The 54,699-nt window shown below is 62.9% G+C and carries 58 protein-coding genes and 3 tRNA genes (2 of these 61 only partly in view); 30 read left to right on the forward strand and 31 right to left on the reverse strand.

What is annotated here, in order from left to right:
* On the reverse strand, window positions 1-579 hold the 5' portion of the coding sequence (gene hisF / locus FD715_RS05535) for an imidazole glycerol phosphate synthase subunit HisF (RefSeq protein WP_147106390.1). The gene continues 183 nt to the left of window position 1, outside the view; only the first 579 of its 762 coding nucleotides appear in the window; its start codon is at window positions 577-579; its stop codon lies beyond the left edge, outside the window.
* Between the two features lie 191 nt (window positions 580-770).
* Here hisF and FD715_RS05540 point away from each other — a divergent pair, with 191 nt between their 5' ends.
* Window positions 771-1,223 carry a DUF302 domain-containing protein gene (locus FD715_RS05540; protein ID WP_223274744.1) on the forward strand — a complete coding sequence of 151 codons (453 nt, stop codon included), beginning with the start codon at window positions 771-773 and terminating at the stop codon, window positions 1,221-1,223.
* A gap of 3 nt (window positions 1,224-1,226) precedes the next feature.
* Here FD715_RS05540 and FD715_RS05545 read toward each other — a convergent pair whose 3' ends face one another.
* Entirely contained in the window at window positions 1,227-1,517 is a 291-nt protein-coding gene (locus FD715_RS05545; RefSeq protein WP_147106393.1) for a hypothetical protein, read from the reverse strand.
* Window positions 1,514-2,230, reverse strand: a complete 717-nt coding sequence (gene hisA, locus FD715_RS05550; protein ID WP_147106395.1) for a 1-(5-phosphoribosyl)-5-[(5-phosphoribosylamino)methylideneamino]imidazole-4-carboxamide isomerase — start codon at window positions 2,228-2,230, stop codon at window positions 1,514-1,516. Before hisA ends, FD715_RS05545 begins: the two co-directional genes overlap by 4 nt.
* A 132-nt stretch (window positions 2,231-2,362) precedes the next feature.
* Here hisA and FD715_RS05555 point away from each other — a divergent pair, with 132 nt between their 5' ends.
* Window positions 2,363-2,746: a DUF2147 domain-containing protein gene (locus FD715_RS05555; RefSeq protein WP_147106398.1), complete on the forward strand. Its 384-nt coding sequence runs from the start codon at window positions 2,363-2,365 to the stop codon at window positions 2,744-2,746.
* An 82-nt stretch (window positions 2,747-2,828) separates the two neighbouring features.
* Here FD715_RS05555 and FD715_RS05560 read toward each other — a convergent pair whose 3' ends face one another.
* The 4 genes from FD715_RS05560 to rlmB all read right to left on the reverse strand — a co-directional run bounded on the left by FD715_RS05560 (window position 2,829) and on the right by rlmB (window position 5,220).
* On the reverse strand, window positions 2,829-3,308 hold the full coding sequence (locus FD715_RS05560; RefSeq protein ID WP_189799410.1) for a GNAT family N-acetyltransferase: 480 nt from the start codon (window positions 3,306-3,308) through the stop codon (window positions 2,829-2,831).
* A 128-nt stretch (window positions 3,309-3,436) separates the two neighbouring features.
* Window positions 3,437-3,910: a CoA-binding protein gene (locus FD715_RS05565; RefSeq protein WP_147106402.1), complete on the reverse strand. Its 474-nt coding sequence runs from the start codon at window positions 3,908-3,910 to the stop codon at window positions 3,437-3,439.
* Between the two features lie 233 nt (window positions 3,911-4,143).
* Window positions 4,144-4,434 carry a hypothetical protein gene (locus tag FD715_RS05570; RefSeq protein ID WP_147106405.1) on the reverse strand — a complete coding sequence of 97 codons (291 nt, stop codon included), beginning with the start codon at window positions 4,432-4,434 and terminating at the stop codon, window positions 4,144-4,146.
* A gap of 9 nt (window positions 4,435-4,443) precedes the next feature.
* Window positions 4,444-5,220, reverse strand: coding sequence for a 23S rRNA (guanosine(2251)-2'-O)-methyltransferase RlmB (gene rlmB, locus FD715_RS05575; protein WP_147106408.1), 777 nt, complete (start codon window positions 5,218-5,220; stop codon window positions 4,444-4,446).
* A 106-nt stretch (window positions 5,221-5,326) separates the two neighbouring features.
* Between rlmB and FD715_RS05580 the strand changes: the two genes are divergently transcribed.
* The 8 genes from FD715_RS05580 (at window position 5,327) to FD715_RS05615 (ending at window position 11,152) form a co-directional block, all read left to right on the forward strand.
* Window positions 5,327-5,410, forward strand: a tRNA-Tyr gene (locus tag FD715_RS05580).
* A gap of 243 nt (window positions 5,411-5,653) precedes the next feature.
* Window positions 5,654-6,025 (forward strand): hypothetical protein, encoded by a 372-nt coding sequence (locus FD715_RS05585; protein WP_147106411.1) that lies wholly within the window; start codon window positions 5,654-5,656, stop codon window positions 6,023-6,025.
* Window positions 6,022-7,107: a Rieske 2Fe-2S domain-containing protein gene (locus FD715_RS05590; RefSeq protein WP_147106413.1), complete on the forward strand. Its 1,086-nt coding sequence runs from the start codon at window positions 6,022-6,024 to the stop codon at window positions 7,105-7,107. Before FD715_RS05585 ends, FD715_RS05590 begins: the two co-directional genes overlap by 4 nt.
* Window positions 7,104-7,859, forward strand: a complete 756-nt coding sequence (locus FD715_RS05595) for a hypothetical protein (protein ID WP_189799411.1) — start codon at window positions 7,104-7,106, stop codon at window positions 7,857-7,859. Before FD715_RS05590 ends, FD715_RS05595 begins: the two co-directional genes overlap by 4 nt.
* Complete coding sequence (locus FD715_RS05600; RefSeq protein WP_147106417.1) at window positions 7,856-8,119, forward strand: hypothetical protein; 264 nt, start codon at window positions 7,856-7,858, stop codon at window positions 8,117-8,119. The genes FD715_RS05595 and FD715_RS05600 overlap by 4 nt, the downstream gene beginning before the upstream one ends.
* Before the next feature lie 68 nt (window positions 8,120-8,187).
* Window positions 8,188-9,192 (forward strand): hypothetical protein, encoded by a 1,005-nt coding sequence (locus FD715_RS05605; protein ID WP_147106420.1) that lies wholly within the window; start codon window positions 8,188-8,190, stop codon window positions 9,190-9,192.
* Between the two features lie 204 nt (window positions 9,193-9,396).
* Window positions 9,397-9,756, forward strand: a complete 360-nt coding sequence (locus tag FD715_RS05610) for a hypothetical protein (RefSeq protein ID WP_147106423.1) — start codon at window positions 9,397-9,399, stop codon at window positions 9,754-9,756.
* Between the two features lie 103 nt (window positions 9,757-9,859).
* Window positions 9,860-11,152 (forward strand): O-acetylhomoserine aminocarboxypropyltransferase/cysteine synthase family protein, encoded by a 1,293-nt coding sequence (locus FD715_RS05615; protein ID WP_147106426.1) that lies wholly within the window; start codon window positions 9,860-9,862, stop codon window positions 11,150-11,152.
* A 127-nt stretch (window positions 11,153-11,279) separates the two neighbouring features.
* Here FD715_RS05615 and FD715_RS05620 read toward each other — a convergent pair whose 3' ends face one another.
* Window positions 11,280-11,963: an SIMPL domain-containing protein gene (locus FD715_RS05620; protein WP_147106429.1), complete on the reverse strand. Its 684-nt coding sequence runs from the start codon at window positions 11,961-11,963 to the stop codon at window positions 11,280-11,282.
* Window positions 11,964-12,124: 161 nt separating this feature from the next.
* Between FD715_RS05620 and FD715_RS05625 the strand changes: the two genes are divergently transcribed.
* Complete coding sequence (locus FD715_RS05625) at window positions 12,125-14,818, forward strand: hypothetical protein (protein WP_147106431.1); 2,694 nt, start codon at window positions 12,125-12,127, stop codon at window positions 14,816-14,818.
* A gap of 99 nt (window positions 14,819-14,917) precedes the next feature.
* Here FD715_RS05625 and hppD read toward each other — a convergent pair whose 3' ends face one another.
* Window positions 14,918-16,012 carry a 4-hydroxyphenylpyruvate dioxygenase gene (gene hppD / locus FD715_RS05630; protein WP_147106434.1) on the reverse strand — a complete coding sequence of 365 codons (1,095 nt, stop codon included), beginning with the start codon at window positions 16,010-16,012 and terminating at the stop codon, window positions 14,918-14,920.
* A gap of 134 nt (window positions 16,013-16,146) precedes the next feature.
* Between hppD and FD715_RS05635 the strand changes: the two genes are divergently transcribed.
* Both FD715_RS05635 and FD715_RS05640 read left to right on the forward strand, forming a co-directional pair.
* The gene (locus tag FD715_RS05635) at window positions 16,147-16,602 is read left to right on the forward strand and encodes an Lrp/AsnC family transcriptional regulator (protein WP_147106437.1); all 456 of its coding nucleotides are present in this window, start codon (window positions 16,147-16,149) and stop codon (window positions 16,600-16,602) included.
* Window positions 16,603-16,729: 127 nt separating this feature from the next.
* The gene (locus FD715_RS05640) at window positions 16,730-18,613 is read left to right on the forward strand and encodes a cation:proton antiporter (protein WP_147106440.1); all 1,884 of its coding nucleotides are present in this window, start codon (window positions 16,730-16,732) and stop codon (window positions 18,611-18,613) included.
* A 66-nt stretch (window positions 18,614-18,679) separates the two neighbouring features.
* Here the strand turns inward: FD715_RS05640 and cobT are convergent, their stop codons facing one another.
* A complete protein-coding gene (gene cobT, locus FD715_RS05645) occupies window positions 18,680-19,687 on the reverse strand; it encodes a nicotinate-nucleotide--dimethylbenzimidazole phosphoribosyltransferase (RefSeq protein ID WP_147106443.1) in 1,008 nt (335 codons plus the stop codon).
* Window positions 19,688-19,759: 72 nt separating this feature from the next.
* On the opposite strand from cobT, the gene cobS reads away from it, so the two are divergent.
* A complete protein-coding gene (cobS, locus tag FD715_RS05650) occupies window positions 19,760-20,521 on the forward strand; it encodes an adenosylcobinamide-GDP ribazoletransferase (protein WP_147106446.1) in 762 nt (253 codons plus the stop codon).
* Between the two features lie 66 nt (window positions 20,522-20,587).
* Here the strand turns inward: cobS and FD715_RS05655 are convergent, their stop codons facing one another.
* The 5 genes from FD715_RS05655 to FD715_RS05675 all read right to left on the reverse strand — a co-directional run bounded on the left by FD715_RS05655 (window position 20,588) and on the right by FD715_RS05675 (window position 25,656).
* Window positions 20,588-21,100, reverse strand: a complete 513-nt coding sequence (locus FD715_RS05655) for a CarD family transcriptional regulator (RefSeq protein ID WP_039686086.1) — start codon at window positions 21,098-21,100, stop codon at window positions 20,588-20,590.
* A gap of 288 nt (window positions 21,101-21,388) precedes the next feature.
* Window positions 21,389-21,724, reverse strand: coding sequence for a ferredoxin FdxA (gene fdxA, locus FD715_RS05660; protein ID WP_147106449.1), 336 nt, complete (start codon window positions 21,722-21,724; stop codon window positions 21,389-21,391).
* 51 nt (window positions 21,725-21,775) lie between these two features.
* The gene (locus tag FD715_RS05665) at window positions 21,776-22,162 is read right to left on the reverse strand and encodes an RNA-binding S4 domain-containing protein (RefSeq protein WP_147106452.1); all 387 of its coding nucleotides are present in this window, start codon (window positions 22,160-22,162) and stop codon (window positions 21,776-21,778) included.
* Window positions 22,163-25,066, reverse strand: a complete 2,904-nt coding sequence (locus tag FD715_RS05670; RefSeq protein ID WP_147106455.1) for a helicase-related protein — start codon at window positions 25,064-25,066, stop codon at window positions 22,163-22,165.
* Window positions 25,067-25,098: 32 nt separating this feature from the next.
* The gene (locus FD715_RS05675) at window positions 25,099-25,656 is read right to left on the reverse strand and encodes a tetratricopeptide repeat protein (protein ID WP_147106458.1); all 558 of its coding nucleotides are present in this window, start codon (window positions 25,654-25,656) and stop codon (window positions 25,099-25,101) included.
* Between the two features lie 74 nt (window positions 25,657-25,730).
* Between FD715_RS05675 and FD715_RS05680 the strand changes: the two genes are divergently transcribed.
* The 6 genes from FD715_RS05680 (at window position 25,731) to FD715_RS05705 (ending at window position 32,405) form a co-directional block, all read left to right on the forward strand.
* Window positions 25,731-26,021, forward strand: a complete 291-nt coding sequence (locus FD715_RS05680) for an SCP2 sterol-binding domain-containing protein (RefSeq protein ID WP_147106461.1) — start codon at window positions 25,731-25,733, stop codon at window positions 26,019-26,021.
* Complete coding sequence (locus FD715_RS05685) at window positions 26,021-26,962, forward strand: alpha/beta fold hydrolase (protein WP_147106464.1); 942 nt, start codon at window positions 26,021-26,023, stop codon at window positions 26,960-26,962. Before FD715_RS05680 ends, FD715_RS05685 begins: the two co-directional genes overlap by 1 nt.
* Window positions 26,963-27,001: 39 nt before the next feature.
* Window positions 27,002-28,003 (forward strand): ligase-associated DNA damage response exonuclease, encoded by a 1,002-nt coding sequence (locus FD715_RS05690; protein ID WP_147106466.1) that lies wholly within the window; start codon window positions 27,002-27,004, stop codon window positions 28,001-28,003.
* A complete protein-coding gene (locus FD715_RS05695; protein ID WP_147106469.1) occupies window positions 28,000-29,592 on the forward strand; it encodes an ATP-dependent DNA ligase in 1,593 nt (530 codons plus the stop codon). The genes FD715_RS05690 and FD715_RS05695 overlap by 4 nt, the downstream gene beginning before the upstream one ends.
* On the forward strand, window positions 29,585-30,442 hold the full coding sequence (locus FD715_RS05700; protein ID WP_147106472.1) for an amidohydrolase: 858 nt from the start codon (window positions 29,585-29,587) through the stop codon (window positions 30,440-30,442). The genes FD715_RS05695 and FD715_RS05700 overlap by 8 nt, the downstream gene beginning before the upstream one ends.
* A 142-nt stretch (window positions 30,443-30,584) precedes the next feature.
* Window positions 30,585-32,405 (forward strand): M3 family oligoendopeptidase, encoded by a 1,821-nt coding sequence (locus FD715_RS05705; RefSeq protein WP_147106474.1) that lies wholly within the window; start codon window positions 30,585-30,587, stop codon window positions 32,403-32,405.
* A 108-nt stretch (window positions 32,406-32,513) separates the two neighbouring features.
* Here the strand turns inward: FD715_RS05705 and FD715_RS05710 are convergent, their stop codons facing one another.
* Both FD715_RS05710 and FD715_RS05715 read right to left on the reverse strand, forming a co-directional pair.
* Window positions 32,514-32,783 (reverse strand): DksA/TraR family C4-type zinc finger protein, encoded by a 270-nt coding sequence (locus FD715_RS05710; protein ID WP_147106758.1) that lies wholly within the window; start codon window positions 32,781-32,783, stop codon window positions 32,514-32,516.
* A gap of 45 nt (window positions 32,784-32,828) precedes the next feature.
* The gene (locus FD715_RS05715; RefSeq protein ID WP_147106477.1) at window positions 32,829-33,830 is read right to left on the reverse strand and encodes a Gfo/Idh/MocA family protein; all 1,002 of its coding nucleotides are present in this window, start codon (window positions 33,828-33,830) and stop codon (window positions 32,829-32,831) included.
* Between the two features lie 134 nt (window positions 33,831-33,964).
* Here FD715_RS05715 and FD715_RS05720 point away from each other — a divergent pair, with 134 nt between their 5' ends.
* Window positions 33,965-35,140: a dipeptidase gene (locus tag FD715_RS05720; RefSeq protein WP_147106480.1), complete on the forward strand. Its 1,176-nt coding sequence runs from the start codon at window positions 33,965-33,967 to the stop codon at window positions 35,138-35,140.
* Here FD715_RS05720 and FD715_RS05725 read toward each other — a convergent pair whose 3' ends face one another.
* From FD715_RS05725 to FD715_RS05740, 4 genes are all read right to left on the reverse strand, one after another.
* Complete coding sequence (locus FD715_RS05725) at window positions 35,141-37,216, reverse strand: SUMF1/EgtB/PvdO family nonheme iron enzyme (protein ID WP_147106482.1); 2,076 nt, start codon at window positions 37,214-37,216, stop codon at window positions 35,141-35,143. It lies immediately after the preceding gene.
* Window positions 37,216-37,530 carry a hypothetical protein gene (locus FD715_RS05730; RefSeq protein WP_147106485.1) on the reverse strand — a complete coding sequence of 105 codons (315 nt, stop codon included), beginning with the start codon at window positions 37,528-37,530 and terminating at the stop codon, window positions 37,216-37,218. Before FD715_RS05730 ends, FD715_RS05725 begins: the two co-directional genes overlap by 1 nt.
* A 147-nt stretch (window positions 37,531-37,677) precedes the next feature.
* Window positions 37,678-38,574, reverse strand: a complete 897-nt coding sequence (gene rpoH, locus FD715_RS05735; protein WP_147106488.1) for an RNA polymerase sigma factor RpoH — start codon at window positions 38,572-38,574, stop codon at window positions 37,678-37,680.
* Window positions 38,575-38,782: 208 nt separating this feature from the next.
* On the reverse strand, window positions 38,783-39,808 hold the full coding sequence (locus FD715_RS05740; protein WP_147106490.1) for an RluA family pseudouridine synthase: 1,026 nt from the start codon (window positions 39,806-39,808) through the stop codon (window positions 38,783-38,785).
* On the opposite strand from FD715_RS05740, the gene FD715_RS05745 reads away from it, so the two are divergent.
* Complete coding sequence (locus FD715_RS05745; protein WP_147106761.1) at window positions 39,807-40,097, forward strand: DUF6476 family protein; 291 nt, start codon at window positions 39,807-39,809, stop codon at window positions 40,095-40,097. The genes FD715_RS05740 and FD715_RS05745 overlap by 2 nt on opposite strands.
* Window positions 40,098-40,150: 53 nt before the next feature.
* On the opposite strand, the gene FD715_RS05750 is transcribed toward FD715_RS05745, so the two are convergent.
* The 3 genes from FD715_RS05750 to FD715_RS05760 form a co-directional block, all read right to left on the reverse strand.
* Window positions 40,151-40,459, reverse strand: coding sequence for a hypothetical protein (locus FD715_RS05750; protein WP_147106493.1), 309 nt, complete (start codon window positions 40,457-40,459; stop codon window positions 40,151-40,153).
* Between the two features lie 129 nt (window positions 40,460-40,588).
* Window positions 40,589-40,665 (reverse strand) — tRNA-His (locus FD715_RS05755).
* Window positions 40,666-40,708: 43 nt separating this feature from the next.
* Window positions 40,709-41,191 (reverse strand): GNAT family N-acetyltransferase, encoded by a 483-nt coding sequence (locus tag FD715_RS05760; RefSeq protein ID WP_147106496.1) that lies wholly within the window; start codon window positions 41,189-41,191, stop codon window positions 40,709-40,711.
* An 81-nt stretch (window positions 41,192-41,272) separates the two neighbouring features.
* Between FD715_RS05760 and FD715_RS05765 the strand changes: the two genes are divergently transcribed.
* Window positions 41,273-41,461, forward strand: a complete 189-nt coding sequence (locus FD715_RS05765) for a DUF6324 family protein (protein WP_147106499.1) — start codon at window positions 41,273-41,275, stop codon at window positions 41,459-41,461.
* Between the two features lie 121 nt (window positions 41,462-41,582).
* Here FD715_RS05765 and FD715_RS05770 read toward each other — a convergent pair whose 3' ends face one another.
* A complete protein-coding gene (locus FD715_RS05770) occupies window positions 41,583-42,041 on the reverse strand; it encodes an MmcB family DNA repair protein (protein ID WP_147106502.1) in 459 nt (152 codons plus the stop codon).
* A gap of 108 nt (window positions 42,042-42,149) precedes the next feature.
* Here FD715_RS05770 and FD715_RS05775 point away from each other — a divergent pair, with 108 nt between their 5' ends.
* Complete coding sequence (locus tag FD715_RS05775; RefSeq protein ID WP_223274745.1) at window positions 42,150-43,439, forward strand: hypothetical protein; 1,290 nt, start codon at window positions 42,150-42,152, stop codon at window positions 43,437-43,439.
* Window positions 43,436-44,209, forward strand: coding sequence for a hypothetical protein (locus FD715_RS05780; protein ID WP_147106505.1), 774 nt, complete (start codon window positions 43,436-43,438; stop codon window positions 44,207-44,209). Before FD715_RS05775 ends, FD715_RS05780 begins: the two co-directional genes overlap by 4 nt.
* Window positions 44,210-44,915: 706 nt before the next feature.
* Here the strand turns inward: FD715_RS05780 and FD715_RS05785 are convergent.
* Window positions 44,916-45,500, reverse strand: coding sequence for a TetR/AcrR family transcriptional regulator (locus FD715_RS05785; RefSeq protein ID WP_147106507.1), 585 nt, complete (start codon window positions 45,498-45,500; stop codon window positions 44,916-44,918).
* A 105-nt stretch (window positions 45,501-45,605) separates the two neighbouring features.
* On the opposite strand from FD715_RS05785, the gene FD715_RS05790 reads away from it, so the two are divergent.
* The 5 genes from FD715_RS05790 (at window position 45,606) to FD715_RS05810 (ending at window position 50,264) form a co-directional block, all read left to right on the forward strand.
* Window positions 45,606-45,890 carry a hypothetical protein gene (locus FD715_RS05790; RefSeq protein WP_147106510.1) on the forward strand — a complete coding sequence of 95 codons (285 nt, stop codon included), beginning with the start codon at window positions 45,606-45,608 and terminating at the stop codon, window positions 45,888-45,890.
* A gap of 69 nt (window positions 45,891-45,959) precedes the next feature.
* Window positions 45,960-47,246 (forward strand): homoserine dehydrogenase, encoded by a 1,287-nt coding sequence (locus tag FD715_RS05795; protein WP_147106513.1) that lies wholly within the window; start codon window positions 45,960-45,962, stop codon window positions 47,244-47,246.
* 30 nt (window positions 47,247-47,276) lie between these two features.
* Window positions 47,277-48,245 (forward strand): class II fructose-bisphosphatase, encoded by a 969-nt coding sequence (gene glpX / locus FD715_RS05800; RefSeq protein WP_147106516.1) that lies wholly within the window; start codon window positions 47,277-47,279, stop codon window positions 48,243-48,245.
* Between the two features lie 98 nt (window positions 48,246-48,343).
* Entirely contained in the window at window positions 48,344-50,086 is a 1,743-nt protein-coding gene (gene recJ / locus FD715_RS05805; protein ID WP_147106519.1) for a single-stranded-DNA-specific exonuclease RecJ, read from the forward strand.
* Between the two features lie 103 nt (window positions 50,087-50,189).
* A tRNA-Glu gene (locus FD715_RS05810) sits at window positions 50,190-50,264 on the forward strand.
* Between the two features lie 208 nt (window positions 50,265-50,472).
* Here FD715_RS05810 and FD715_RS05815 read toward each other — a convergent pair.
* The 5 genes from FD715_RS05815 to FD715_RS05835 form a co-directional block, all read right to left on the reverse strand.
* On the reverse strand, window positions 50,473-51,510 hold the full coding sequence (locus FD715_RS05815; protein WP_147106766.1) for a GGDEF domain-containing protein: 1,038 nt from the start codon (window positions 51,508-51,510) through the stop codon (window positions 50,473-50,475).
* On the reverse strand, window positions 51,510-52,094 hold the full coding sequence (locus tag FD715_RS05820) for a heme NO-binding domain-containing protein (protein ID WP_147106522.1): 585 nt from the start codon (window positions 52,092-52,094) through the stop codon (window positions 51,510-51,512). The genes FD715_RS05815 and FD715_RS05820 overlap by 1 nt, the downstream gene beginning before the upstream one ends.
* 98 nt (window positions 52,095-52,192) lie before the next feature.
* A complete protein-coding gene (locus tag FD715_RS05825) occupies window positions 52,193-53,755 on the reverse strand; it encodes a trimethylamine methyltransferase family protein (protein ID WP_147106525.1) in 1,563 nt (520 codons plus the stop codon).
* A 115-nt stretch (window positions 53,756-53,870) separates the two neighbouring features.
* The gene (locus FD715_RS05830) at window positions 53,871-54,593 is read right to left on the reverse strand and encodes an HAD family hydrolase (RefSeq protein WP_223274746.1); all 723 of its coding nucleotides are present in this window, start codon (window positions 54,591-54,593) and stop codon (window positions 53,871-53,873) included.
* Window positions 54,584-54,699: the 3' end of a DUF3572 domain-containing protein gene (locus tag FD715_RS05835; protein ID WP_147106528.1), read on the reverse strand. It continues 169 nt past the right edge of the window; only the last 116 of its 285 coding nucleotides appear in the window; its start codon lies beyond the right edge, outside the window; the stop codon is at window positions 54,584-54,586. Before FD715_RS05835 ends, FD715_RS05830 begins: the two co-directional genes overlap by 10 nt.

Consider the following 54,699-nt stretch of genomic DNA (forward strand, 5'->3'; position numbering starts at 1 on the left):
ATCGGAGATGGCGCGGGTGAGCGGCAGGTTGAACCCCGCACGCGTGCCGTCGCGGTCCATGGAAGTGAGCAGGATCTCCCCTGCCCCCTTCTCTGCTGCTGTGCGGGCAAACTGCACGGCATCGATGCCAGTGGGTTTACGCCCACCGTGCGTGAAGATCTCCCAGCGGCCCGGCTCCACCGTCTTGGCGTCGATGGCGCAGACGATGCACTGGCTGCCGAACTGGTCGGCTGCGCGCGCCAGAACGTCGGGATCGGCCACGGCGGCGGAGTTGAACGACACCTTGTCGGCACCTGCGAGCAGCAATGCGCGCACGTCCGCCACCGTACGGACACCACCGCCCACCGTCAGGGGGATGAAGCATTGTTCTGCCGTGCGTCGGACCAGGTCGAACATCGTGCCCCGGTTTTCATGGGTGGCGTGGATATCGAGAAAACAAAGCTCGTCCGCGCCAGCTGCGTCATAGGCGCGTGCGGCCTCGACCGGGTCGCCGGCGTCGATGAGGTCGACGAAGTTCACGCCCTTGACCACGCGGCCATCGGCGACATCAAGGCAAGGGATGATGCGAGTTTTCAACATGGCGCTCTGGTAGCGTGGATTGGTTGTCGGGGAAAGGGGCTCTGCCCCTCGGCGCTGTGCGCCTCACCCCGGGATTTTTTGAAACAGGGAAGGAGCGGACGCCCGCGCATCACGGCGCGCTCACGGAAAGGTGCGTGGCGTCTGCTGGTGGCTATGTCAGGTATGCGGCATTGCAATGAAGGAGACGCGACATGCGGATTTTGATGGCCCTTGTGGTCGGTGTTTTTATGGCGGGGACTGCGATGGCGGGTGACAATGGAATCATTCGCAAGGAATCTGCGCAGAGCGTGGATGAAACCATGGATGCGTTGCAGACGGCCCTTGAAGGCGCAGGTCTGACGATCTTTGGTCGTGTGGATCACGGCGCGGGCGCCGAGGGTATCGGCGAGGACATTGGAGCTTCGCAGCTTTTGATCTTTGGCAATCCGAAACTGGGCACGCAGGCCATGCTGGATGACCGCGGGGCCGGTCTGTTTCTGCCCATGAAGGTCGCCGTGTTCGAGGATGAGACCGGTAAGACCATGATCGCCTATGAGGACCCGGCCACGATGCTGGGCAAGCTGGGTGGTGTGGCTGAGGATGCCGCGTACATCCAGACCATGACCGGTGCTTTGGCCAAGTTCACCGATGGGGCGGCGCAATGAGCGCTAGCGCCGTCTGGCTCGGGTCCAGAGATCGACGCAGATCTGGATGACCAGCACCAACAGGATCGCGGCCCCCACGGGGACCGTGATCAACATGAACCAGCCCATCACAAACATGCCCGAGAGCGTCTCGCCCCGGTCCTTGCCCCAGATCACGCAGGGGTTCGAGAACCCTTCGTGCAGCGTGCATCCGTGTGCGTCGGCCAGCCAGCTTGAGACCGCCACGCTGAGGATTGGCAGGGCGCAGATCACCAGCAGGATGATGAGAACGGAATATGGCGCCCGCCGTCTCATCCCAGCGCGTCAAGTGCCGCTTTGAGATCGATGGCGCCGTCATACAGCGCGCGCCCGGATATGGCGCCGGAAATGACGCCGGTGTCTTTGAGCGCGATGAGATCGGCGAGCGACGCGACACCTCCCGATGCGATGACAGGGATGGTAACGGCGTCCGCCAGCGCTTGAGTGGCGGGAATGTTGGGGCCGCCCATCGCTCCATCACGGTTGATGTCTGTGTAGATGATGGCGGCGACGCCTGCGTCCTCGAACGACTTGGCGAGGTCGGTGGCGTCCACGTCCGTTTCGGTGGCCCAGCCCTTGGTTGCGACCTTCCCCCCGCGTGCGTCGATGCCGACGGCGACGTGACCGGAGAAGGCCTTGGCCGCCTCGCGCACCAGATCTGGGTTTTCGACGGCCACAGTGCCGAGGATCACGCGCTGGAGGCCCTTGGACAGCCACATCTCGATCGTGGCCATGTCGCGGATGCCTCCGCCGAGTTGAGCGGGGACCTTGCACTCCTGCAGGATGGCCTCGACCGGAGCGGCGTTGACCGGCTCTCCCGCAAAGGCGCCATTCAAGTCGACGAGGTGAAGCCATGCGCAGCCCGCTTCGACAAAGCTGCGGGCTTGCGCTGCCGGGTCGTCGTTGAAGACCGTGGCGCGGTCCATGTCTCCGTGTACCAGCCGCACGGCGTTCCCGTCTTTGAGGTCGATGGCGGGGTAGAGGATCATGGTTGCTGACCTTTCATGCGTTTAACGGCGTCCTCGCACCTCCCGCCCGGATTTGCAACGCGACCCAAGGTCATTCTTGCCAGCGCGCCCTGCGATGGCTCACAGTCCGGCGCACTACGGAGGAAACACTCAATGAAATATCTGATTGCAGCCGCATGCGTGGCCGTCGCGGGCGCAGGGATGGCGCTGGCCGATCCTGTTGTCGGCACCTGGAAAACACAAGTGGATGACGGTGCATATGCCCATGTCGCCATGAGCAAATGCGGCGCGAAAATCTGTGGCAAGATCGCCAAAGCCTTTGACGCCAACGGCCCGATCGCGTCGGAAAATGTCGGGAAACAGCTGGTGTGGGACATGGAACCACAGGGCAACGGAAGCTACGCGTCCGGCAAGATCTGGCAGCCCTCGACCGGCAAGGTTTTCAAGTCGAAAATGGCATTGAGCGGCAACACGTTGAACGTGTCGGGCTGTGTCGGACCCTTCTGCAAGAAACAGACGTGGTCGCGCGTCAACTGATCAATTGATCGACTGATGTGAATGTCCCGTGCCTTTGAGGTGCGGGGCTTTTCTTTTCAGGGTTTCGATCCGGCGCACGCGGTTACGCTGCTGCGCCATCCGGAAAGAGCGCCATGCAATATGTGCTGTCGCTGACGCCGTTCACGCGGATGTCGTCCCTTAGCGTTCCTTCGACCTGAAACCCCATGCTGCGGTAGAGGTGACAGGCGGCGGTGTTTGATGCGCGCACTCGAAGTTCGATCTTGGCGAAGCGTTGCGTGCTCACATCCGCCAAGGCCCGGCTGAGCAGCGCGCGCCCCAGCCCGTGCCCCCGGTAGGTCTGCAAAACGCCGATGCCCAACACGCCGATATGGCGCCGGACCGCTGCGCTGTGGGGCAGGATATCGCACCAGCCGACAACGGCGTCCCCATCAACTGCAACAAGATGCGTGAAGTCGTTGTCGATGTTTTTTCGCACGAAGTCGCGGGTGCTGCCCAGCGGCGGTGCTTCGACGGATTGCAGATACTTCTTCTCTCGCGCGACGGCATCCACGGTGCTGTGGAATGCGCGCACATGAGACATCTGGATAGGAACGATTGGGACGGGCATGGGCTCTATGCTGTAAACCGGGTGGCCAGACTGCGCGTGGCGGGCCTAGGGAGCAACTGCTGCGCGCCTCATCGGCGCTTTCCGGCGCAATGGCGGCAGCGCTACAGTTTTGACGAGATGATGCCGGTGTTGAAGCCGCCCATGCGCAGCTCGCCAAAGAGGCGCTGGTATTCGATCTTGGGGCAGCGGTTCTGGATCACTGTCAATCCGGCGGCGCGCGCCTTGGCGGCGGCATCTGCGTGGGTGACGCCGATTTGCATCCATATCGTCTTGAGGGTCGGCAACTGGTCCATCGCCGCGTCCACGATGTCTGGCACCGCGTCAGAGCGCCGGAATATATCGACCATATCCACCGGCGCGTCGATGGCATCAAAGCTGGCCACCACGGTCTGACCGAACAGCATCTGGCCCGCATAGACCGGGTTCACAGGGATCACGGTGTATCCCTTCAGGGACAGATAGCGCGCCACGTAATAGCTGGGCCGCACCGGGTTGGTTGAAACGCCCACGACGGAGACCGCCTTGGCGCCCGTCAGCACCGATTTCAGATGCGCGTCGGTATAGGTTTCTTTCATGCGGTCCCCCCTGCCCAGCCTAGGGCCCGCGCATGGTCCCAAAAAAACGCCCCGATCGCAAAGCGAAAGGGGCGCGAAGGTGCGGAACGAGGGACAGTGATTAACCAGCAGGGGTTCCAAACCTGCTGTTCAACACTTCAGATAAGATGTTCTGAAGGATGTGAAAGACCCTCTCTCAAATCTGTGAACGAAACCTTAAATACGGTTTTCGCGCAGTTCCTTGCGAGTTTCCGTCAGTCAAAGATATCCTCAATGATATCAAAGGCGTCTTCGAACATGTCCTTCCAGCGCGATTTGCGTTTCTTGTATTTTTTCTTGGTGGGTTTCGGCCGTGGGGGCTGGCGGACTGTCGATGGACGGACCAGTTCGCGGTCGCCCGACTTCTTCTTGGGCAGCATTTTCAGGTCGTGCAGCGGCGCACCACAGCTGGAACAGGCCAGTTCGTGGCGGTTGCGCCCCGAAAGAACGAGGGCGGCGCGGGTGCCGCAATAGCAGCAAGTGGCGATTTTCGTCGGGTGGGCGATGGTCGCCTCCTATGCGTGATCCTTGGACGCATATAATGCGATTGCCGCGGCATTTGAGACGTTGAGTGACCCAAACCCGCCTGCCGCGTCGATTTTGACCAGTGCGTCGCAAGTCTCTCGCGTTTTCTGGCGCAGGCCGGGCCCTTCGGCACCAAGGACAAGGGCGACGGGACGGTCCTTTTGCCCCTGCAAAGCAGTTTCGATGGTCTGCTCTGCATCGCCATCAAGGCCCAGAACGGTGTAGCCCATGCCCTGCAGCGAAACGATGGCGTCCGACAGGTTGCGCACCCGCACATAGGGTTGCCGTTCCAGCGCGCCGGAGGCGGTTTTTGCCAAAGCGCCGGTCTCCGGCGCCGAATGGTGGCGCGTGCCGATGACGGCAGACGCGCCCAGCACCTCCGCCGAACGCAGGATGGCGCCTACATTGTGCGGGTCGGTCACGCGGTCGAGCAGGATCAGACGTGGCGCCGCATCTCCTATGGCCACATCCTCAAGGGTGCCCCAATCGAGCGGCTTGACCTCAAGTGCGGCCCCCTGGTGGACGGAGCCCGGATCAATCGGAGGCCTGAATTTGCGCGGGTCAATGACATCAGCAGTGATGCCTGCCGTCGCGATGGCATCCGCCAGCTTGTTCTGGGCATTCAGGGTCACCATCAGCCGCAGTTTTTCGCGCCGCGGGTTCAGCAGCGCATCGCGCACGGCATGCAGACCAAAGAGCCAAACAGTGGCTGCGGCATCGGCCTTTTTCGCCTGCTCTTTCTCGACCACCCATTTGGGTTTTTTCATCTCGTCACCTTTGGCATTGGCCGGGGATTTTCTACCTTGACCCCCGATATGCGTCCCGGTAATCACGCGCTCACGCCAACCGGGCTTCACGCTCTAATGGCGCAGTGGGCGACAGGCCGCAAGGTGTGGCAGGGGACTGTAACTCCCTCGCGGAGACGCACGCCTGGTTCGATTCCAGGGTCGCCCACCATCTTGTCCAAGCATAGTTGCCGCTCAAGTGGTCGGGCCCAAGTAGCTTGAAGACAGAGCCTTCTCGCTGTGCCGCATCTCCTCAGTCGACGGATCAAGACCCCGGCAATGCGCGCATGAAAGCCGCGGGGCCGATCACAATTTCCAACTGTCAGACAAAATGGACAGATTGGACTTGGGACAAAGCGCATGCTGTTGCTAGGGTTGCGCCAGACCGCGTGACCTAAAGTAAGGAAAACACCGCATGAATGTGGCCGAAGCCCTGGTGATGGTGATGCAGGCATGGGGGATCATCGGTGCCGTCGTCGCGGCGGTTTTCCTGACAATCGGGATCGACCGGATCGACGCGGATGCGCGCGGTGCCTACATCTTTCGTCCCCTCCTCATCCCCGGTGTGCTGTTGATCTGGCCGCTGGTCCTGTGGCGCTGGTGGCAGACAGAAACGGAACGCGCGGCCTGGGCCGAACGCTACCGCCCCGTTCGCGCCTCGTATGGTATCGCCGTCGTGCTGATGAGCCTTGGAATTGTCGCCATTGTTACCCTCGGCCTCAGCGTGCGCCAAAGCTGGCCCGCTGACATCGCCCCTTTGCAATTGAGCGAGGGGGCGCGCCAATGAGCGTCAAATACATCCCCGTTCAGTGGAACCGAAACAAGTGGATCTACGACGCCGTGATGCTGACCGGTGTGGCTCTGTTTTTGTGGGTGTTCCTGTATCTCACGCCGGAGGTGCTGAGCCACGAACAGCCCGTCACGGCGCAGATCCACAACGCCCGCGCCTTCGGGGCCTGTGCGTTCGTCATGCTGACCGTGATCCTGTGTATCGGCCCGGCGGCGCGGCTAGATCGCCGGTTCCTCCCACTTCTCTACAACCGCCGTCATTTCGGGGTCATGACCGCCTTTGTGGCGCTGACCCATGCCGGGTACATCCTGAACTGGTACTTTGCCTTTTCCAGCACGGACAAGCTGGTGGGCCTGCTTTATGCCAATGCAAGCCTGGGTCAGATCGCGGGCTTTCCCTTTGAGCTCTTTGGCATTTTCGCCCTGATCTGCCTGTTGATCCTGGCGGCCACGTCCCATGACTTCTGGCTGAAGTTCCTGACGCCGCCCATCTGGAAACGGCTGCACTACCTGATCTACGCCGCCTATTTCTCGGTCGCGGCCCATGTGTCGCTGGGCATTCTGCAGGACCAGAAGAACCACGTCTTTACGGTGCTGTTCATTCTGGGTGCAAGCGCGGTGATCGTCCTGCACATCGCCGCATGGCTGTCGGAACGGCGCGAGATTGCGGCCAAGGACGGCGCCTGGGCCGAGGTGGCGTGCGTCGGCGACTTCCGAGAAGGGTATGCCAAGATCGCAAAGCTCGCCAACGGCGACCGTGTGGCCGTCTATCTGATGGAGGGCAAGCTGAGCGCGATTTCCAATGCCTGCGCCCACCAGAACGGACCCTTGGGCGAGGGCAAGATCATTGACTGCCTCGTCACCTGCCCCTGGCATGGCTTCCAGTACGACGTCCGCTCGGGCCGCTCGCCCGCACCCTTCACCGAAAAGGTGCCTACCTACCGCTTGCGCGTCATTGGCGACATGGTCGAGGTGCATCCCGACGCCAACCCACCCGGCACCTATGTTGAGCCTGTGCCGCTGCCGGAACCGCCGCCGGACCCCGCACGGGACCCGGCTGAGCAAGGAGCGACGGCATGATCGAAAAGCCCTTCTTCGTCGGCTACCTGCCCGCCCCCGGACCTTTGCGCACATTCCTGCTGACCGTCTCGATCCTGCTGATCGCTGGGCTTGGTATCGCGGGCTTCCTGATGGGCGCCGCACAGGATGATCCCGGCCCCGGCGCCTTCCGCTTCGACTATGGCCGCCAGACGGTGACAGGCGTGGTCGAACTGACCCCCTACCCCATCCTCCACGTGACCCAAGGCGACGATCGCATCCAACCCGGCGATAGTTTTCTCATGACAGCGGGCGGCAAGTCGGGCGTGGACAGCCGGGCCGAACCTTTAAATGGACAGCTGGCTCAAGTGTCAGGCGTCGTGCTGGAGCGCGGTGACCTCTACATGCTGCAACTGCGCAGCGGACGGAACGGCTTACAAGCAGCGGAGGGCGACGCGCCCGTGATCGCGCCTGAACCGCAAGGACGCTGGAAACTCGCGGGCGAGATCTGCGACGGCAAATGTCTCGCTGGCGCCATGCGGCCCGGTCGCGGCCTCGCTCACAAGGCTTGCGCAAACCTGTGCCTGCTGGGCGACGTGCCCCCCATCTTTGTCTCGACCCAACCCGTGCTGGGCGAGGAATTCCTGCTGGTCACAGGCGCGAACGGCACCCGCCTGCCCCGCGCGGCCTACGACTACATCGCACAGTTCATCACCGCCGAGGGCGAGATCACCAAACGCGGCGATCTGCTGGTGTGGGAGATCGACGTGGACACGATCGAGGTGACGGAATGAAACGCATCTTCTGGCTGTCCGTCGCCACACTGACCGCCGCCATCCTGTTCTATGTTTCGCGTTTCTGGGACTTTCGCCTGTGGTCCCGCGACGGGCTGTTCGGGGTCGAGGCGCTGCGGCCCCAAGGAGACCTCGTTGCGCGATGGCTGCGGGGCACCGATCTCGCCCCGTTTGAGTTGCTGATCTGGGCCGTCGGCGCCTTTCTGGTGCTCACGCTGTTGCAAAAGCTCTACGATCTGCTGAACCCGCCCCCCGAGTGACGGCATCCGGGGCTTTTCCCGTCGCACGTGCCGCGTATACAGTCGCCACAAGCAGATCCGGCAGGCACATGACACGTCCCAAAACCAACGCTCCGCCCACGTTCAATATCGCCCTTGTGGGGCAAGCCGGGCGGCTGGGATATGAGGCGGTGCTGTTCGTGGCCTCGCTGCGGGCCAAGAGCCCGGATTTTGCAGGCCGCGTGCTGGTCGCCGAACCGCAGCCCGGCCCGCTCTGGTCCCGTGATCCACGCATGCCCGGGGACGTGCGCGCCGCCCTTGACGCCATGGGGGCCGAGGTGGTGCCCTTCACCAACAGGCATTTCGGCGAAACCTACCCCTACGGCAACAAGATCGAGATGCTGACGGCGCTGCCCGAGGCCGAACCGTTTGTCTTTTTCGACAGTGACACGCTGGTGCTGGGCGATCTGTCGGCTGTGCCGTTCGACTTTGACCGCCCCTCCGCCTCTTTGCGGCGCGAGGGGACATGGCCAGAGATTGAACTCTACGGGCCGGGCTATACCGAGATCTGGAAGTCGCTCTACGACCGCTTCGGCCTGGAGTTCGAGACCAGCCTCGACCTCTCCGAACCGGATGAATACTGGAAACGCTACCTCTATTTCAACGCGGGCTTCTTCTTTGGCGCCTGCCCGCATGCATTCGGCAAACGGTTCCTCGAATATGCGCTGTCCATCCGAGACGACCCGCCTGGCCCGCTTGTGTGCCAATCGCTGAACCCATGGCTGGATCAGGTTGCACTGCCGCTGGTCATCCACAGCTTTGGCGGCGGGCGCGACAGTGCGGTGCATGACCACCTCGATGGGGCTGTGACCTGTCACTACCGCATGTTCCCGCTGCTGTATGCCCGTGAAAGTCAGGTGGTCATCGACACGCTCGAAGAGGTCACAGCCCCCAACAAGATCAAGAAGGTGCTCAAGGGCCACGAGCCGATCAAGCGCATGGTGTTCCAGGGCCGCGGCGCCAAGGTGCGTGCGCTCTTTGACCAGAACGACATGCCCCGACGCGAGCAGGCAATCCGCAATCGCATCAAGTCCAACGGCTTCTGGATGCGCTGATGCTGTGACGCAGCGTAACGCCCCGAATTGACCATTTCGAGACGCCAGGGGTCGTTTTTAGGCTTCCCCAGCGGAAGGTGGGTTATTATTTGACCAGTCAATAAAAAACCCCAACCTCATAAACGGATGACTGCGATGCCCCAGTCTACGGAACGTTTTTTGACGATGCTTGCCCACGCGTTTTGCACCGATCGGCTCGATGCAGTGACGCAGAATTTCACCTATCCCCTGCCGCTTTACACCAAGGGGGAGCTGCTGGTGTTCGGCGCGCCCCATTCCTTAAGCGAAGCGCTGAGCATGTACCGCGAGGCCGCGCGCAGCGCAGGTATCGTGCGGATGACACCCCGCATCATCGCAGCTGGCTTGCCGCACAAGGGATATTCGAACCTTTGGGTCGAATGGGACCACTTCGACAGCGCCGACGCCCTGATCTGCACCAGCCAGGTGCGCTACGCGATCTTTCAGGACGCCATGGCGCTGCACCCAAAGATCGAAATGATCGACTACACCTGCCTTGGTCTGCCCGACGTCTGCGACGCCCTGCCACTTTTGAAATCGGCCTGAGACGCGCGACGCACCGCGCGCCCTTGCCCCCTTCGGTGGCATTGCCTACTCATGCAGGCGATGACAGTGATCTTGCGCCGCGCGCAGGAAGTGGGAGACAGACATGACCGACGGCCCCCAATACGGCTTTGACACCCTTCAGATCCACGCAGGCGCCCGGCCCGACCCGGCCACAGGCGCGCGGCAGACGCCGATCTACCAATCGACCGCCTTCGTGTTCCGCGACGCCGAACACGCCGCCGCCCTCTTCAACCTGCAGGAGGTCGGTTACATCTACTCCCGTCTGACCAACCCCACCGTAGCGGTGCTGCAGGAACGCGTCGCCACGCTTGAAGGTGGCGCAGGTGCGGTCTGCTGTTCGTCGGGTCACGCGGCGCAAATCATGGCGCTGTTCCCGCTGATGGCACCGGGCCTCAACGTGGTGGTTTCCACCCGCCTTTACGGCGGCACGGTCACGCAGTTCAGCCAGACCATCAAGCGCTTCGGGTGGGAGGCGACCTTCGTCGACTTCGACGATCTGGATGCGGTCAAGGCCGCCATCAACGACAAAACGCGCGCCGTCTTCTGCGAGGCCATCGCGAACCCCGGCGGCTACATCACCGATCTCGACGCGATCTCGGCCATCGCGGATGCGGCAGAAATCCCGCTGATCGTCGACAACACCAGCGCTACGCCGTACCTCTGCCGCCCCATCGAACACGGTGCGACCCTCGTCGTGCACTCAACCACCAAGTACCTGACCGGCAACGGGACAGTTACGGGCGGCGTGGTCGTGGACTCGGGCACCTTCGACTGGTCTGCCAACGACAAGTTCCCATCGCTCAGCGCGCCCGAACCGGCCTATCACGGCCTCAAGTTCCACGAGACCTTCGGCCCGCTCGCGTTCACCTTCCACGGCATCGCTATCGGCCTGCGTGACCTCGGCATGACCATGAACCCGCAAGCGGCGCACTACACGCTGATGGGCACCGAAACCCTGTCCTTGCGCATGGACAGACACGTTGAAAATGCGATCAAGATCGCCGAGTGGCTCGAGAACGACGACCGCGTCGATTACGTGACCTATGCGGGCCTCAAATCCTCGCCCTACTACGACCGCGTGGCCAAGATCTGCCCCCGCGGTGCCGGTGGCCTCTTCACCTTCGCGGTCAAGGGCGGCTACGATGCCTGCGTCAAGCTGGTGAACGCGCTGGAGATCTTCAGCCATGTGGCAAACCTCGGCGATGCACGCTCGCTCATCATCCACTCCGCGTCGACCACACACCGCCAGCTGACGGCAGAGCAACAGCGCGCCGCCGGGGCCGCCCCGGAAGTGGTACGTGTCTCGATCGGGATCGAGGATGCCGAGGACCTGATCGCCGACCTCGACCAGGCGCTGAGCAAAGCGGTCAGCTAAAGAGCAAGGGCGCAGGTCCACCCACCTGCGCCCGATTTTCCCTGTTTCGAAAAATCTCAGGGGAGTCGCGCGAGCGACGGGGGCTGGCCCCCTAAAAATGTCGTCGCGCTTTTGCGCGGCTATCGGATCACGGCTCCAGCGCGAACCGCATCGACACACGCGCGGTCACCAGCAATTCACCCGCCGCGATGGGCACATCCGCGGACCGGGCGGCAGCGGCGAACATCTCGGGCCGCGGCGTCCCACCCCCTTCGCTCAGGCTCAGCACTGGACCTAAGGTCAGACCAGCCGCACCGCTCAACTCAGTCGCCTTCTGCATCGCATCGCCCACAGCAGCAGATCGCGCTTCGGCTTCTGCCGCGCTGGGATCCTGCAATTCAAAGCTCAAGCCGTTGAACGTGTTGGCCCCGACGGCAAGCACCTCGTCGAGAATGCCGCCCAACGCATCGAGATCGCGCACACGGACGCGTACGGTATTGCGCGCCTCAAAGCCGGTGATCCTGCGCTCATTGGCGTCATACGCGCTCCATACGGGTCCCACGCTCAACTGCGACGTCTGCACATCGCGCACCGCGACCCCGCGCTCGGCCAGCGCGTTGATGAGGGCCGTGGCATCGGCACTCACCTGCGCCATGGCCGCCCCGGCTGTTTCGTCCACATGAACCACGCCCAACGAGATAACGGCCATGTCGGGCGTCACCGCGACCTGCCCCTCACCGGTCACCGACAGGACCGGCGCCTCGCTTTGCTGGGCCATCGCCAGCGGCGCCAGCAGCATCCAAAGCACAGCGGCTGCAATTGATAGTTTCATAACGTCTTCCCCTTATTCGCTCAGGTTGAAACTGGACATTCACCACCGCGTGAACAAGCCGATCACACGGCTTTTTCTTTGCATGGGCAAAGACCTGCTTTATCTTTGGCACATGCGCGCGGGGAGTTTCATTCAGCGCGACCAATTGGTATGGGCCAGACATGAAGCCTGAATTTGCGCTATCCTTGTCCTCTGACGGGATCCGCCTGCTGCACCGTGCGGCAGGAGGCTGGCGCGAAGTGGGCGCGGTGGATATCGGCAGCCCTACACTGGGCGACGACCTACACATGCTGCGCAAGCTCGCGGCCAAAGCAAAGATCAAGCGTGTCCGCTCAAAACTGATCATCCCGGATGGCCAGATCAAATACCTGACCATCGACACAGGCGACATCGACGAGGACGCACGACGGGAGGCTGCGCAACAGGCGCTGGAGGGGGCGACACCCTATCCCGTCGATAAGCTCGCCTTCGACATCTCTGCCGAAGGCGCCAAAACACATATCGCGGCCGTCGCGCGCGAAACGCTGGCCGAAGCCGAAGCCTTTGCTGTCGAACACAAATTCAACCCAGTCAGCTTCGTTGCGGCCCCCGAAGATGCGGGCTTTCTGGGCGAACCGTTCTTTGGCCAGACTGAGCACGCCGCAAAGATCCTGAAAGGCGATGCAACCGTTGTACCGGACGGCATCCGCGTGGTGGTGGTCTCGCATCCTGACCAAACGGCGGAGGCGAACAACGCGCCGGAAAACGCAAAAGCAGATATAGCTGACAGCCCTGCTCCGGCGGAGGATGAGGGACCGACGCCATCAGACGCCGCACCCGAAGCGGATGATGCGCCGCAAGAGCCCGCAAGCGAAAGTGCAGCGACATTCGCCGAGCCTCGGAAGGACGCAGATGCGCCCAAGGCACAGACGGATGAGAGCGGCGACGCGGCCAAGTCCGGAGACGCAGATACTCTGGATACGCCCGATGGATCAGACGCGCCCAAAGCCGGACGGGACACCACACCTGTTGCCGCAAGTACGGATACCCCCCACGCCGACAGCGCCGATGACGGTGCGGGCGCAGATGCCGACACGGCCAAGACTCCCGCGCTCATGGGCTTTGCAAGCCGCAGGCGGGGCAATGGCGCGGACGCCGCGCCACCTGCGGCCCTTGGCGGTGTGACCCGTGATCCGCCGGACAGCCGCCCGGCCAGGCGACTGACGATTTCGGACAGCCCGAACGAGGCGGCAGCACCTCCGCCGCCACCCGCGCTCAGCCCGCAACAGGCGGCAGCGCAAAGCCTGCGCGCCGCCCCCCCGATTGCAGACGTTCCTGCGCAGCGCCTCGACGCCGAAGAGCCGCCCGCCCGCAAGACGGGCTTTCTGTCGCGCCGCAAGCCCAAGCGCGTCCCACCGGCCCCGCCATCCGCCAGCGACCGCGCGGCCCGCACCGCAACAGCAGCCGCCAATGCCGAAGCGCAACGCATGACCGTCTTTGGCGCCCGCAGCGACGTTCAGGTGGGCGGGAAACCCCGGTTTCTGGGCCTGATCCTGACGGCCATCCTGCTGGTGTTCCTCGCCGGTGTCGCGGCCTGGGCCTCCGTATTTCTTGATGAAGGGCTGGCCAAATTCTTCCCCAAACGCGAGCGCACGCTTGCCTCGACCCTGCCCGCCGATGCCGAACGGTCGCTGGCCGAGGATGTGGGCGCCACGGTCGAACTTGAGCCGACCGAACAAAGCGATGACTCGCTGATCGTCGCCTCCCTGAACGAAGGGTTGAGCGATGGGTTGACGCCCGAGGAAGCCGCCGTGCTCGATGCGCTGCGCAACCCGCAACCGGATCCCACAGAGCAGCCGGAACTGGATCAGGCCGCGCTTGAGGCGCGCTATGCCGTTACGGGGATATGGCCCAAGGCGCCCGACATCCCGCCGGAACCGACCGGGCTGATCCAGCTTGAGGACCTTTATGTCACGGGCATCGACCCGGTCAGCCCGGCGCTTGATGCCATCGCGTTGCCCGATGCAGGCTCTTTCGTGACCGACGTGGCTCTGCCCGATGTCGCCTCGCCCCCTGCCGCTGGCACACGGTTCGCATTCGACGCCGATGGCCGCGTTGTCCCCACGGTCGAGGGCGCGTTGACGCCCGAAGGCTTTACCGTCTTCCTCGGCCGTCCGCCGGTTCTGCCACCTGCCGACCCGCGCAGCACCGCAGAGACGCCGGAGGCGGAACCCGAGACCCTTACACCGGACACCCGACAGTTGGCAGGCCAACGCCCGCGTGCGCGTCCCTCCGACCTTGTTGAACAGAATGAGCGTGCGACTTTTGGCGGTCTGTCACGGTCCGAACTGGCAGAGTTGCGACCACGCCTGCGCCCTGCAGCCCCGCAAGAGATCGCGACAGCCGTGCCCGAGACCGACACAGCAGCAGTGGATGAAGCTGTCGCAGAGGCGAACGCGGCGGCCAGTGAGCCGATCAGCCCGCTCGCCACGGCGCAATCTTACCGCCCGCAAACGCGGCCCCGCAATTTCGCACGAACCGTCGCACGCGCCACCAGCACGGCATCGGCCGCATCCGCAGCACCGCAGCGGGTGGCTGCCGTCGCCCCGCGCACGGTCACGCCCGCCATTCCCTCAACCGCATCCGTTGCGCGCGAGGCGACGGTGCGCAACGCGATCAACCTCAGCCGTGTGAACCTGATCGGGGTCTACGGAACGCCGTCGAACCGCCGCGCGCTCGTGCGTCTGCGCAACGGGCGCTATCAAAAGGTGGCAGTCGGTGATCGCTTTGACGGCGGGCGTGTGTCGGCCATTGGCGACAGCGAGTTGCGGTATCAAAAGGGCAACCGCAACCTCATCCTCAAGATGCCGAACTAGCCGGAAACCGGCTCGGTTTCCGGTGATTTTCCGACACGGAAAACTGTGCCGCACTGGTATTTGTGCCAAATTCCAAATGGTTTTCGCGCCGAAAACCGGTCACTCGGCGGCAAGTTCCCCATTGTTGATCTGCTCCTGTTCGATGCTCTCGAACAGCGCCTTGAAGTTCCCCTCGCCAAAGCCGTCATCGCCTTTGCGCTGAATGAACTCAAAGAAAATCGGCCCGATCACCGTCTTGGAAAAAATCTGAAGCAGGATCTTGGTCTCGCCCCCGTCCACGACCCCTTCACCGTCTATCAGAATGCCATGCCGCTTCATCCGGTCGATGGGCTCTTCGTGCCCCGCGACCCGTTCTTTCGAAAGGTCATAATACGTGTCAGGCGGCCCCGGCATAAACGCCAGCCCGTTCCCGGCAATCGCATCGGTGCTGTCATAGATGTCATCCGACCCCACCGCGATGTGCTGGATCCCCTCACCATTGTACTTCTTCAGGTAAGCCACGATCTGCCCCGTCTCACCCCGATCCTCATTGATCGGAATGCGGATACGTCCGCAGGGCGAGGTCAGCGCACGCGAAAACAGCCCGGTAAACTTGCCCTCGATATCAAAGAACCGGATTTCCTTGAAGTTGAACAGGTCTCCGTAAAAGCGGAACCACGTGTCCATGTTCCCCTTGTGCACATTGTGCGTCAGGTGATCGAGATAGAAGAACCCCACGCCCCGCGGCTTGGACTGCGCCAGCCACTCGTATTCGCCGTTGTAGGGCGAGGTCTCATAATACTGGTCCACGAAATAGATAAGGCTGCCCCCAATCCCATAGATCGCGGGCACATCAAGCACCTTGCCACCGCCCTCGTAGGGCTTTGCCCCCAACGCAACCGCGCGCTCGAACGCGTGCCGCGCGTCCACAACGCGCCACCCCATGGACGGCGCGCAGGGCCCATGCTCCTCCACAAACCGCGCACCAAAGCTGTCCGCCTCGGCATTCAGCACATAGGTGATATCCCCCTGCTGCCACAGCTCGATATCTTTGCACCGATGCCGCGCCACTTTCACGTATCCCATCCGGGCAAAGAGCGCGCGCAGCGCCTCCGGCTCGGGATGGGCAAACTCGACAAATTCAAACCCGTCCGTGCCCGCCGGGTTGTCAGCGCTGATAACGGATTTCGGAGCAGAATGCGGGAACGGACCCATGGGAAACCTCCAAATTTGAGTTTCGTCAAATATGGAGACCAAACCGCGCGACATCCGCGCGTTTTCACGTACCCACCTTTCATTTCGCGCATATTTCCCGCAGCATACAGTCAGTTTTCGCGAAAGCCCCGCACATGCTTGATTCCATCGACACGCGCCTCCTCGCCGCCCTGCAAAAGAACGCGCACCTGACAGCGCAAGAACTCAGCGACATGCTGCACCTCTCGGCCAGCCAGGTCGGGCGGCGGCGGCAACGGCTCGAAGCGGATGGCTACATCGAAGGCTACGTTGCCCGGCTCGACGCCAAACGGCTCGGGCTCAGTGTGCAGGGGTTCGTGCAGGTCCACCTCGCCGTGCATGGCCCCAAACATGCCAGCAGCTTTGCGCGGCTGATCGACACCCGGCCCGAAGTGACCAGCGCCTGGACCATGACGGGTGACGCCGATTACCTTCTGCGGGTCTATTGCGCTGACCTTGCCGCCCTCAACATCCTGATCCACGAGGTGCTGCTGCCACACCCGGCCGTGGCCCGCGTCCACAGCCAGATCGTCATGGACCAACTCAAACGCGACGGCCCCCTGCCCACGTAAAACTGCCAACACATGACGCGCCGGGCGCGCCGCATCATCAAAATCGGCCCTATACCAACCGGTCGGGTTGTATTTCCAAGGCAGCAAGGCATGGTGGGGACCAAGACCGCGACGGACAGGGTCCACCATGGAAAGCTTTCTCTACCAGGCCTCAATCTACCTTGCCGCGGCGGTGATCGCTGTACCCATTGCCGCACGGCTCGGACTCGGCTCTGTCCTGGGCTACCTCGCCGCCGGGATTGCCATCGGCCCCGTTCTGGGCCTCGTTGGGGCCGAGACCGAAGACCTGCAGCACTTTGCCGAATTCGGCGTGGTGATGATGCTGTTCCTGATCGGGCTCGAGCTTGAGCCCCGCGCGCTGTGGGACATGCGACACAAGCTGCTGGGGCTGGGCGGGCTCCAGATCGCGCTGTCTGCGCTGGCACTCATGGGTGTGGCGATGGCATACCACCAACCTTGGGGCATTGCGCTCGCCATCGGGCTGACGCTGTCACTGTCCTCGACCGCCATTGTGCTGCAAACCCTGTCGGAAAAGGGGCTGATGCAAACCAGCGGCGGGCGCTCCGTGTTCTCGGTGTTGCTGACGCAGGACATCGCGGTCATCCCGTTCCTCGCCTTCCTGCCCCTGCTGGCCGCCACCGTTCCGGTGCAGATGAACTCCGACGGCTCGATCTACCGCGCCAATGGCGACGGGCATGGCGGGGATCACGGCCACGGCGCCACGATGAGCCTGGTCGAAGGGCTCCCCGGCTGGGGCGTGACCCTTGTCACCATCGCTGCGGTGGGTGCCGTCATCCTCGCTGGCGTGTTCCTCACGCGCCCCATCTTCCGCTTTATCCACGCAGCGCACCTGCGCGAGATGTATACGGCGCTTGCCCTCCTGATCGTGGTGTCGATCAGCTTTCTGATGATGCTTGTGGGGCTGTCTCCTGCCCTCGGCGCCTTCCTCGCCGGGGTCGTGCTGGCCAGTTCCGAATTTAGGCACGAGCTGGAATCCGATCTTGAGCCGTTCAAAGGTCTTCTTCTGGGCCTCTTCTTCATCACCGTGGGCGCGGGCATCAACTTTAGCCTGCTCTTCGAATCCTGGGCGGCCATCCTGTCGATGGCGATCCTGGTGATTGCGATCAAAGGTGCACTGCTCTACTGCCTTGCCGTCGCGTTCAAGATCCGGGGGCGCGACCGCTGGCTCTTCACTCTCGGGCTCGCGCAGGCAGGTGAGTTTGGCTTTGTCCTCGTGGCCTTCTCTGTCGGCCAGGGCGTGATCCCGCAAGGCGTGGCAGAAACGCTGTTGCTGGTGATCGCGCTCACCATGCTGATCACCCCCCTGCTCTTTATCCTCTACGAATTGCAATCGCGCCGCATGAGCGAGACTGGCGCGGATATCGAAGCAGACGACATTGACGAGGACGGCCCGGTAATCATTGCGGGCATCGGGCGCTTCGGCCAGATCGTGAACCGGCTGCTGCAAGGCTCGGGCTTCAACACCGTGGTGCTCGATCACGACATGGAGACCATCGCGCTGATGCGTCGCTTCGGGTTCAAGGGCTTTTTGGGCGATCCAAGCCGCCCCGACATCCTGCACGCCGCGGGCCTGCACACCGCGCGTGTTCTTGTGGTCGCGCTGGATGACAAGGCTGCGACCACCCGGCTCGTCGCCTATGCGCGCAAGATCCGGCCTGACATCCACATCATTGCACGCGCCTATGACCGGGTGCATGTCTACCGCCTCTATCAAGCCGGGGCAGACGACATCGTGCGCGAGATGTTCGACAGCTCGCTGAGGGCCGGGCGCTACGCGCTCGAGAAACTGGGGCTCAGCGAGTACGAAGCGGCCGAGGCGGAACGCGTGTTTTACGCCCACGACCGCGACGCCGTGCGGCAATTGGCCGAGGTCTGGGATCCCAACCTGCCCGCATCGAAGAACGATGCCTATGTGGAGCGGGCCAAGAGCCTTGAAAAATCACTGGAGGCTGCGCTGTCAGAACGGCAGGAAGAACCGAAACGCGCGTAGTCCGGTCATCGGGTCGGTGGGTGGGCGCCTTTTGCGCCTGAGCGCAAAACAGAGCACACAGCGACGCTACCCGTCAGACACGCCAGCCTCGGCAAAGGTCGCCATGCCCGAATGACACGCGATCGCGCCCTTGAGTATTCCAATCGCCAAAGCGGCCCCTGATCCTTCACCCAGGCGCAAACCCAGTGACAACAGGGGTTCTTTGCCCAAGGCTTCGAGCATCCGTCCATGCGCGCCCTCGGCGCTCTGGTGCCCCGCCACCACGTGATCGAGAGCACCCTCTTGTGTCTTTTCCAGGCACGCCGCTGCCGCCGTGCAGATGAAGCCATCCATGATCACCGGGATACGCAAGCTGCGCGCCCGCGCAATGGCACCTGCCATCCCAGCCAGCTCACGCCCACCCATACGCATCAGTACGTCAAGCCCGTCCGTCGCCGCGCCATGGGCCGCGAGCGCGTCAGCCACAACCTGCACCTTCAGCGCCAGCGCATCGCCTTCAACCCCGGTGCCACGCCCTGTCCAGTCGCCCGGATCGCCGCCAAAAAGCCGCGTCGCAATGGCGGCAGCCGAGGTCGTGTTGCCAATGCCCATCTCGCCCACGACCAGCAGGTCAGCGCTTTCATCCACCGCGTCCCATCCCGCGCGTAACGCAGAAACACACTCGTCCTCAGTCATCGCCGGACCCTCAGTGAAGTCCGCAGTCGGCGTCTCCAGATCCAGCGGCACCACATCCATCCGCGCGCCAAAGGTCTTGGCAAGCTGGTTAATCGCCGCCCCACCGTGCTCGAAATTTGCCACCATCTGCACCGTCACTTCCGGCGGAAACGCCGACACACCACGCGCAGCAACACCATGATTTCCCGCAAAAACAATAACTTGCGGCGCGCCTATGGATGGCCTCGCGTCACTGCGCCAGCCTGCATACCACAGCGCCAGATCCTCAAGCCGACCGAGCGCGCCCGGCGGTTTGGTCAGCTGCCCGTTGCGATCTGCCGCCCCTGCTGCAGCGTCCCCGTCGGGACCGGGCATGTCGGCCAAAAGCGCGCGCAGCGCATCCAAACTGTTGAAGCTCATGGAATGTCGTCCTTGCCTGTTGGTGCACCGGTCTTTACCCAAACGGGACGCACCCGCAAGTCAGGACCGGACATGCAACAGAATGATTCCGACATGGGCCGGTTTGGGTACCTCTGGGACATTCCCGCAGCAATTGTACTGCTGACCCGCCTGCCAATGCCGCCGCTGCCCGATCACGCCTTTGCTCACGGCGCGCGCGCGGTCTGGGCCTACCCGCTGGTCGGGCTGGTGCTGGGCCTGATCCTGTCCGTGCTGAGTGTCGCGCTGGCCGGGCTCGGTCTTCCGGCGATGGCCGTCGGAGGCATCCTGCTGGGCGCGCTCATCATGCTCACCGGGGCCATGCACGAGGATGGGCTTGCGGACACGGCAGACGGGCTTTGGGGCGGTCATGCGCGTGAGCGACGGCTGGAGATCATGAAGGACAGCCGCATTGGGGCCTACGGCGTGCTCGCGCTGATCGTGGTGATGGGCCTGCGCTGGATTGGGCTGGCCGAGGTGGACTGGGCGGGGGTCATTGCCGCGCTGATGTTGAGCCGCGCGGCCATGCCGCCCTTGATGCTGGCCCTGCCCCATGCGCGCAACAGCGGGTTGTCACATGCGGTGGGGACCGCGCCGCTCGGGACGGTGATCGTGGCGGTTTTGATTGGGGTGGTCGGAGCGATGCTTTTGGTTGGGATCGCGGGGCTCTTCGCTGCGCTCATCGCGGGTGCTGTGGCACTGGTGGTGGGGCTAATCGCGCGTGCCAAGATTGGCGGGCAGACGGGTGATATTCTGGGGGCGACTTGCGTGCTGAGCGAGGTGGCTGTGCTGCTGACGCTGGTTGCCATCGCATAAAAAAGAAACGTGTCCCCGCGGGGACACGTTTGATTTCAACGACTTACAATTTTCGTTAACCGGATTTTAAGCAGCGATCCGGCTGCTGAGCACCTCGTCCACCTCTTTCGCGGCGGCGATCTCGTCACCACCGGACACGGCAGCCACTTCACGGGTCAGACGCTCAAGTGCGGCTTCGTAAAGCTGACGCTCGGAATAGCTTTGCTCGCGCTGATCGTCGGTGCGGTGCAGGTCGCGGACAACCTCGGCGATGGCGATCAGGTCGCCCGAGTTAATCTTTTGCTCGTATTCCTGTGCCCGGCGGGACCACATGGCGCGCTTGACCTTGGCCTTGCCCTTGAGGGTCTTCATGGCCTGGCTGATCACGTCCGGGCTCGACAGTGCACGCATTCCAATCTCGGTCGCCTTGTTGGTGGGGACACGCAGGGTCATCTTGTCCTTTTCGAAGGTGATGACGAACAGTTCCAGCTCGATGCCGGCCACTTCCTGCTTTTCCACGGAGGTAATCTGGCCCACGCCATGGGCGGGGTAGACCACATATTCATTGGGGCGGAAGTCGAGTTTCTTAGATTTTGTCATTCCTGATCCTCATAACGACGCAGAACGCCAGCCTTTTGACAGTCAAAACCGCATCAGGCGGGGCAGCAATTGCCACGTCTTGGTGCGGTTTGTGTCAAATTTTCAATCAGACCGGTCAGCAGTGCGACAGGTCAGGGCAGCATCCATCTGTCTGTTGTCACAAAACCATAGCACAAAAATGAGGGATTCGAAAGTTTACCCAAAGGAAACTTTCAGAAACCCCTGATTTTCCAAGCCAATACGTCTCGATATTTCAACGCCGACCCTCGGCAAAACCGATTCGAAGGCTCAGCCGCCCTCGCCCGGCTTTTCCGAGAAGAGCTCCATCTTGCCCTCTTTGCCGTCCATCTCTTCGGCGGTGGGCAGCGGGTCCTTCTTGGTGATGATGACCGGCCACATCTCGGAATACTTCCGATTGAACTCGACCCACTTCTCCATATCCGGCTCCGTATCGGGGCGGATGGCGTCGGCGGGGCACTCGGGCTCGCACACACCACAGTCGATGCACTCGTCCGGGTGGATCACCAACATGTTCTCCCCCTCATAGAAGCAATCGACCGGACACACTTCGACGCAGTCGGTGTATTTACAGGCGATGCAGGAGTCGTTGACGATATAGGTCATAAGGGGTGTCTCATCTGGTCGGGCATAGCTTAGCTAAAGGAGTGGGCGCTATCATTCAAGATGGCGTGACCGGGAAAGATCAGCTTGCCGTCTGTCTTTCTTGGTCGGACGCCCTTTTCCTTCAAAGCGCGGATTTTCCGAAACGGGCGTTTCTTTTGGCGGCGGTGGCGGGGACATATCGGTGTAAAGCGCCTGCGCTTCGGGCGCTGGTCCCCGACGATTTCCGATGGCTTTGACCTCGATCACCCGGACCACACGACCTTGTGAAAAGGTCAGCACGTCACCGGGGCTGATCGTGGTGGCGCGTTTGGTGACACGCTCACCATTTACGCGCACGTCACCTGCCGCCACCCGCGTCGCCGCAAGCGACCGCGTCTTGAAGAAGCGCGCAAACCACAGCCACTTGTCGAGCCGCAGTTTACCCGCCTCATCCGACACTTACTTGTCGTCCTTCAACCCCATGAGGGCGGCTGCAAAGGGGTTATCGGGGTCGATCGCCTTTTCCTTCTTCGGCGGTCGGGCCGAGAAGTTCTGCGGCTTGCTGCCCCCATCGCGGCGCGGGCCCTTGCCCTTGGTTTTACCTTTCGGACCACCCTTGCCACCCTGATTCTGACGCCGGTTGCCGCCCTGATTCTGGCGGCGGTTGCCACCCTGATTGCGACCCCAGGTGAATGTGTAGAACACTTCGATCTCTGGGCCAGCGGCGGCTTCGTCCGGCGCAGTGCCGGGGTCAATTTCGGTTTCCGAGTTCGTAGGGATGTCGGCAGGAACCTCGGGTGTCTCCGCCGGTTCCTCGATCACAGGGGCCTGACCCGCATCTGCGATGGCTTCGGTGCCTTCCGGAACATCCGCTGGTGCGGGTGTTTCGGTCGCGGCTTCTGCCGTTTCCGCGTCGGCCGCATCCATCACGGGCTGATCTGTGGCCTCCGGGGTCGCGTCGGTGGCGACAACTGCGTCAACAGGTTTGACCTTTTCCCGCTCACCCTTCTCAGCCTTATAGCCCAGCCCCTCCATCAACGTGGCGAACTGTTCAAGCGTCATGCCGGTGATCGACAGCATATCGGCCTTGGCCTCGAACCCGCCGCGCGAATCCTCGGCGCGAAGCATGTCGGCGAGCCGTTCCAGCATATCGATGCGGATCGCCCGCTCGCCCGCGTTGCGGTAGCCCGACATGGTGTCGGTGTCGCGGGGGCCGCCCGTCATCGCAGGTACGGTGACAAGGCCGGGGGGCGGAGATTCGGGGAATTCCGACAGCCCTTGAGCCAGCGACCACAGCACCAGTCGCAGGCGCGTCGGCGCGGGCTTCAGCAGAAGCGGCATGAAGATGGTGAACTGGCCAAAGCGGATGCCATGCTTGCGCAGCAGCCCGCGTGCATCCTGATCCAGCGCCTTGACGTCGTCGGCGACGGTGGCGCGGGGCAGCACGCCCATGGCTTCGACCATCTGGAAGGCGAACCCTTTGGCGAGGCCGGTCAGCGCCTCATCCTTCTGCATGGCGATCAGCGGCTCGAACAGCGCTGCAACCTTGCGGTCGATGAAGTGCTGCAGGCGACGCTGCACCTTTTGCGCAACCTCGGGGCCTGCAACATCATCGACGAACACCTCAACCTGCGGCTTCAGCGCGTCCTGTCCAGCGACCAGCTTGCCCACGGCCGAGCTGCCCCACATGAGGCCACCCTGTTCGGTGAAATCCAGCTCGGTATCGGGCGCGTTGTAGAACCGGTCGGCCCGCAGGTGGAAATGGGGGGCCAGCGCCTGCAGCGCTGCGGTCTTGATCGTCTTGGCTTCGGCCGCGCCCGCCCCCTTGTCCTGGGAAAACCGGAACCCGTCCAACTTGCCGACGAACTCGCCCTCGACAGTCACTTCACCTGCGTCGTTTACTTCGGCCACCATGGCCTCCTTCTGGCCTAGCCGGCGCAAGAGCACGCTCGTGCGCCGGTCTACAAATCTTTGCGTCAGTTTCGCGTGGAGCGCGTCTGACAAGCGGTCTTCTACATGGCGGGTTTCGTCCCGCCAATGACTTTCATCATCTACCCACCCTTTGCGCTGCGCGACATAGGTCCATGTGCGAATAAACGCCAATCGCTTGGAAATGGCGTCGATGTCACCGTCAGAGCGGTCGATGCGCTTGATCTGGCGGGCCATCCAGTCGCCCGGGATCGCGCCGCGTTCGTGCAGGTAGCGGAAGATAACATCCAGCAGGGCGGAATGTTCCTGATGCGAGATGCCGCGGAAGTCAGGGACGCGGCAGACGTCCCAGAGCAGGCGGACCGACTTGGCATCGGTGCAACGGGCGATGATTTCGGCGGACTCGGAGAGGGATTTGAGCGCTTGCAGGTCGTCGGCCTCGCGGGCTTTGACCAGCACCTCGTGGTCTGAGGGCGCCTCCAAGCTGCGGATCAGCGCGTCGATGGTGCCGAATTGCAGCGCATGATTGCGCCATTGCAGCTTTTGCAAGGGCGTGAACCGGTGGTCCATGATGGCCTGCGCGACGCCATCATCGAGCGGGCGGGCATCTCCCGTGACGCCAAAGGTGCCGTCCTTTTGCCCACGCCCTGCGCGTCCCGCGATCTGCGCCAGTTCGTTGGGCGCGAGCGGGCGCATCCGCCGTCCGTCAAACTTTGTTAGTGAGGAAAAGGCCACGTGGTCGATGTCGAGGTTCAGTCCCATCCCGATGGCATCGGTGGCGACGAGGAAATCGACCTCGCCATTCTGGTACATATCCACCTGCGCATTCCGAGTCCGGGGGCTGAGCGCGCCCATGACCACGGCCGCGCCGCCCTTCTGGCGGCGGATCAATTCGGCAATCGCATAGACATTATCAACCGAGAAGCCGACGATGGCAGAGCGGGGGCGCATTCGGCTGATCTTTTTCTGCCCCGAATACACGAGCTGCGACATCCGTTCGCGCCGCAGGAATTGGGCCTGCGGTACAAGCGCGGAAATAGGCCCGCGCATGGTGTCGGACCCAAGAAACAGCGTTTCATGCAGGCCACGGGCGCGCAGCAAGCGGTCGGTGAAGACGTGGCCGCGTTCGGGGTCGGCACACAGCTGGATCTCGTCCACGGCGAGGAAGTCGCAGCCCATGCCATCGGGCATCGCCTCGACCGTGCAAACCCAGTATTGCGTGCGGGGCGGGACGATGCGCTCTTCGCCCGTGACCAGCGCCACAACGGACGGACCGCGCAGGGCAACGATCCGATCATAAACCTCCCGCGCCAGCAGGCGCAGCGGCAGGCCCATCACGCCCGTGCGATGGCCCAGCATCCGTTCGATGGCATAGGTGGTTTTGCCTGTGTTGGTAGGGCCGAGAACGGCCACCACCCGCGCGTCGCCCGACATGGGCTGTCCCCCGGTAACTCGTCAGAGCGTATTTACAGTGTCCGACCGATGCCTTCGGCCTTGAGCCGCTCAAGCGCCTTGGTGGCGTTTTCGTGATGTGGATGCAAGTCGAGAACGCGGCTGAACGCCTGCTCGGCGCGGACGTTGTCGCCAAACTCCTGGAACATGACACCAAGGCCGAACATGGCGTTGTAGTTGTCGGGGTTGAGTGTCAGCGCCTTTTCCAGATCACTCAGGGCGGGACCGTAGAGGTCCTTCATGTAGAAGGCAGTCGCACGGACATGCCAGCCTTCGGCAAAGTCCGGGGCGTGGTCGATCAGCGCGGTCAGATGCTCGATCGCGACATCGGGGTCTTCTTCCTCAAGCGCGGCGCGGCCCCGGCGCAGGAGCATATCAAGCGCAGTTGAGCCGGATTGCGACCACTCGCGCTCAATCTCGCGCGTCAGGCGTGTCGCCTCTGCCGGTTCGGCGCTTTGCAGCGCCTCCAGCATCTCGTCAACCGATGATTGCGCGATGGCGGGTAAGGAATTCCCTACTGTCAGTAAAAGTGCCGTGACGACAGGGTAGAGTTTGCGTGTGCGTGTGCCCATAACGGGGAATGTAACAGGCCGAACCGCGAAATCCAGAGACCGCATCCGGCCACAGACCGAAAAGGGCATCAAAGATGAGTGACACAGTGACCGAAGCCGTCGTCGTGCTGAACGAAAAGCTGTCGGGCGCCGATTTCGACGGCACCGCAAAATTCGACATCGAAGGCGAAGGCGCGATCATGATGGACGCCAGCGGGGCGCGCGCGGGTGATGAGGCCGCAGATGTGACCCTGTCTGCCGATGCCGACACATTCCGTTCGATCCTCGAAGGCGACACGAACCCCACATCCGCTTTCATGACCGGCAAGCTCAAGGTCGATGGCGACATGGGTATGGCGATGAAACTGGCCTCTGTCCTGGCCTAATGACGCTCGATACCGCGCCCCTTTTCACGGATGTACACCCCGCCCCACTGACCGGCGTCGCCTATTGGACGACGGCCGCGGACGGGGTGCGCATTCGCGTGGGGTGCTGGCAGCCCGATCCGGCCAAGGGAACGGTTCTGATGTTCCCGGGCCGCACGGAGTACATCGAGAAATACGCCCCGTCCGCCGCTGCACTGGCCGAGCGTGGTTTTGCCACCTTGGCAGTGGACTGGCGCGGACAGGGACTGGCCGACAGGCTGCATGAAGATCGTCGCCTCGGCCATGTCAGCCAGTTTCCGGACTACCAGCACGATGTGGCGGCTGTGCTTGATGCGGCCCGAACACTGGGCCTGCCGGAACCCTATTTCATGCTGGGCCACTCCATGGGTGGCTGCATCGGGTTGCGCGCGCTTTACGAGGGGCTGCCGGTGAATGCTGCTGGATTTACCGGACCGATGTGGGGCATCCGCATCTCGCCTCATCTGCGCCCCGTCGCCTGGGCGCTCGGGCACATGATGCCCGTGATCGGCCAGGGTCACCGCCTGCCCCCCGGCACGATCATCGACAGCTATATCCTGACTGCGGATTTCGACGACAACCTGCTGACGACGGATGTCGAGATGTTCGACATGATGCGCGACCAGCTGACCGCGCATCCCGAACTGGCATTGGGCGGTCCCAGCTTTGTCTGGCTGCGCGAGGCGTTGCAGGAGACGCTGGCCCTGTCCCGGATGCCCGCGCCCAACCTGCCCTGCGACACCTTCGTGGGCACCAATGAGCGTATTGTCCACGTGGGTCGCATCCACCAGCGCATGGACGGCTGGGAAGACGGCAATCTGCACCTGATCCAGAACGGCGAACACGAGGTGCTGATGGAAGATGCACGGACCCGCGCGGGCATTTTTGACACGCTCGCCCATCGCTTCGCCGACGCCGTCTGAAGACTGGTCTGACTGCGGTGACATGCTAGGTTTGCGTCCATGAGCGCGCTGACCTTCACCCCAGCAGGGATCTATTGCCCGGCTGGCGATTTCTACATCGACCCGTGGAAGCCGGTGGACCGGGCCCTGATCACGCACGGCCATGCGGATCATGCGCGCTGGGGGATGGGATCGTATCTGGCGACGGATGTCGCGGCGCCGGTGATGCGCCACCGGCTCGGCGATGTGTCCATCGACACCGTGGGCTATGGCGAGACGCTCAGCATTGGCGCCGCCACTGTATCCTTTCATCCCGCAGGCCACGTACCCGGCTCCGCCCAGATCAGGGTCGAAGTCGCGGGCGAAGTCTGGGTCGCATCCGGTGACTACAAGGTGGTCGATGACGGGCTATCGACGCCTTTCGAGCCGGTCAAATGCCACCATTTCATCACCGAAAGCACCTTTGGCTTGCCCGTGTTCCGCTGGCAGGACCAGTCGGTGATCGCAGATCAGATCAACGACTGGTGGGCGGGGTGCAAAGCGGCGGGCAAGACTGCCTTTCTCGGCTGCTACGCGCTCGGCAAAGCGCAACGGCTCATGTCGATGCTGAACCCCGAGATCGGCCCGATCCTGACCCACACGGCCATTGAGAACACCAACGCCGTGATGCGGGCGCAGGGCATCGCGCTGCCCGATACGGTCCAAGCCGGGGCGGAGTTCGACCACAAGGCGCATCCCGGTGGCCTCGTGCTGGCACCACCCTCGGCACTTGGCTCGGCCTGGGCGCGCAGGTTCGGCGCGCAGGAAAACGCCTTCGCCTCCGGCTGGATGGCCCTGCGCGGTATCCGGCGGCGGCGCGCAGGCGACCGCGGCTTTGTCATCTCCGACCACGCGGACTGGTCGGGCCTGCTGTCTGCGATCAAGGAAACAAAAGCCGAAAACATATATGTCACACACGGTTACACCGAAATCTTCACCCGCTACCTGAATGACCAAGGCTGGAACGCGCAAGTCCTGCAAACCGAATTCGGCGGCGAAGATGCCGAGGATGAAGCCGCATGAAACGCTTCGCTGCGCTCTTCAACGCCATCGACCAATCCACCAAGACAACGGTCAAGGTCGCAGCCCTTACCGACTACTTCCAACAGGCCCCGGAAGAAGACCGCATCTGGACTATCGCCATTTTCTCGGGCCGCCGCCCCAAGCGCGCGGTGAACACAACCCGCCTGCGAGAATGGGGGGCGGAGTTGGCGGGCATCCCGCGCTGGCTGTTCGAGGAAGCCTACCCCATAGTCGGTGATCTGGCCGAAACAATCGCTTTGGTCCTGCCACCGCCAGGCACGGAAACAGATCACGGTTTGACGCATTGGATCAATGCCTTGCGCGACTTGTCTCAAGTAGAGGAGCCCGAACGCAAGGCTTTTGTCCTCAACGCATGGGCGTCCCTAGACCCCACCCAACGTTTCCTCTTCAACAAGCTGCTCACCGGCGGCTTCCGCATCGGCGTCAGTCAAAAACTGATGACCCGCGCGCTGGCCCGCGCCACAGGCAAGGATGAGGCCGAGATGGCGCACCGCCTCATGGGCGACTGGGACCCAGCCACAACCACCTGGGCGCAACTGATCGAAGAAGATGACCCCGCCGCCAACGCCTCGCGCCCGTATCCGTTCTACCTCGCCTATGCTTTGGAAGACGCCCCCGAGGACCTCGGCGACCCAGGCGACTGGCAGGCCGACTGGAAATGGGACGGCATCCGAGGGCAGTTGATCCTGCGCGGCGGCGAACATTTCGTCTGGTCCCGCGGCGAGGAGTTGATGACCGACCGCTTCCCCGAACTGGCCCGCGCACGCGACTTCATCCCTGACGGGACGGTGCTCGACGGCGAGCTGCTGGCCTGGGGCGACAACGCCCCCCAAAACTTCAACGCCCTGCAAAAGCGGATCGGGCGCAAGACGGTGCCTAAGAAGCTGCTGACTGAGGCGCCTGTGATCCTTTACGCCTACGACCTCCTCGAATGGGAGGGCGCCGACATGCGCCAGAAACCGCTGCAGGAGCGCCGCGCAACCCTCGAAAACTTCTGTCAAAACCTACCCAACGACGCCCCTGTCAAACTGTCGCCAACGGTGGCCTTCGACACATGGGAAGCACTGGGTGACACCCGCAGCACCTCTCGCGACGCCCAAGCCGAAGGGCTGATGCTGAAGCGCAAGGATAGCCCCTACCTAACAGGCCGCAAAAAAGGCGACTGGTGGAAGTGGAAACTCGACCCGCTCACCATCGACGCGGTGATGATCTACGCCCAATCCGGCCACGGACGGCGCGCCAACCTCTTCACCGACTTCACCTTCGCCGTCTGGAAAGGCAACGAATTGGTGCCATTCACCAAGGCCTATTCCGGCCTCACCGACGAAGAATTCCGCAAGATCACCGCCTGGGTCAAAAAGAACACCCAGCAACGCTTCGGCCCCGTGCGGCAGGTCACACCGCATCACGTGTTCGAAATCGCCTTCGAAGGCATCCAGGCGTCCACACGGCACAAATCGGGGGTGGCGCTCCGCTTTCCGCGCATGTCACGGTGGCGGCACGACAAACCCGTGACCGAGGCCAACAGCCTCGACGACCTGAACGAGATGCTGAGCATTTATGGATAGCGCCCCACCGCCCCCCGCGCCGAAAACACCGAACACCAAACTGCCCGCAGGCGCATGGGACGCCCATGTCCACCTGCTGGGCGGCCCCGAGCACCCGCTGTCGTCCACCCGCGCGCAGAACCCACCCAACGGCATCGACTTCGAAGACTGGCTCGCCCGCTACCGTGCGCACCTTGACGCGCTCGGCTGCACCCACAGCCTGATCGTCCACTCGATCCTCTACGGCACCGATAACACCGTCACGCTGGAGGCCGTCCATGCCATGGGCAAGGGGTTCAAGGGCGTGGGCCTCCTCGCCGATGGCTCCTCGGCGGCCGAAGTGCGGAAGCTCGCACAACAAAACATCGTCGCGATCCGCCTCAACTATGTCCACGGCGGCGTACTGACATGGGACGGCGCCAAGGCCATGGCCCCCGCACTCGCCGACCAGGGCATGCACATCCAGATGCTCCTGCATGCCGACAAACACATCGAAGAACTGGCAGACGACATCCGCGCCCTGCCCGTCCCGCTGGTCATCGACCACTGCGGCTGGCCCACCAAACTCGACGTTAATACACCCGCCATAGACACCCTCTGCGCCCTGCTGGCCGAAGGGCACGCCTACATCAAACTCTCCGCCCCCTACCGGCTCACCGACAACATCACGGAAACCCACCCCCTCATGCGCCGCCTGATCGACGCCAACCCCGACGCCTGCCTCTGGGGCTCCGACTGGCCGCACATCATGCTGAACGGCGCACAAATGCCCCAAGCCGCCACGCTGGCCGACCGCCTGTCATCCATCACCACAGAAAAAGAACGCCAAAAAATCTTCGTCGACACACCAACCCGCCTCTTCACACCCTGATCCATCTTCATTTCGCCAGATAAACCGCGGGGTCTGGGGCAGAGCCCCAGCCGGTCGCCGCGCACACGCGCGGCGAAACCCTTGCCCATACGCACGCGCCCCCATACCTATGGGCGCAACACGTCATCAAAGGTGCTCACACATGTTCCAACTCCCCTTCCCCGTCCGCGACGCCAATGCCAGCACCGGGGATCAGCCCTTGGGCGACCTGCCCGAATGGAACCTCGATGACCTCTACACCGGCGAAGATGCTGCCGAACTCAAACGCGACCTCGACTGGCTGGAAGAGGCGTGCAAGAGCTTTGCAAGCGACTACGAAGGCAAACTAGATACGCTCGACGCCAAGGGCCTCCTCGACTGCATCCAGCGCCAGGAACGCATCAACCAGGTCGCAGGACGGATCATGTCCTACGCCGGCCTGCGCTACTACCAACTGACCACCGACGCAGACCGGGCCAAGTTCATGTCCGACTGCCAGGAGAAAATCACCAACTTCACCACACCGCTGGTCTTCTTCACCCTCGAACTCAACCGCCTCGAAGACGACCACCTCGACGCCGCGATGAGCGCCAGCGAAGAGCTCGCCCGCTACAAACCCGTCTTTGACAAGATCCGGGCGATGAAGCCCTACCAACTTTCCGACGAGCTGGAAAGATTCCTCCACGACCTCGGCGTCGTCGGCGACGCATGGGAACGGCTCTTTGACGAAACCATCGCCGGGCTCACCTTTGACATCGACGGCGAAGCGCTCAATATCGAAGGCACGCTGAACTTCCTCACCGATCCCGACCGCAAGAAACGCGAAACTGCTGCGCGCGAGTTGGCCGAAGTATTTTCAGGCAATATCAAGACCTTTGCCCGCGTCCACAACACGCAAGCCAAGGAAAAGGAAATCCTCGACCGCTGGCGCGGCATGCCCACGGCCCAGACCGGGCGGCACCTCAGCAACCAGGTCGAACCCGAAGTGGTCGAGGCCCTGCGCAACGCCGTTGTCGCCGCCTATCCCAAGCTCAGCCACCGCTATTACGAACTCAAACGCAAATGGCTGGGGCTTGAGAAAATGCAGGTCTGGGACCGCAACGCGCCACTGCCCATGGAAGACCCGCGTATCGTCAACTGGGACGAAGCCCAGAAGACCGTCATGGATGCTTACAACGCCTTCGATCCGCGCATGGGCGAGCTGGCACACCCGTTCTTTACCAAGGGCTGGATCGATGCGGGCGTGAAACCGGGCAAGGCCCCCGGCGCTTTCGCCCACCCCACGGTTACGGACGTGCACCCCTACGTGATGCTCAACTACCTCGGTAAACCGCGCGATGTGATGACGCTGGCCCACGAGCTTGGCCACGGCGTCCACCAGGTCCTCGCCGCAGGGCAAGGCGAAATGCTGTCCTCCACCCCGCTGACACTGGCCGAAACGGCCTCCGTCTTCGGCGAAATGCTCACCTTCCGCAAAATGCTCGACGGGGCCAAGGACGACGCCCAGCGCAAGGTCATGCTCGCGGGCAAGGTCGAGGATATGATCAACACCGTCGTGCGCCAGATCGCCTTCTACGACTTCGAATGCAAACTGCACGAGGCGCGGCGCGGCGGCGAGTTAACCCCCGAAGACATCAACGCCATCTGGATGAGCGTACAGGGCGAAAGCCTCGGCCCCGCCTTCGAATTCATGGACGGGTACGAGACGTTCTGGGCCTACATCCCCCACTTCGTCCACTCGCCCTTTTACGTCTACGCCTACGCCTTCGGCGACGGTCTCGTGAACGCGCTCTATTCGGTCTACGAAGAAGGTGCCACGGGCTTCGAGGACAAGTATTTCGACATGCTCAAAGCAGGCGGCTCCAAACACCACAAGGAACTGCTGGCCCCCTTCGGCCTCGACGCCTCCGACCCCAAGTTCTGGGACAAGGGGCTCAGCATGATCTCGGGCTTTATCGACGATCTGGAAGCGATGGAGGACTAGTCAGGTCTTCCTGTTTCAGTAGACACAAAGGCCCCGCTGTTGCGGGGCCTGCCCTTTTGATCGCGCGGCATACGTCACGTCCCAACCCAGAGCGTCTGAACCCGCCCCTCACTTCAATTGACTGTCCTTCGAGCCGCGCCGATTGATCCCGCCCCGCGCCTTGAACGCAGCATCCCGCTCGGCCACGCAGTCCACGCACAGCTTCACGCCCGGAATGGCCTTGCGCCGCGCCTCGGGGATGGGCTCTTCGCATTCCGCACAATGGCTCAGGCTTTCACCCACTGGCGACCGGCGCGCCTTCATCCGCGCAAGCTCATCCGAAATCGACGCCTCGATCTGTTCCGACACCGCCCCATCCTTGGTCCATCCGCCCGCCATCATGCCGCCTTTCTCTATTCCCAAGAATCCTCCCCGAAAGGCCGATTAGCCACCTGTATCCGCCGCCTTGGCAAAGACAGCATCAATCACCGCCTGCGTGCCCCGTGCATCCTCCAAGTGCCATGGGTACGGTGCACCGTCTCGCACATGGGCGCAAAACGCCTCGACCTGCAGCACATAATGATCGACGCCCGGGAAACGTTCCTCGGTCACCGACGCGCCCCCGGCGCCACCATGCACGTCGCGCTGCACCTCCAGCCGCGCCGTTGCAAACCGTGCAGGATTGAACGGCGCGGTTAGCTTGATGACGCCGTCCGAGCCAACAAATGTCATCTCCTGACACGGGTGCATCCGCATCGAATTCACCCAATGGGCCGAGAATGACGGGAACCGGGCCGACACGCGGGCCAGTACATCCACTCCGTTTTCGAAGTCCACATCCGCGTGGGTGATCTGCACCGGCTCTTCGCCGGTCAGCCAGCGGGTGCAGCCGTAGGTATAGACGCCGATGTCGGGAATGCCCCCGCCGCCCGTTTCGGGCTTGTTGCGCACATTGCCGGGCTCATCGGCGTTGTCATACCCAAACAGCCCCTCAACGTGGATCAGCCGCCCGATGGCGCCGTCTTCATAGAGCGCCTTGGCCCGCTGCCATTGCGGGTGATGGACAATCATATAGGCTTCGGTCGCAAAACAGCCCGACGCATCGCGCGCCGCAATCAGCGCCTCATATTCGCCCGCTGCCATCGCCATCGGCTTTTCGCACAGCACATGCTTGCCCGCCTCCAGCGCCTTCAGGGACCACTCCACATGCAGGTGGTTGGGCAGCGGGATGTAGACCGCGTCAATTTCCGGATCCGCCAACAATGCCTCATAGCTGTCGTGGAGCTGCAGAGACGGGCAGAAGGCACGAAACCCGCCCGCCTTCTCGCGCGAAGACGTCGCCAACGCCACCAGTTCCGCCCCACAGGCCGCGTGAATGGCAGGCGCCATGTCCCTGCGCGCAAAGGCACTGGCGCCCAGAATGCCCCATCTGATTGTTTCCACCATGCGCAGCCCTCCGATATACGAGCACCCACCTTATCGCCTGCCGGACCGCGTACAAGCCGCCGGTTGCCGTTCCGTCAGGCTGGTCCGCGAAACAGTGCCCGGCCTATGCTGACCGAAACAGGCAGGAGAACATCATGGTCTGGATCAAACGCGGCCTTATCGGGCTTTGCATTGCGCTAATGGCCGCCCTTGCGGCCTTTCTGACTTTTGCGCCGGGCTATGTGGAACAGGGACGCAACGCGGTGGTGCCGCACGATCCTTACCCGGTCTCGGACGCGGCGCAATCGCTGCACGACACACTGGTCGTGGGCGACTGGCACGCCGACAGCCTGCTGTGGAAGCGCAGTATCGAAAAGCGCGCCGACCGCGGCCATGTCGACGTGCCGCGCCTGATTGAGGGCGGCGTTGCGCTGCAGGTCTTTGCCGCCGTGACCAAGTCGCCCGCCGGGCAAAACTACGAAGCCAACTCCCCCGACACGTTTGACAACATCACGCCACTGGCCATCGGCCAAATGTGGCCGCCGCGCACCTGGGGGTCGTTGGCCGAGCGCGCGATTTACCAGGCCGAACGGCTGCACAGGGTGGCCGCCCGCATCCCGGACCGGTTGACCGTAATCACGTCGCGGGCCGAGCTTGACGCGCATCTGGCCGCACGCGCGGGCGGCACGCAGGTGGTCGGCGGCATCCTCGGAATCGAAGGCGCGCATGCGCTCGAAGGGGACATGACCAATCTCGACCGGCTGGAAGAGGCAGGCCACCGCATCATCGGCCTGCACCACTTTTTCGACAATGAGCTGGGCGGGTCGCTGCATGGCACCCGCGATATGGGTCTGACCGAATTCGGACGCGCCGTCGTGGCCGAGATTGCCTCACGCGGCATGGTGCTGGACCTCGCCCACTCCAGTCCGGCGGTGGCGCGCGACGTGATCGCGATGACAGACATGCCGCTGATTGTCAGCCATACGGGCCTGCACGGTTTCTGCCCTGTGATCCGCAATTTCGAAGATGATCTGATGCGGGCGGTCGCCTCGACCGGCGGCGTGATCGGGATGGGCTATTGGGGCAGCGTGCTTTGCCGCGATGCAACGCCCGAGGCCATCGCGGCCATGATCGTGCAAGCCATCGACACGGTCGGTGCGGATCACGTGTCGTTGGGATCTGATTTCGACGGTTCGGTCACAACCGCCTTTGACACGTCGAACCTGTCGGCCCTGACCCACGCGCTGCTCGTCGCGGGCCTGGACGAGCCGACGATTGCCAAGGTGATGGGCGGCAACATGGTGCGGGTGCTGCGTGCGCGCCTGAACTGATCAGTCGATGTCGCGCGCCACGCGAAACCCGATATTGGTCTGGCGCCGGTTCACGGGCACGGGTTGACGGGTTTCAGGCGTGGTATTCTTGACCGGATCATCGAAGGACCCGCCCTTGAGCGTGCCGCTTTCGCAGCCCTGCAGTTGCCGTGGCAGCGACAGGTTGTCCCGCCAGCAATCAGCGACCCATTCCCAGAGGTTCCCGGCAAGGTCATGCGCACCGTTGGCATCCGGGGGATAGCGGGCCACGATTGCAACACCGGGATCGCCATCATAGCATCTCATAGAGCGCCAGCTGAACTGAGATGTTGCGTCCCCAAAGTTGCCGAGAATGCAGGCGACTGCCACTTCGTCGCTCGGGTCCAGATGACTGCTTTCGGCCTGAACGCGATGCACGAGATTGCGCTCCAGCAGCAACTCGAATTCGGCCTCGGTGGGCAAGCGATAGTCCGGCCCATCCGTCTGCTCGTTCAGCCACTCGATATATCCCATCGCGTCGGTGCGGCTGACGCAGGAGACCGGGTGGTCGTCACTCAGATCGCTGCCCTGATTGAACGCCCGCGCCGTCTTGCGCAGCTTGTCCCCCGTCTGCCATGCAAAGCAACTGGCCCCTTCGGAGGTTTTGCCATCAACAAAAGCGACGCCCGTATCCTCGGCGTAGGCGCGGAACTGGCCGATTGTCACCTCCGTCTCTGCGATGAAGAACGGTGCGACCTCCACCGTGATCGGAGGGATCGGATCGTCTACGGGGCGTGGACCATAGGCCATCGTACCGCCGGGCACCCGGATCAGCTCGGGGCAGTTGTCGCAGGCCCGGATGCGGGGTGCGGGCGGTGGAGATGCAGGAGGGGTCGCAGGCTGTGGTCCTGCCTGATCACGGCGCTGAAGCGCGACAACGGTTTCTGGCAGGCTGTCCTCTTCAGGATCGTCCCGGTCGCCCTGTGGCTGAACAAGCGAGGCGAGGGCACTGATGATCGCGCGCCAGGTGAGGTCATCGTCCTGCCCCGTCTCATCCAACCCCTGATCGCGCTGGAACAGGGTCAACGCCACCTGCGTGCGCAGGTTCAGAACACCAGTCACGTCGCCGGGATCATAGCCCAGGTCGATCAGCGCCTGCTGCACCTCGCCCACGCGGCCCGACGTGGGAGTAGCCGGCGTCTCTTCCTCGGTCGGCGTGAACGCCGCCGGGATGGGAAAGAAAAATGCCCCGTCCGACCCGGTCAGATCGCGGATCTGCGGCGTGATCGAGCGCTGCCAGCCAAAGCGCAGGCGCAGGCGCGTCACCTCTTGGCCCAGATAGGATTTCAACTCGCCCACGGACACAAGGTTGTCCTTGCCAAGCGCGTTGGCGGCATCGGCGGCCCCGCGCAGCCCGTTGAGCAGCGCATGGGTAAAGACCGAACCGCCCAGCTGGTCGACCGCGATTGTCTGCTCATCCGCGCGCCCTGCGGTGATCACGTGGCGGGCGGGCCCGCCCAACTGGGCGCGGGTGATATCGGCCAGATCGGATTGCGGCGCTGATCCGACCAACCCGGAAAAGCAGCTGTCCATCAGATACAGCACCTGTCGGGCCGAGATATAGCTGTCCCAATCGGCAATATCATCCATTGACACCATGGTCGAAAAGCGGCCCTTGCGGCTGGACTTCACCGGCAGGAACCCACGCGCACCGGCGCCCTGGCCGAGCGTTTCGCCATGGCCCGACCAGTAGAACAGGAACCGGTCATCGGGGCTGACCAGCTGGCGGAAATCATCGAGCATCAACTCTTCCAGCCTGTCCTTGGTCGCCTTGTCGCCGGTCAGGATGTGGACGTGGTCAAAGCCTGCCTCATCCACCAGATAGTCCCGTACGCGCAACGGATCCTGTGCGGTGGGCAGATCGTTGAATTCGTCAAAATCGCTTATGCCGACGATCAGCGCATAGCTTTTCTGCAGTTCGCGAAAGCCTGCTCGAACCAACAGGCGCTGGGTGAGGGACCTGTCGTCGGGCCGGATATACGCCTCGTCCAGCCCGCCGCCTGTGTCTGCCCAGAGCGGCGCGGCGATCACGAGCAGACCAAGGACCAGACGCCACATCACTCGGCTTCGGCCGCCCGACGCTTCTGCTCCAGCTCCAGCTCCTTGGCTGCAACTTCAAGCTGCGCTTTGCGGTAGTCCGTCCATTTGCCGAGCAATCCAAAGATCGCTGCACCCAGGGTGGTCACGGCCCCTGCCACGGCGGTGATGGCGGTCACGAGGTCACTGCTGTCATCCGGCCCCTGCGGCACAACACCTGGATCAACCGGCCCAGTGCTCAGTACCTCTGCGGTGTCCGAGCCCAGGACGTAAACCAGTAAAGCCAGCCCGACGATGCCAAGTACGGCAATCACACTCCATCGCTTCAAAATCATGGCGTCCCGCCCTTAGATCAACGCGTTCAAACAATGAATGCAGCCTATCGCAAGTTGCGCCATTCTCAAAGCGCCGGAAATGGGCGCGCAAAACGCGAACGCCCCGCCGGGTGCGGCGGGGCGTGTTCACTGCTATGGGCAGGTCACTCAGGCGGAGGTCATCAAACCCTTCGCCCGTGCGATCTCGCGCATCTTCTTCTGCAGCTTTTCGAAGGCGCGCACTTCGATCTGGCGGATACGCTCGCGGCTGACGCCGTATTCAGTCGACAGGTCCTCCAGCGTGACGGGCGCATCGGCCAGACGGCGCTGGGTCAGGATGTCCTTTTCGCGGTCGTTGAGCACGTCCAGCGCTTCGGCCAGCATCTCGCGGCGCACTTCCAACTCGTCGCGGGCCTCGTAGTCACCCGCCTGGTCGGCGCTTTCGTCTTCCAGCCAGTCCTGCCATTGCATCGCCCCTTCGGTTTCGGAGCCGACGGTCGCGTTCAGCGACGCATCCCCGCCCGACAACCGACGGTTCATCGAGATCACCTCGGCCTCGGTCACACCCAGATCTGTCGCGATCTGCTTGACGTTTTCGGGACGCAAGTCGCCCTCTTCCAGCGCGCCGATCTTGGCCTTAGCCTTGCGCAGGTTGAAGAACAACTTCTTCTGCGCCGATGTGGTGCCCAGCTTGACCAGCGACCACGAGCGCAGGATGTATTCCTGGATCGACGCCCGGATCCACCACATCGCGTAGGTGGCCAGACGGAACCCTTTTTCGGGGTCAAAGCGTTTGACGGCCTGCATGAGGCCGACATTGGCCTCCGAAATCACCTCGGCCTGCGGCAAACCATAGCCGCGATAGCCCATGGCAATCTTGGCCGCGAGGCGCAGGTGGCTCGTGACCATCTTGTGGGCGGCACCTGTGTCCTCTTTTTCGACCCAGGCCTTGGCCAGCATGTATTCCTCTTCCGGTTCCAGCAGCGGGAATTTCCGGATTTCCTGCATATAGCGGTTCAGACCGCCCTCAGGTGTGGGTGCGGGAAGATTTGCGTAATTGGCCATAATGTCCCTCCTGTGCCCAGTCATGTTTATGGGCTTAACATCCCATATGGGACGGCATACACCCGCATACAAGAGGCAGGCGTTGTCGCACTGTGAATATGGCACGCAAAGACGGTTACCGGCAGGGGCAGGCCCGTGCTTTCACGCGCATGTGCTGTTCGTTACAGCGGTGCGCAAAGAATGCGTTACAATTGCGATCTGTTCCGACCTATCCGGCCAAAATGGCCAACAAATCGGCAAAATCGGTGGGCAAAGGGGCCTCGAACCGTAACATTTCCGCGGAAATCGGGTGTTCAAAACCCAAAACCGCCGCATGAAGTGCCTGTCGGCTGAAGCCCGCAACCGCCTCTGACGCTGCCTCGCTCAGTGTCCCGCGCGCCAGCTTGCGCTTGCCGTCATAGGTCGGATCGCCCACGAGGCCATGCCCCGCATGGGCCATGTGGACTCTGATCTGGTGGGTACGGCCCGTCTCCAGCCAGCATTCGATCTGACTCAGAACCGGTGGTGTGCCATAGCGCGCCACCAGCCGCGCGCGCGTCACCGCATGCCGCCCGCCCTGAAACAGCACAGCCTGCCTTTGCCGGTCGGTTTTGTGCCGTGCAAGCTGCGTGGTCAGCTTGAGTACATTGCCCGGCTCGAACGACGCCCCCCGAACCCCGCGCAGGCGCGGGTCATTGCCGTCAGGCACACCGTAGACCAGCGCGCGGTAATACCGCTCGACGGTGTGCTTGGCGAACTGCTCCGCCAGCCCATGATGCGCCGCGTCACTCTTGGCGACAACCAGCAGCCCGCTCGTGTCCTTGTCGATCCGATGCACAATACCGGGCCGCTTCATGCCGCCGACGCCCGAGAGATCATCACCGCAATGATGCATCAGCGCATTGACCAGCGTGCCCGAGGGCGAGCCGGGTGCCGGATGAACGACCATGCCCGCAGGCTTGTTCACGACAATCAGATCGGCATCCTCGAACACCACTTCGAGGGGGATATCCTCCGCCCCGATATGGCTTTCTTCAGCAGCCTCAACCGTCACCTCGACCACCGCGCCCTCGGTCACCTTCGCCTTGGGGTCCGACGCAACCGCACCATCGACCACCACAGCCCCGTCCGCCATCAACTTTGCCAGCCGCGTCCGCGACAGGGCCGCGCCCTCTGGCACGTCCCGGGCGATGGCCTTATCAAGGCGCGCAGGCGGATCGGCCGCAATGACAAAGGACAGGCGCGTGGACGACATGGATACCCCAGAGCTTCCGGCCAACCTCGCCTTTCTGCGGCGGCTGGTGACCGTGTTGACGATCATCATGATCGGAGGCGTTGTAACGGTGGTGGGTCTGCTTGTCATCCGGCTGAACGCAAACCCTGTCCCGCTGCCTCTCCCTGACAGCGTGACGCTGCCCGACGGAACCGAAGCAACAGCTTTTACCATCGGGTCCGACTGGTACGCGGTGGTCAGCGCAGAGGACGAGATCCTGATCTTTGACCAAGTGACGGGCACATTGCGCCAGACCATCGCGATTGACTAATGGTTGCGGTTGACCCGGGCGCGAAGCAGTCAGGCGAGCCCACCAGCGCAGGTTCAACAGTCTTCCGCAGCCTGGCGCCGGGCGAGTGTTGTCTGGTCGATTGATCGCGTAAACGGGACCGACACGCTTTCGTTTGCTCGGATGTAGCCCGACACATCGGCGTAGCACTGGCAATCCAGGTCATCCGCCAGCCCCTCACAGTAATCCAGTTCCTGGGATACGGCCTTTTCAAATTCCTCTTGGGTGACGCCTGGCGCAATTTCGACACCACTGGTCGTGAGCGGCGGCACAAGGGACACGCCCAAGATGATCGACCCGCCAATCGCGAGCATGACCAGATAAATGCGGATATCACCTGTCATGTGAATGTCTCATGCGATCAAGGATGACGGCCAAAGGTTAACGGGCCGTATGTGGGCGCAACACTTTTTGCACCATCGCGTGCCAACCTCTCGAAAAACCGGGCAAGAAAAACTAAGGATTTTAGAGGGTGGTACCACCGCCCCGGCTCGAACGGGGGACCTCCTGATCCACAATCAGGCGCTCTAACCAACTGAGCTACGGCGGCACTATGCGTCAGATACCGATGCCGCAGACCGAATGCAAGACCGTCAAAAGCGATAAACCCAAGTCTGTTCCACCAAATCCTGACCAAAGGAATGGACCGGTTTCGACGCCACCATCTGCCACCCGGTCCGGGCGTATAGCGCGCAGGCGGCCGCGTGGCTCTCGTGCGTCCACAAGCTCATGCCCTCATAGCCGGCATCTCGCGCAAATTGCATGCACCGATCCAGCAGCATCCGGCCAACTCCCTTGCCGCGCGCCTCTGGCACCAGGAGAAACAGGCGCAGCTTGGCCGTGACCGGATCATGGCGCACGCAAAAGATCGACCCGAGGCGCATGCCCCCTGCCTCCGCGATCCACCCGCGCTCGCAGGATGGATCATGACCCGCATTAAACGCTTCGAGGATCGACCGGACCAAGGGTCCAAAACTGTCGTCGAACCCTGCCTCGCGGGCATAAAGATCGCCGTGCTGCGCCACAAGCCAATCGGTGTCGGCCGCCACAAAGGGGCGTAAGCTTACTTCCGTCATAGTCTCAGCATCATCCGCCATCGCTTGCCTTTCAATCCCGATCAGTCTAGCACGCAGCCTCCATATCCGCCGGAGATGACCATGGGGATCAACAAGGAAAGCGACATCGCAGCCAATCTGCAGATCGGCCCGACCGATGTGGGGATGGTGCGCATCTATGTCGAGGCAAAAGGCGTCGAGATCCCGATGGACTTCGACCCCGAAGAAGCGAATGAAATCGCCGACGAGATCAAGGCTGCCGCAAAGGCCGCCAGTGCGATGAAACGCTGAGTCTGCGCGATTCCGATCTGAAAACGTAGTACCGGGTCAGAGGCGTTCGTCAGACAGGGCGCTGGACCAAGACGCTCCGCCACCGAATTGCCCACTCCCGCGCCGCATTCGACGGGCCGGGCTACCATCCCAGCCCAGCCCCCGGATCACGCAGCGCCTGCAAGCGCCGCGCCGCATGGGTCGCAAACTTCTGCACCATCACCTTGCGCCGCGCAGGGGCCAGCTTGTCCTCGGGCGCCATGCGAATAATCTCGGCATCATAGGCATCGGCAATCAACAACCCCGTGCCCTCCGGCAGCAAATCAACAGGAAACTCCCCGTCCACGGCCCAGAAAAACCGGTCACACCACTCCAGATAGCCATCCCACTTGTGGTCCGACATGAAATCCGCCCGGCTCGACTTGCACTCGATGACCCAGACCTCGCCCTTCGGACCCAGCGCCATCACATCCACGCGCAAACCCCGCGCAGGCACCATTTCCTCAACCGTGGCCCAGCCCAGCGACGCCAGATGGCGCGACACGCCCCGCGCCAGCACCTGACCGGGCATCATCGTGGTGAGATCAGAGACAACTTCCATGGCATCCAGAGTATGAACAAACCCTGAACAAAAGCAAGCCGCACCCACAAGGCTTGGCGTTCCGCCCCTCTGCCCCTACCTTTGGCCGACAGCGGTGGGAGCCGACACATGACCAATGACACAAGGCTCAACAATACTGGGCTGAGCCAGACACAGGCGCGCGGCGTCCGCTACGCGCGTGAGCTCGAAGGACATCTCGGCTGGCTCGACACCTTCTCCGGCACCGCCCTCGGCGTGCTGGCCACGGCGTCGGGCATCTACACCTATCTCGGGGTCTCCTCCCTCCTCGACGAAAACGGCGCCATGTCGGTCTTCGCCGCCATCGCCTACTCGGTCGCGGTCTCTGTGGGCATCTTCGTCTTCTGGTCCTACATGATGCGGCTCTTCCCCGCCGTCCGCTCGGCCCAGGCACGCATCGGCCTGATCGTCGCCATGGGCGCAGGCTCGCTCGCCATCGTCGCCATGTCCTCCTGGCTCAACGCCGCAGCTCTCGCAGGCTCGGCGGCGGTCGAACAGCACCTCGCCAAAACGGTGCAGGACTACCAGACCAGCCTCGAACGCGCGCACGAGGTCGCGCTGAACGGCCAATCTCTCGAACGCGACGTCGCCCGTGTCCGCCAATCCTTCGAAGACCTCTCCGAACAGGAAGCCGCAGGCGCGCTCTCGGGCCTCGCCGGCCGCGGCGCCGTCTTCCGCGTCCTCCGCCAGAAAGCGGCAGAACTCTCGGGCCTCGAAGGACAAATCAGCGCCCAAACCCCACTCGTTGAGTCCGCCTTCACCGAAGGCAACGCAATCCTGTCGCGCATGCGCGCCCTCACGGTCGAGCCCGGCCCGGTTGAGGCGCGCAGCGTCGAATTCTCCGAACAAGCGGTCCGCCTCGCGGGCCTCATCACTCAACTGCGGCAACTCTCCGTCGCCCCGCTCGTGGAACGCGCGGCCCAGGACCTCGCCGCCTCCGTCGTCCTGCCCGAACTCGACGGCTCCACCGAACAGGGCCGCACCGATCAGGCCGCCACCATCACCTCCGTGCTCGAAGTACTCGCCCAACGCGCCAACACGCTCGAACGCGCCGCCCAAAATGTCCAAGCGCAAAGCACGACCACGGACGTCACCTACACCCCCATCTCCTCGGCGGACGCGGTCATCCTCTACGCCCGCAACTTCGTACCCTCCTGGGCGGGGGCCATCGCCATCGACCTGCTGCCTGCCGTCCTCGTCTTCATCCTCGCCATCACCCAATCCGCCATCCGCGGCGGACGCGAAGGGGCCGCAGTCGAAGACACGCTGACCCTCGCAGAACTCCGCGCAGCCATGGCCGCCCTCCGCGATGTCGAGGACACGATGACCGCCCCCGGCCAGATCAACGCCCCCGAGACGCCAAAACGGGTCGCCGAATGACCGACACGGCGGACACGGGGACCCCACGAGGCAAACAACGCAACCCCGTCGCCCGCGTGCTGATGGGCGTGCTGGTGTTCCAACTCGGCATCGGCGGCCTCCTTATCCTCGGGGACATGCAGGGGCTGCGCCTGCCCACCTTCGGCCCCGACGCCCCGCGCCTCACCGAACCGGTGCGCCCCGGCGACCAGCGCCGCACCTTCCGTCCCGACCGCGACCGCCCCGTCACGCAACCGGCCCGCGATCCCGGCCAGTTGCCCAACCGCCTCGTCCTGACCCAAACCGACGGCACCACCTACCGGCTCGAAGGGGGCATAAGCGCAGGCGACGCCGACCGCCTCGCCGCGATGATCCTCCAATCCGACCCCCGTCCGGAAACGCTCATCCTGCAAAGTCCCGGCGGCTCGGTCCAGGACGCCCTCGCGCTCGGGCGCACCATCCGCGCCGAAGGGATCAGCACGCAAATGCTTCGCGGCGAATTCTGCTACTCCGCCTGCCCCTACCTGCTGGTCGCAGGCGCCACGCGCGACATCTCCCCCAACGCCTCAGTCGGCGTCCACCAGCACTATTTCGGCCAAAACACCTTCCTGCCCGCCGCCTTCGCCGTCGAAGACATCCAGCGCGGCCAGGCCGAGGTGATGACCTATCTCGATGAAATGGGAATCGACCCGCTCGTCATGCAACACGCGCTGTCCACACCGCCGGACGAGATTTATGTGCTGCTGCCCGAGGAGCTGGAACGCTACGGTTTTATCGAGGCGCAGGACTAGGGTTTCCTGCGCGCGATCAAAGCGACTGCTGATCTGCCCCGGCGGCATGTGCCGCTGGCGCGGACCGATCTCGGGGCTTCCTGAACTCGACCCTTAAACACTCCCCCGGCGTGTTTGCCGCGGTGCGGACCGGTTCGAATTCCCTGTTTCAAGAAATCCTCCCCGAAGGGCCGATCCCTCATCCGCACCGAACGCAAGCCTTGCCGCGCACCGCCCCCACCCCTATGTAGGCGCTTGGCGGGTTCTGCCCTTCTCGTGATAGGTTGCATTCCGGTGGCCTTAAGCAATTCCGAGGGAGTTGGCTCTGTCCGGGCCCTGGTCCGGTTACCTGACACCCACCTGTATATACAGGTCCTCGGGAATGAGAGAACCAAACGGTTGTGGTGGTCCCGTCACTTCACCCCGACATCCCGTGCTGCTCTTGTGCACAGGTCTTTTACGCAGAGGCAATTGCGCTGCAGCGCAGGCGGGCCTCCGCCGCTTTGGGAAGGTGACCGGAAGCATTGACGTCCTGCTAAGCTTTTCCCCGAAAGCCTCCGGTCCTGCGGATATGCTATTGGAAGCGGAAGAAAACTGGCAAGAAATTAGCATTCTCGATCTATCGAGCGATGGCATGATACGCAGTGAAACGTCCCGCCAGCCCACGCATCTGGCGGGACGGCGGGCGGGGCGCATTTGGCGCAGCCAAACAGCGTCCGAACCGCTGTCACGCCGAAACGGACTTGCGCACCATGTCCCAATACTGATCCTGCACGTCTTGCAGACTCAAACGCCCCCCTGCGCGAAACCAGGTCGTCACACCGGTCAACATCGCAATCACAGCCAGCGTCGCGATCTTGGGGTCGGGCACGTCAAAAGCGCCCGCTTCGGCGCCGTCACGCAGGATCTGTTCCAAGATAGCCTCATACCGGCCACGCAGATCTTCGATTTCCGCAAAGTTCTCGGGCGCGAGGTTGCGCAATTCCATGTAAGCAATGAACACCGCATCGGGCCGCGCATGGTGAAAACCGATGTGGAACCGGACAAAAGCCTCAAGCTGCGCGAGAGGCACATCCGCCGCTGACACCGGCACGGCCTCCAACAACTCCACCATGTGATCGCGCATCAATTCGGCCAGCAGGCTCTGCTTGTCAGGGATGTAGTTGTAAAGCGCCCCCGCCTGCACCCCAACCTCACCCGCGATCTGGCGCATCGAAACGGCAGCATACCCATGCCGCGCAAAGAGCCGCAGCGCCGCGTCTCGGATCCGCGGGCCAGTGATGTCGGAATGCGAACCTGTTGTGCGCGCCATGGGCAGGATTTATCTGAACGGGCGTTCAAACCCAAGCGATGCTTGCGCCATTCCGGGTCATGGTGCATCACAAGGGCAACACATGATTGACGGAACGCTTTCACAATGCGCGCACCTGCCGCTTTTTTCTGCCTGACCCTTGCGGCCTGCACTCAGTTTCCGGACCTCGACGACGCGGTATCGCCTGATGTCGCAGCATCCGACTTCCCTGCCCTCGTCCCGCTCGAGCCACTGATTGCGGGCGCGCAACCGATTGTTGGCGACCCGGTCGCGACCACAGAAAACCTTGAAACGCGCATCGCAGACCTCAGGGCGCGCGCCAGCGCCTTGCAGCGACGTCCGGTCGTTGACCCGGCCACCCGGGCCCGCATGCAGAACCGCATGCGCTAACGGCAATTGCGCCCCGCTTATGAACCCGTTACATCGCCCGCGACGCCCAATCGCTCAAAGGACCCCGACATGAACGCACCGCTTCGGCTTGGCATCGCAGGGTTGGGCACCGTGGGTATCGGCGTGGTGAAGATCGTGCGCCAGCACGCCGCCATGCTTGAAGCCCGCACCGGTCGCAAGATCGAGATCACCGCCGTCAGCGCGCGGTCCCGCGACAAGGATCGTGGAGTTCCCCTGAACGGCTATGCGTGGGAGGACGACCCCGTCGCCCTTGCCACCCGCGATGACGTGGATCTTTACGTCGAGTTGATGGGCGGCACCGATGGTCCGGCCAAGGCCTCGGTCGAGGCGGCGATTGCTGCAGGTAAGGACGTAGTTACCGCCAACAAGGCCATGCTGGCCATCCACGGCCAAACGCTGGCCGAAACGGCCGAAGCCAAGGGCGTCAGCCTACGCTACGAAGCCGCCGTGGCTGGCGGCATACCTGTGATCAAGGCCCTGACCGAAGGTCTGGCCGGGAATGAGATCACCCGCATCGTCGGCGTCATGAACGGGTCATGCAACTACATCCTGACCCGGATGGAAAGCGCCGGGCTCAGCTATGCCGATGTCTTCGCCGAGGCGGATGGGCTGGGCTACCTTGAAGCCGACCCGCAACTGGACGTCGGCGGCATCGACGCGGCCCACAAGCTGGCGATCCTGTCCTCCATCGCCTTCGGCACCCGCGTCGATTTCGACGGGATCGAGCTGGAAGGGATTGAACGGGTCAGCATCGACGACATCCGACATGCGGCCGACATGGGCTACAAGATCAAACTGCTGGGCGTCGCGCAGAAAACTGGGCGTGGCCTGGAACAGCGTATGATGCCCTGCCTCGTGCCTGACACATCGCCTTTCGGTCAGCTTCAGGGCGGCACCAACATGGTCGCCATCGAAGGGCATGCGGTCGAACAGGTTGTGCTGCGCGGGCCGGGCGCGGGCGAAGGGCCCACGGCCTCCGCCGTCATGGGCGATGTCTGCGACATCGCGCGCGGGCTACGCCTGCCCATCTTTGGTCAGCCTGCGGACACGTTGACTGACGCGCCGCGCGCTACGTCCATCCTGCCCGCCCCCTACTACTTGCGCATGGCGCTCGTCGACAAACCCGGCGCACTGGCCAAGATTGCCACCGTGCTCGGTGAAGCGGGCGTCAGCATCGACCGGATGCGCCAATACGGGCACAGCGACACAACCGCCCCGGTTCTGATCGTCACCCACACCTGCACACGGTCCGCCGTGAACGCAGCACTTGATGCGATGCAAAGCACCGGTGTGCTCGCCTCCGACCCTGTCGTGCTTCGGATAGAAGCCGTCTGATTTTCATACTTCGCCAAAGGATTTTTCAATATGACCGATACCGCACAGTTTCAGGACCGCATGCTGTCGCTGGGCCTTGCCCGCGTGTCAGAGGCAGCGGCCCTCGCGTCGGCCCGACTGGTCGGACATGGCGACGAAAAGGCAGCGGATCAGGCGGCCGTGAACGCGATGCGGCAGCAGCTGAACATGCTGGACATCGCGGGCGTCGTCGTCATCGGCGAAGGCGAGCGGGATGAAGCACCCATGCTGTATATCGGCGAAGAAGTCGGGACGGGTACCGGGCCCGGCGTGGACATCGCCCTCGACCCGCTCGAAGGCACCACGCTGACAGCCAAGGACATGCCCAACGCACTGACCGTCATCGCCATGGGTCCGCGCGGCAGCATGCTGCATGCGCCTGACGTCTATATGGACAAGCTGGCCATCGGCCCGGGCTACGCGCCGGACACCGTCACACTCGACATGACGCCCGCAGAACGTGTCGAAGCCTTGGCCAAGGCCAAAGGCTGCGACACCTCCGACATCACGGTCTGCATCCTGGAACGCCCGCGGCACGAAGCGATCATCAAGGCCGTGCGCGACACGGGCGCCTCCATCCGCTTGATCACCGACGGCGATGTCGCTGGCGTCATGCACTGCGCCGACCCGACCACGGGCATCGACATGTATATGGGCGAAGGTGGCGCACCCGAGGGCGTTCTGGCGGCTGCAGCGCTGAAATGCATGGGGGGCCAGATTTATGGCAAGCTTCTGTTCCGCAACGACGATGAGAAGGGCCGCGCGGCCAAGGCGGGGATCACCGATCTCGGCCGCATCTACACGCGGGATGAGATGGTGACACAGGACGTGATCTTTGCTGCGACCGGCGTGACCAGCGGATCGCTCCTGCACGCCGTGCAGCGTGAACCCGGCTGGCTGACCTGTGAAACGCTGCTGATGCGGTCCAAGACCGGTTCGGTGCGTCGGATCAACTACCGCACCCCGACCCACACAGTCTGAGTGCGGGGCGGGCGACACGCCCGCCTTACGACTGGCCTTGCGCGTGCCGGGGCCAAGCGCGCGCCACACGAGCGCGGCCGAGGGGGAAGAGTGGCGCAATGGCATTCCTAGGGGTTGAACAGTCCTTGACGGGCCGCGCCTGGATCGGCCCGGACCTGCCGCTGCAACGCGCGGCAGAAACCCTTGCACAGCAGACTCAACTGCCCCGACCCATCTGCCAGATCCTGGCCCGGATGGGCGTGCCGCCAGACAGCGCCGACACCTACCTGACGCCGACCTTGCGCGACCTCATGCCGGACCCGCGCTCCCTGCGTGACATGGAGCGCGCAGCCGAGCGCATTCTGACCGCCATCCGTCACCGGCAGGCCGTCGCCATCTTTGCCGATTATGACGTCGACGGCGGCAGTTCCGCCGCTCTACTTATCGCGTGGTTTCGTGAGCTTGGCGCGCGGGCGCCCACGCTGTACGTGCCGGACCGCATTGACGAAGGGTACGGACCAAACGATGCTGCGATGGCGCAACTGGCCGCCACCCATGACCTGATCATCTGCGTCGATTGCGGAACGTTGTCCCATGGCCCGATTGCTGCCGCGCAAGGCGCGGATGTGATCGTGCTGGATCACCACCTGGGCGGAGAGACCCTGCCCGACGCGTTTGCCGTCGTGAACCCCAACCGACAGGACGAAGACGGCGCGCTTGCGCATCTGTGCGCCGCGGCAGTCGTATTCCTGGCCCTTGTCGAGGCAGGTCGCCAGCTGCGCGTCGCCGGACAACAGGGACCGGACCTGATGGCGATGCTCGACCTTGTCGGCCTTGCCACCGTGGCAGATGTCGCGCCGCTGATCGGCGTGAACCGGGCCTTTGTGCGGCAGGGTCTGAAAGTCATGGCGCGGCGCGACCGCGTTGGGCTGGTGGCGCTTGCGGATATTGCCGGGCTCGACACCGCGCCCACGCCCTATCACCTGGGCTACTTGTTGGGTCCTCGGATCAACGCGGGCGGTCGGATCGGGCAAGCTGATCTGGGCGCAAGGCTTTTGGGCACGACCGACCCGCACGAGGCCGCAGCCTTGGCCGAACGCCTGAACGACCTGAACGCGGAACGGCGCGATATCGAGGCAAAGGTGCGTGCCGAAGCGCTGGCGCAATGTGACGATCGCGGCGCCGATGGCGCACTCGCCTGGGCCGCGGGACCGGGATGGCATCCGGGCGTCGTGGGCATCGTCGCCTCACGGGTAAAAGAGGCCTCGAACCGCCCGTCCATTGTCATCGGGATCGAGGACGGAATCGGCAAGGGATCGGGGCGTTCGGTCTCGGGCATTGATCTCGGCGCACCAATCCAAAGGCTTGCGGCCGAAGGGCTCTTGATCAAGGGCGGCGGGCACAAGATGGCTGCGGGTCTTACGGTCGAGGAAGGCAAGATCGACGCGGCCATGGCCCGGTTGTCCGAATTGTTGGCAAAACAGGGCGCCGACGCACTTGGCCCCGCCGATTTGCGCCTCGACGGTGCCCTGATGCCCGGCGCGGCGACCGTCGAGTTGCTGGATCAAATCGATGCCGCAGGCCCGTTCGGGGCCGGCGCGCCTGCCCCACGTTATGCCTTTCCCGGCATGCGCATCCTGAATGCCCGGCCTGTCGGGGAAACGCACTTGAAAATCACCTTTGGTGAGGCAGGCGGCACGCGGCTGGACGGCATTGCCTTTGGAGCATTCGACACAGCGCTAGGGCCGGAATTGATGGATCACGGCGGGGCCTCATTTCACCTTGCAGGTCGAGTGGAAATCAACGCTTTTCGCGGACGGCAATCGGTTCAATTGCGGGTGGACGATGCAGCACGCGCCTGATCTCTGCAGCGGTCAGAAATCCCGCCGATTTATATCGGCTTCGGCGTTTTTTCCGCTTGCGCCCTTCGGCCGAATTGCCTATCTGAGCGCTCACACCAGCAATGGCCCGTTCGTCTATCGGTTAGGACGCCAGGTTTTCAACCTGGAAAGAGGGGTTCGATTCCCCTACGGGCTGCCATTTCTCCCTGATACTGACCATAGGCCACCATCTATTGGTGGGTGTGTGACTGCGTTCGCAGGCCCGCCCCAACCTTAATCTTCATGGTCCAGCAGGTTACGAGGAGCGGCCATCCAGCCAGAGCGGATAATGGAACCTCCAAAACGGAACTTGGCGCGACACAGCCTCTTCACCGCCCCCTGCCGTACGCAGATCATACAGTGCTCTGTTAGGTCTCACGTTCGACATCGCGCCCGATCGGGGGCGCGAGGTTTTGGGCTGTCGCGCGCAAGGCAGGCGTATAACTGGTCTGCTGACCTCGACCACCGTGCTTTGAGGCATAAAGCGCCACGTCGGCATCATCCATAACCTCGGCAACCGTCTGGCCTGACTCAGGATCGTAAATGGCAGATCCGATGCTGGCCGAGATCTTGCACACCTCGCCCTGGAACGGGATGGGACGTGACAGTCTCTCGATGATGCGGCGACCGATCCCCTCCATCGCTTCGCCGCTCTTGGCGTGCGGCAGAATGATCACGAACTCATCCCCGCCCACGCGCGCCACCGTGTCGCTGTCGCGCGTCTCTTCGACCATGACGCGGGCCACCGTTTGCAGCACGTGGTCGCCTGCGGCGTGACCAAGCGTGTCATTCACCGCCTTGAACCAATCAAGATCAATCTGCATCAGGCCAAACCGCGTGCCCCAATCGACATGTCGTGCCACAACATGATCCATGGCGCGACGGTTCTTAAGGCCCGTCAAAGTGTCAGTAAACGCCTGTTCCTCGGCGGCGATCATCGCGCCCTGCAGCCGCAGGTTCAACTTGCGTGAGGCCTCCATCGCCGCTGACTTGGCCTCGACCAGATACAGCATCTCGACCGTCAGGTCGGTTGCCGCGAAATCGGCACTGGTCAGTGCATAATCCGACACTGCATCCACCACTGAAATACCGAAAGACAAGTTCACGATGCTTTGACCTTCGCCCAGCCCAGGCACGAGCAGTCCCTTGACCTCGGTCTTGGGGGCGTCACGCAGTTGCAGGTGCAACTTGGTGCCCGCCGCCGCACGCAGCGCGTCCATCGTAGTGATGGCGCGTGGGCGCTTAAGGTCGAAAATCTCAAGGAAACGGCGACCGACGACTTCGGCTTCCGGCCGTAACTTTTTCAGGGTTGGCCCTGCATGCACAATGTGTCCAGTCGGCCCAAGGACAACATGCATCGGGCACAAGACGTCCAACGCCTGCATGAATGCATCCGTTTGCTTCATCACGCCCGCGCTCCAAGATCAAAGGCGCGCCCGGCCGCGAATTCTGTTTCAACCAGCGTCACCGAGATCGTTTCAATGCCGTTGCCGCTGCCGGTGTGTTCCAGCAAGGCCAACGCGCCGTAATCATCAGCCATCGTGCGCAAAATGCCCATCATCACATGCCCATACCCGTCCATCGGGCTTTCACAAATCAGACTGAAATGCGTTGGCGAGTGATCCCGCAGTTCAATCCGCGGCAGGTTAAGATCGGACACGGCAAGCCGCGCACGGTCAGGCAGATCATCAAGCGAATGCAGGAATTCGACGAATGTCACGCCGCCAAAACGCAACAAACGTCGCAACGCTTCGACATTGGGATGCGACACAAGATAGGTGCCCATATCCTCCATCACATCACTGCGCGGTCTGTTAAGCACATTGCTGATCGCATCCAGAAGACGCGGCGTGATGTCATCATCATATGTCAGCATCGCCTCGAACTCGACAAAGTCGAGATCCGCGATCCGGGTCGCTTCTACCCATTTGTCAGCCCCGTAACTGTCCGTCACGAAACACTGAATTGCCCGATTGATCAGCCCATGCATGGCGCGACATTCCCATATCCTCGGGATGCATCCTGCGCGCATATCTCTGAACAATCCGATAACAGTTGCAATTTGAACCATTATTGGACCGGAACGGCTCAGAAATCAGTGGGAGCGCCCCCCTCACTTTTCCGCCGCGCCACGAAATCGGCCAGCTCGTCCCGGATGGCAATGTCCATCGGCGGGGCCTCACAGCTGTTGATGATGTCCTTGAACATCCTGTGCGCCCGCTCAGGTGTCCAGATGGCCCCCGCCGCTTCCCAACCTTCGTAGTTTTTCCAATCGCTGAGAAACGGTTGATAAAAGGCCGTGGAATAGCGGTCCTGCGTGTGCTGAATGCCAAAGAAATGACCGTCATTGCCCACCGACTTGATCGCATCCAGCGCGATATCCTCGCCGCTGGTCGCCGTGATCGACGGATCCATATACCGCTGAATTTGCTGCAAGATCTCGCAATCCATTATGAATTTCTCAGGGCTTGCAATCAACCCACCCTCAAGCCAACCCGCCGCGTGATAGACCATGTTGCTGCCCGATTGCACGGCGGCCCACAGGCTGTTGGAGGTTTCCCACATCGCCTGGCCGTCCGGCACATTGGCCGCACACACGCCGGAGGACCGCATCGGCAGCCCATAAAAGCGCGCCAGTTGGCCCGTCATCTGGGTCGCACGCATGTATTCCGGTGTGCCGAAGGCGGGCGCGCCGGATTTCATGTCGACATTGGACGTAAACGTGCCGATGGCGCAGGGTGCACCGGGTGACACGTATTGGAACAGGGCGATGGCGCATAGCGCCTCGGCAATGGATTGGGCGACGGCGCCCGCCATTGTCACCGGAGCCATCGCACCCGCGAGAGTGAAGGGCGTTACAACAACGGCCTGCCCGCGCCGGATCATGCGCAGGCATCCGTCAATCATCGGCTGATCGTGCTTGAGGGGCGAGGTCGAATTGATGTTGGTGTACATCCGCGGCGTCACTTCGAATTCCTCGTGAGTCAGGCCACCGGCGATGCGCACCATCTCCATCACGTCCTCAACCCGCTCTTTGCCCAGCGAATAGGCGTGCATCACCTTGTCAGTCAGGGTCAGCTTGTCGAACAGAACATCGAGATGGCGTACACTGGCATGAAGATCGACCGGTTCCACGGGGTATCCACCAGCAAAGTGGATGCAGTTGAAATACTGCGTCAGCTTGAGCAGGTTCGCGCATTTCTCACGCGTGCCAGGCACCTTGGTCCCGATCTCCATATCCCAGTAGTTGGGGGGCGAGGACACGTTGCCGAACAGGATATGCTTGCCGCCCACTGTCAGGGCACGGTCGGGGTTGCGCGGGGTCAGCGTGAAGTGCGACGGCGCCTTGCCCACCATCTCCATGACAAACTCGCGGTCCATGCGCACGACATCACCGTCGATCTGGCACTCGGCCTCGCGCAGAATGCCAAGCGCCTCCTCGTTCAGGAACTGAACACCGATCTCTTCAAGGATGCGCATCGCACCATCGTGGATCGCAGCAACACCTTCGGGCGACAACGGCTCGACCGGGGCGTCGGTGATGACGGGTGGATTCCATGGCATCTGTTCAATGGCAGCCGCACCCCGACGGGCCGCGGCCCCTGCCCGTCCGCCGCCGCGCGCTCTGCGCCGTGTCGCGATCTCTGCCATGGTGATGTCCCCTGAACTGTGTGCGACACCAAAACACCGCAGGCGCAGAGCGCTCACATTTCCATTTGCGACGGCATGTGTCGTTTTTTCCAAGAGGACAGGCGAATTTGAACCATCAGGTGTCGGCCAGAGCATCCAACCAGTCGGGCAATCCGCCAATGTCGGGCAAGACAGCGTCCGCGAAGGGCTCCAAAACCTCGCGCGGGGCGAGGCCGGTCAAAACGGCGATGGTGCGCATCCCAGCGGCCCGCCCTGCCATCAGGTCGTGGGTGCTATCACCGACCATCACCACAGCGTCGGGCGTCAGTCCGGTCTGTTCGCAGAAGGCCAGAAGCTGACCGGGTGTCGGCTTGCCGCCGTACCCGCTGTCGCTTCCGGCGATGAAATCGAAGTATCTCTTGATCTGCGCCTCAGCCAAGTGCGCACGGGCGGGCGCCTCGGCATCATTGGTCGCCACCCCCAAGGTCAGACCACGCGCCTGCAACCCTGTCAGCAAGGGGGCCAAGGGCACGACCTCAGCCTGCGGGGCGCGAGCCGCCTCCTGGTTCAACAGGATCAACATTGCGTCCTGCGACAACTCCGGAAAATGCGGTGCAAGCTCCGCTGCTATTTCGGACGGGGTGCCCGCGATCACAACAGAGTTGCGCGCGAAACGGGCGCGCTGCAGATCAAAACCGATGGCGGCACCGGCGCGTTCGGCACGCGCCTCGTCGCCCTTGGCTGCGCGGCGCAGAAAGGCGGCTGCCCAAGCCTCCCACGTGGTGGAAAAGTCAAAAAGTGTGCCGTCCTTGTCAAAGATCACACCACGCACCGGCGCAGGCGATGCAGTCACGTCCAATGGATGTCCCCTCCACCCGGAAGTGCCACACGCGCCCGCATAGGCGCGTCATAGGGCAGCTGGTTGGCATCACAAAATGCCGTCACCCAGACATCGTCCATCATGA

Origin of the sequence: Tateyamaria sp. syn59, from assembly GCF_007995245.1 — a bacterium.
Lineage (GTDB): Bacteria > Pseudomonadota > Alphaproteobacteria > Rhodobacterales > Rhodobacteraceae > Tateyamaria.

What these genes read in the sequence shown, in the direction of transcription:
- cobT (WP_147106443.1), bottom strand. Translation starts at nt 19,687, where the DNA reads ATGAGCTTCAACAGTTTGGATGCGCTGCGCGCGCTTTTGGCCGACATG.
- FD715_RS05540 (WP_223274744.1), top strand. Translation starts at nt 771, where the DNA reads ATGCGGATTTTGATGGCCCTTGTGGTCGGTGTTTTTATGGCGGGGACT.
- FD715_RS05790 (WP_147106510.1), top strand. Translation starts at nt 45,606, where the DNA reads ATGCGCGCACCTGCCGCTTTTTTCTGCCTGACCCTTGCGGCCTGCACT.
- FD715_RS05785 (WP_147106507.1), bottom strand. Translation starts at nt 45,500, where the DNA reads ATGGCGCGCACAACAGGTTCGCATTCCGACATCACTGGCCCGCGGATC.
- FD715_RS05725 (WP_147106482.1), bottom strand. Translation starts at nt 37,216, where the DNA reads ATGTGGCGTCTGGTCCTTGGTCTGCTCGTGATCGCCGCGCCGCTCTGG.
- FD715_RS05640 (WP_147106440.1), top strand. Translation starts at nt 16,730, where the DNA reads ATGGAAAGCTTTCTCTACCAGGCCTCAATCTACCTTGCCGCGGCGGTG.
- FD715_RS05680 (WP_147106461.1), top strand. Translation starts at nt 25,731, where the DNA reads ATGAGTGACACAGTGACCGAAGCCGTCGTCGTGCTGAACGAAAAGCTG.
- FD715_RS05590 (WP_147106413.1), top strand. Translation starts at nt 6,022, where the DNA reads ATGAGCGTCAAATACATCCCCGTTCAGTGGAACCGAAACAAGTGGATC.
- FD715_RS05545 (WP_147106393.1), bottom strand. Translation starts at nt 1,517, where the DNA reads ATGAGACGGCGGGCGCCATATTCCGTTCTCATCATCCTGCTGGTGATC.
- hisA (WP_147106395.1), bottom strand. Translation starts at nt 2,230, where the DNA reads ATGATCCTCTACCCCGCCATCGACCTCAAAGACGGGAACGCCGTGCGG.
- FD715_RS05700 (WP_147106472.1), top strand. Translation starts at nt 29,585, where the DNA reads ATGGATAGCGCCCCACCGCCCCCCGCGCCGAAAACACCGAACACCAAA.
- FD715_RS05750 (WP_147106493.1), bottom strand. Translation starts at nt 40,459, where the DNA reads ATGACAGGTGATATCCGCATTTATCTGGTCATGCTCGCGATTGGCGGG.
- FD715_RS05675 (WP_147106458.1), bottom strand. Translation starts at nt 25,656, where the DNA reads ATGGGCACACGCACACGCAAACTCTACCCTGTCGTCACGGCACTTTTA.
- FD715_RS05595 (WP_189799411.1), top strand. Translation starts at nt 7,104, where the DNA reads ATGATCGAAAAGCCCTTCTTCGTCGGCTACCTGCCCGCCCCCGGACCT.
- FD715_RS05795 (WP_147106513.1), top strand. Translation starts at nt 45,960, where the DNA reads ATGAACGCACCGCTTCGGCTTGGCATCGCAGGGTTGGGCACCGTGGGT.
- FD715_RS05690 (WP_147106466.1), top strand. Translation starts at nt 27,002, where the DNA reads ATGAGCGCGCTGACCTTCACCCCAGCAGGGATCTATTGCCCGGCTGGC.
- rlmB (WP_147106408.1), bottom strand. Translation starts at nt 5,220, where the DNA reads ATGAAAAAACCCAAATGGGTGGTCGAGAAAGAGCAGGCGAAAAAGGCC.
- FD715_RS05600 (WP_147106417.1), top strand. Translation starts at nt 7,856, where the DNA reads ATGAAACGCATCTTCTGGCTGTCCGTCGCCACACTGACCGCCGCCATC.
- FD715_RS05720 (WP_147106480.1), top strand. Translation starts at nt 33,965, where the DNA reads ATGGTCTGGATCAAACGCGGCCTTATCGGGCTTTGCATTGCGCTAATG.
- FD715_RS05555 (WP_147106398.1), top strand. Translation starts at nt 2,363, where the DNA reads ATGAAATATCTGATTGCAGCCGCATGCGTGGCCGTCGCGGGCGCAGGG.
- FD715_RS05685 (WP_147106464.1), top strand. Translation starts at nt 26,021, where the DNA reads ATGACGCTCGATACCGCGCCCCTTTTCACGGATGTACACCCCGCCCCA.
- FD715_RS05635 (WP_147106437.1), top strand. Translation starts at nt 16,147, where the DNA reads ATGCTTGATTCCATCGACACGCGCCTCCTCGCCGCCCTGCAAAAGAAC.
- FD715_RS05715 (WP_147106477.1), bottom strand. Translation starts at nt 33,830, where the DNA reads ATGGTGGAAACAATCAGATGGGGCATTCTGGGCGCCAGTGCCTTTGCG.
- FD715_RS05620 (WP_147106429.1), bottom strand. Translation starts at nt 11,963, where the DNA reads ATGAAACTATCAATTGCAGCCGCTGTGCTTTGGATGCTGCTGGCGCCG.
- FD715_RS05775 (WP_223274745.1), top strand. Translation starts at nt 42,150, where the DNA reads ATGACCAATGACACAAGGCTCAACAATACTGGGCTGAGCCAGACACAG.
- FD715_RS05625 (WP_147106431.1), top strand. Translation starts at nt 12,125, where the DNA reads ATGAAGCCTGAATTTGCGCTATCCTTGTCCTCTGACGGGATCCGCCTG.
- FD715_RS05815 (WP_147106766.1), bottom strand. Translation starts at nt 51,510, where the DNA reads ATGAAGCAAACGGATGCATTCATGCAGGCGTTGGACGTCTTGTGCCCG.
- FD715_RS05655 (WP_039686086.1), bottom strand. Translation starts at nt 21,100, where the DNA reads ATGACAAAATCTAAGAAACTCGACTTCCGCCCCAATGAATATGTGGTC.
- FD715_RS05615 (WP_147106426.1), top strand. Translation starts at nt 9,860, where the DNA reads ATGACCGACGGCCCCCAATACGGCTTTGACACCCTTCAGATCCACGCA.
- glpX (WP_147106516.1), top strand. Translation starts at nt 47,277, where the DNA reads ATGACCGATACCGCACAGTTTCAGGACCGCATGCTGTCGCTGGGCCTT.
- FD715_RS05745 (WP_147106761.1), top strand. Translation starts at nt 39,807, where the DNA reads ATGGATACCCCAGAGCTTCCGGCCAACCTCGCCTTTCTGCGGCGGCTG.
- FD715_RS05765 (WP_147106499.1), top strand. Translation starts at nt 41,273, where the DNA reads ATGGGGATCAACAAGGAAAGCGACATCGCAGCCAATCTGCAGATCGGC.
- FD715_RS05730 (WP_147106485.1), bottom strand. Translation starts at nt 37,530, where the DNA reads ATGATTTTGAAGCGATGGAGTGTGATTGCCGTACTTGGCATCGTCGGG.
- FD715_RS05605 (WP_147106420.1), top strand. Translation starts at nt 8,188, where the DNA reads ATGACACGTCCCAAAACCAACGCTCCGCCCACGTTCAATATCGCCCTT.
- FD715_RS05760 (WP_147106496.1), bottom strand. Translation starts at nt 41,191, where the DNA reads ATGACGGAAGTAAGCTTACGCCCCTTTGTGGCGGCCGACACCGATTGG.
- FD715_RS05825 (WP_147106525.1), bottom strand. Translation starts at nt 53,755, where the DNA reads ATGGCAGAGATCGCGACACGGCGCAGAGCGCGCGGCGGCGGACGGGCA.
- FD715_RS05565 (WP_147106402.1), bottom strand. Translation starts at nt 3,910, where the DNA reads ATGAAAGAAACCTATACCGACGCGCATCTGAAATCGGTGCTGACGGGC.
- FD715_RS05560 (WP_189799410.1), bottom strand. Translation starts at nt 3,308, where the DNA reads ATGTCTCATGTGCGCGCATTCCACAGCACCGTGGATGCCGTCGCGCGA.
- FD715_RS05780 (WP_147106505.1), top strand. Translation starts at nt 43,436, where the DNA reads ATGACCGACACGGCGGACACGGGGACCCCACGAGGCAAACAACGCAAC.
- FD715_RS05585 (WP_147106411.1), top strand. Translation starts at nt 5,654, where the DNA reads ATGAATGTGGCCGAAGCCCTGGTGATGGTGATGCAGGCATGGGGGATC.
- FD715_RS05740 (WP_147106490.1), bottom strand. Translation starts at nt 39,808, where the DNA reads ATGTCGTCCACGCGCCTGTCCTTTGTCATTGCGGCCGATCCGCCTGCG.
- FD715_RS05820 (WP_147106522.1), bottom strand. Translation starts at nt 52,094, where the DNA reads ATGCATGGGCTGATCAATCGGGCAATTCAGTGTTTCGTGACGGACAGT.
- FD715_RS05770 (WP_147106502.1), bottom strand. Translation starts at nt 42,041, where the DNA reads ATGGAAGTTGTCTCTGATCTCACCACGATGATGCCCGGTCAGGTGCTG.
- FD715_RS05670 (WP_147106455.1), bottom strand. Translation starts at nt 25,066, where the DNA reads ATGTCGGGCGACGCGCGGGTGGTGGCCGTTCTCGGCCCTACCAACACA.
- rpoH (WP_147106488.1), bottom strand. Translation starts at nt 38,574, where the DNA reads ATGGCCAATTACGCAAATCTTCCCGCACCCACACCTGAGGGCGGTCTG.
- FD715_RS05695 (WP_147106469.1), top strand. Translation starts at nt 28,000, where the DNA reads ATGAAACGCTTCGCTGCGCTCTTCAACGCCATCGACCAATCCACCAAG.
- cobS (WP_147106446.1), top strand. Translation starts at nt 19,760, where the DNA reads ATGCAACAGAATGATTCCGACATGGGCCGGTTTGGGTACCTCTGGGAC.
- hppD (WP_147106434.1), bottom strand. Translation starts at nt 16,012, where the DNA reads ATGGGTCCGTTCCCGCATTCTGCTCCGAAATCCGTTATCAGCGCTGAC.
- recJ (WP_147106519.1), top strand. Translation starts at nt 48,344, where the DNA reads ATGGCATTCCTAGGGGTTGAACAGTCCTTGACGGGCCGCGCCTGGATC.
- FD715_RS05710 (WP_147106758.1), bottom strand. Translation starts at nt 32,783, where the DNA reads ATGGCGGGCGGATGGACCAAGGATGGGGCGGTGTCGGAACAGATCGAG.
- FD715_RS05705 (WP_147106474.1), top strand. Translation starts at nt 30,585, where the DNA reads ATGTTCCAACTCCCCTTCCCCGTCCGCGACGCCAATGCCAGCACCGGG.
- fdxA (WP_147106449.1), bottom strand. Translation starts at nt 21,724, where the DNA reads ATGACCTATATCGTCAACGACTCCTGCATCGCCTGTAAATACACCGAC.